The 55,473-nt window shown below is 72.8% G+C and carries 53 protein-coding genes (1 of these 53 only partly in view); 26 read left to right on the top strand and 27 right to left on the bottom strand.

Features of this window, described 5'->3' with window-relative positions:
• On the top strand, nucleotides 1-208 hold the 3' end of the coding sequence (locus tag FH715_RS16435; RefSeq protein ID WP_139645930.1) for a thymidine phosphorylase. It extends 1,082 nt beyond the left edge of the window; 208 of the gene's 1,290 nt are visible here — the last part of the coding sequence; its start codon lies off the left edge, out of view; it ends in the stop codon at nucleotides 206-208.
• A gap of 122 nt (nucleotides 209-330) precedes the next feature.
• Here FH715_RS16435 and FH715_RS16440 read toward each other — a convergent pair whose 3' ends face one another.
• Nucleotides 331-804 carry a carboxymuconolactone decarboxylase family protein gene (locus FH715_RS16440; RefSeq protein ID WP_139645932.1) on the bottom strand — a complete coding sequence of 158 codons (474 nt, stop codon included), beginning with the start codon at nucleotides 802-804 and terminating at the stop codon, nucleotides 331-333.
• A 465-nt stretch (nucleotides 805-1,269) separates the two neighbouring features.
• Between FH715_RS16440 and mgtE the strand changes: the two genes are divergently transcribed.
• The 3 genes from mgtE to FH715_RS16455 are packed head-to-tail and all read left to right on the top strand — an operon-like array spanning nucleotide 1,270 to nucleotide 4,369.
• Complete coding sequence (gene mgtE / locus FH715_RS16445) at nucleotides 1,270-2,595, top strand: magnesium transporter (RefSeq protein ID WP_139645934.1); 1,326 nt, start codon at nucleotides 1,270-1,272, stop codon at nucleotides 2,593-2,595.
• 34 nt (nucleotides 2,596-2,629) lie between these two features.
• Nucleotides 2,630-3,796: an amidohydrolase family protein gene (locus FH715_RS16450; RefSeq protein ID WP_139645936.1), complete on the top strand. Its 1,167-nt coding sequence runs from the start codon at nucleotides 2,630-2,632 to the stop codon at nucleotides 3,794-3,796.
• A 45-nt stretch (nucleotides 3,797-3,841) separates the two neighbouring features.
• On the top strand, nucleotides 3,842-4,369 hold the full coding sequence (locus FH715_RS16455) for a hypothetical protein (protein ID WP_139645938.1): 528 nt from the start codon (nucleotides 3,842-3,844) through the stop codon (nucleotides 4,367-4,369).
• 82 nt (nucleotides 4,370-4,451) lie between these two features.
• Here FH715_RS16455 and FH715_RS16460 read toward each other — a convergent pair whose 3' ends face one another.
• Complete coding sequence (locus tag FH715_RS16460; protein ID WP_139645940.1) at nucleotides 4,452-5,702, bottom strand: MFS transporter; 1,251 nt, start codon at nucleotides 5,700-5,702, stop codon at nucleotides 4,452-4,454.
• A 126-nt stretch (nucleotides 5,703-5,828) separates the two neighbouring features.
• Between FH715_RS16460 and FH715_RS16465 the strand changes: the two genes are divergently transcribed.
• From FH715_RS16465 to FH715_RS16475, 3 genes are all read left to right on the top strand, one after another.
• A complete protein-coding gene (locus FH715_RS16465) occupies nucleotides 5,829-6,788 on the top strand; it encodes a LysR family transcriptional regulator (RefSeq protein ID WP_425472726.1) in 960 nt (319 codons plus the stop codon).
• Between the two features lie 226 nt (nucleotides 6,789-7,014).
• A complete protein-coding gene (locus FH715_RS16470; protein WP_139646054.1) occupies nucleotides 7,015-8,148 on the top strand; it encodes an adenosine deaminase in 1,134 nt (377 codons plus the stop codon).
• Nucleotides 8,149-8,312: 164 nt separating this feature from the next.
• Nucleotides 8,313-8,690, top strand: coding sequence for a hypothetical protein (locus FH715_RS16475; protein WP_139645943.1), 378 nt, complete (start codon nucleotides 8,313-8,315; stop codon nucleotides 8,688-8,690).
• 177 nt (nucleotides 8,691-8,867) lie between these two features.
• On the opposite strand, the gene FH715_RS16480 is transcribed toward FH715_RS16475, so the two are convergent.
• The 4 genes from FH715_RS16480 to FH715_RS16495 all read right to left on the bottom strand — a co-directional run bounded on the left by FH715_RS16480 (nucleotide 8,868) and on the right by FH715_RS16495 (nucleotide 12,692).
• A complete protein-coding gene (locus FH715_RS16480) occupies nucleotides 8,868-9,473 on the bottom strand; it encodes a VanZ family protein (protein ID WP_246108780.1) in 606 nt (201 codons plus the stop codon).
• 225 nt (nucleotides 9,474-9,698) lie between these two features.
• Nucleotides 9,699-10,286 (bottom strand): hypothetical protein, encoded by a 588-nt coding sequence (locus FH715_RS16485; RefSeq protein WP_139645945.1) that lies wholly within the window; start codon nucleotides 10,284-10,286, stop codon nucleotides 9,699-9,701.
• On the bottom strand, nucleotides 10,283-11,980 hold the full coding sequence (locus FH715_RS16490; protein ID WP_139645947.1) for a sensor histidine kinase: 1,698 nt from the start codon (nucleotides 11,978-11,980) through the stop codon (nucleotides 10,283-10,285). The genes FH715_RS16485 and FH715_RS16490 overlap by 4 nt, the downstream gene beginning before the upstream one ends.
• Before the next feature lie 37 nt (nucleotides 11,981-12,017).
• The gene (locus FH715_RS16495) at nucleotides 12,018-12,692 is read right to left on the bottom strand and encodes a response regulator transcription factor (RefSeq protein WP_139645949.1); all 675 of its coding nucleotides are present in this window, start codon (nucleotides 12,690-12,692) and stop codon (nucleotides 12,018-12,020) included.
• A gap of 286 nt (nucleotides 12,693-12,978) precedes the next feature.
• Here FH715_RS16495 and FH715_RS16500 point away from each other — a divergent pair, with 286 nt between their 5' ends.
• Nucleotides 12,979-13,704 carry a SigE family RNA polymerase sigma factor gene (locus tag FH715_RS16500; protein ID WP_139645951.1) on the top strand — a complete coding sequence of 242 codons (726 nt, stop codon included), beginning with the start codon at nucleotides 12,979-12,981 and terminating at the stop codon, nucleotides 13,702-13,704.
• A 262-nt stretch (nucleotides 13,705-13,966) separates the two neighbouring features.
• Here the strand turns inward: FH715_RS16500 and FH715_RS16505 are convergent, their stop codons facing one another.
• The 3 genes from FH715_RS16505 to FH715_RS16515 are packed head-to-tail and all read right to left on the bottom strand — an operon-like array spanning nucleotide 13,967 to nucleotide 15,636.
• Nucleotides 13,967-14,191: a DUF397 domain-containing protein gene (locus FH715_RS16505; RefSeq protein ID WP_139645953.1), complete on the bottom strand. Its 225-nt coding sequence runs from the start codon at nucleotides 14,189-14,191 to the stop codon at nucleotides 13,967-13,969.
• Between the two features lie 10 nt (nucleotides 14,192-14,201).
• Nucleotides 14,202-15,056, bottom strand: coding sequence for a helix-turn-helix domain-containing protein (locus FH715_RS16510; RefSeq protein WP_139645960.1), 855 nt, complete (start codon nucleotides 15,054-15,056; stop codon nucleotides 14,202-14,204).
• A gap of 7 nt (nucleotides 15,057-15,063) precedes the next feature.
• Complete coding sequence (locus tag FH715_RS16515; protein WP_246108781.1) at nucleotides 15,064-15,636, bottom strand: DUF6879 family protein; 573 nt, start codon at nucleotides 15,634-15,636, stop codon at nucleotides 15,064-15,066.
• Between the two features lie 81 nt (nucleotides 15,637-15,717).
• On the opposite strand from FH715_RS16515, the gene FH715_RS16520 reads away from it, so the two are divergent.
• Genes FH715_RS16520 through FH715_RS16530 form a run of 3 tightly spaced genes read left to right on the top strand, consistent with a single transcriptional unit; the run spans nucleotide 15,718 to nucleotide 17,611 of the window.
• Nucleotides 15,718-16,518 (top strand): hypothetical protein, encoded by an 801-nt coding sequence (locus tag FH715_RS16520; protein WP_139645963.1) that lies wholly within the window; start codon nucleotides 15,718-15,720, stop codon nucleotides 16,516-16,518.
• The gene (locus FH715_RS16525) at nucleotides 16,494-17,105 is read left to right on the top strand and encodes an AAA family ATPase (protein WP_139645965.1); all 612 of its coding nucleotides are present in this window, start codon (nucleotides 16,494-16,496) and stop codon (nucleotides 17,103-17,105) included. The genes FH715_RS16520 and FH715_RS16525 overlap by 25 nt, the downstream gene beginning before the upstream one ends.
• Before the next feature lie 56 nt (nucleotides 17,106-17,161).
• Nucleotides 17,162-17,611, top strand: a complete 450-nt coding sequence (locus FH715_RS16530; protein WP_139645967.1) for an NUDIX hydrolase — start codon at nucleotides 17,162-17,164, stop codon at nucleotides 17,609-17,611.
• A 79-nt stretch (nucleotides 17,612-17,690) separates the two neighbouring features.
• Here FH715_RS16530 and FH715_RS16535 read toward each other — a convergent pair whose 3' ends face one another.
• Genes FH715_RS16535 through deoC form a run of 3 tightly spaced genes read right to left on the bottom strand, consistent with a single transcriptional unit; the run spans nucleotide 17,691 to nucleotide 20,980 of the window.
• A complete protein-coding gene (locus FH715_RS16535; protein ID WP_139645969.1) occupies nucleotides 17,691-18,554 on the bottom strand; it encodes an aldehyde dehydrogenase family protein in 864 nt (287 codons plus the stop codon).
• Complete coding sequence (locus FH715_RS16540) at nucleotides 18,547-19,977, bottom strand: aldehyde dehydrogenase family protein (protein ID WP_139645971.1); 1,431 nt, start codon at nucleotides 19,975-19,977, stop codon at nucleotides 18,547-18,549. The genes FH715_RS16535 and FH715_RS16540 overlap by 8 nt, the downstream gene beginning before the upstream one ends.
• A 7-nt stretch (nucleotides 19,978-19,984) precedes the next feature.
• On the bottom strand, nucleotides 19,985-20,980 hold the full coding sequence (gene deoC / locus FH715_RS16545) for a deoxyribose-phosphate aldolase (RefSeq protein WP_246108794.1): 996 nt from the start codon (nucleotides 20,978-20,980) through the stop codon (nucleotides 19,985-19,987).
• Between the two features lie 229 nt (nucleotides 20,981-21,209).
• Here deoC and FH715_RS16550 point away from each other — a divergent pair, with 229 nt between their 5' ends.
• Both FH715_RS16550 and FH715_RS16555 read left to right on the top strand, forming a co-directional pair.
• Complete coding sequence (locus FH715_RS16550) at nucleotides 21,210-21,842, top strand: PH domain-containing protein (RefSeq protein ID WP_139645976.1); 633 nt, start codon at nucleotides 21,210-21,212, stop codon at nucleotides 21,840-21,842.
• 214 nt (nucleotides 21,843-22,056) lie between these two features.
• Nucleotides 22,057-23,349: a glycerophosphodiester phosphodiesterase family protein gene (locus FH715_RS16555; protein WP_139645978.1), complete on the top strand. Its 1,293-nt coding sequence runs from the start codon at nucleotides 22,057-22,059 to the stop codon at nucleotides 23,347-23,349.
• A 77-nt stretch (nucleotides 23,350-23,426) separates the two neighbouring features.
• Here FH715_RS16555 and FH715_RS16560 read toward each other — a convergent pair whose 3' ends face one another.
• From FH715_RS16560 to FH715_RS16570, 3 genes are all read right to left on the bottom strand, one after another.
• A complete protein-coding gene (locus FH715_RS16560) occupies nucleotides 23,427-25,142 on the bottom strand; it encodes a phospho-sugar mutase (RefSeq protein ID WP_139645980.1) in 1,716 nt (571 codons plus the stop codon).
• Nucleotides 25,143-25,322: 180 nt separating this feature from the next.
• Nucleotides 25,323-26,108, bottom strand: coding sequence for a purine-nucleoside phosphorylase (locus FH715_RS16565; RefSeq protein ID WP_139646058.1), 786 nt, complete (start codon nucleotides 26,106-26,108; stop codon nucleotides 25,323-25,325).
• Between the two features lie 223 nt (nucleotides 26,109-26,331).
• The gene (locus FH715_RS16570) at nucleotides 26,332-26,778 is read right to left on the bottom strand and encodes a gamma-glutamylcyclotransferase family protein (protein WP_139645982.1); all 447 of its coding nucleotides are present in this window, start codon (nucleotides 26,776-26,778) and stop codon (nucleotides 26,332-26,334) included.
• A gap of 790 nt (nucleotides 26,779-27,568) precedes the next feature.
• On the opposite strand from FH715_RS16570, the gene FH715_RS16575 reads away from it, so the two are divergent.
• Both FH715_RS16575 and FH715_RS16580 read left to right on the top strand, forming a co-directional pair.
• Entirely contained in the window at nucleotides 27,569-29,008 is a 1,440-nt protein-coding gene (locus FH715_RS16575) for an NAD(P)H-quinone dehydrogenase (protein ID WP_139645984.1), read from the top strand.
• 133 nt (nucleotides 29,009-29,141) lie between these two features.
• Nucleotides 29,142-30,083: a DeoR/GlpR family DNA-binding transcription regulator gene (locus FH715_RS16580; protein WP_246108782.1), complete on the top strand. Its 942-nt coding sequence runs from the start codon at nucleotides 29,142-29,144 to the stop codon at nucleotides 30,081-30,083.
• A 117-nt stretch (nucleotides 30,084-30,200) separates the two neighbouring features.
• On the opposite strand, the gene FH715_RS16585 is transcribed toward FH715_RS16580, so the two are convergent.
• Entirely contained in the window at nucleotides 30,201-31,979 is a 1,779-nt protein-coding gene (locus FH715_RS16585; protein ID WP_139645988.1) for an acetyl/propionyl/methylcrotonyl-CoA carboxylase subunit alpha, read from the bottom strand.
• Nucleotides 31,980-32,700: 721 nt separating this feature from the next.
• Nucleotides 32,701-33,285 carry a Maf family protein gene (locus tag FH715_RS16595; RefSeq protein WP_246108795.1) on the bottom strand — a complete coding sequence of 195 codons (585 nt, stop codon included), beginning with the start codon at nucleotides 33,283-33,285 and terminating at the stop codon, nucleotides 32,701-32,703.
• Nucleotides 33,286-33,688: 403 nt separating this feature from the next.
• Here FH715_RS16595 and FH715_RS28260 point away from each other — a divergent pair, with 403 nt between their 5' ends.
• On the top strand, nucleotides 33,689-33,838 hold the full coding sequence (locus FH715_RS28260) for a hypothetical protein (protein WP_170184742.1): 150 nt from the start codon (nucleotides 33,689-33,691) through the stop codon (nucleotides 33,836-33,838).
• A gap of 65 nt (nucleotides 33,839-33,903) precedes the next feature.
• Here the strand turns inward: FH715_RS28260 and FH715_RS28265 are convergent, their stop codons facing one another.
• The 3 genes from FH715_RS28265 to FH715_RS16605 form a co-directional block, all read right to left on the bottom strand.
• A complete protein-coding gene (locus FH715_RS28265; protein WP_170184743.1) occupies nucleotides 33,904-34,632 on the bottom strand; it encodes a Crp/Fnr family transcriptional regulator in 729 nt (242 codons plus the stop codon).
• Nucleotides 34,632-34,829 (bottom strand): hypothetical protein, encoded by a 198-nt coding sequence (locus FH715_RS28270; RefSeq protein WP_170184744.1) that lies wholly within the window; start codon nucleotides 34,827-34,829, stop codon nucleotides 34,632-34,634. The genes FH715_RS28265 and FH715_RS28270 overlap by 1 nt, the downstream gene beginning before the upstream one ends.
• A 917-nt stretch (nucleotides 34,830-35,746) precedes the next feature.
• The gene (locus tag FH715_RS16605; protein WP_246108783.1) at nucleotides 35,747-36,118 is read right to left on the bottom strand and encodes a winged helix-turn-helix transcriptional regulator; all 372 of its coding nucleotides are present in this window, start codon (nucleotides 36,116-36,118) and stop codon (nucleotides 35,747-35,749) included.
• Between the two features lie 25 nt (nucleotides 36,119-36,143).
• Here FH715_RS16605 and FH715_RS16610 point away from each other — a divergent pair, with 25 nt between their 5' ends.
• Nucleotides 36,144-36,599: a YybH family protein gene (locus FH715_RS16610; protein WP_139645997.1), complete on the top strand. Its 456-nt coding sequence runs from the start codon at nucleotides 36,144-36,146 to the stop codon at nucleotides 36,597-36,599.
• Here the strand turns inward: FH715_RS16610 and FH715_RS16615 are convergent.
• Both FH715_RS16615 and FH715_RS16620 read right to left on the bottom strand, forming a co-directional pair.
• Nucleotides 36,589-37,479, bottom strand: coding sequence for an arginase family protein (locus tag FH715_RS16615; RefSeq protein ID WP_139645999.1), 891 nt, complete (start codon nucleotides 37,477-37,479; stop codon nucleotides 36,589-36,591). The two genes, FH715_RS16610 and FH715_RS16615, sit on opposite strands and share 11 nt — an antisense overlap.
• Nucleotides 37,480-37,500: 21 nt before the next feature.
• Nucleotides 37,501-38,556: a LacI family DNA-binding transcriptional regulator gene (locus FH715_RS16620; protein ID WP_139646001.1), complete on the bottom strand. Its 1,056-nt coding sequence runs from the start codon at nucleotides 38,554-38,556 to the stop codon at nucleotides 37,501-37,503.
• A 261-nt stretch (nucleotides 38,557-38,817) separates the two neighbouring features.
• Between FH715_RS16620 and FH715_RS16625 the strand changes: the two genes are divergently transcribed.
• Together FH715_RS16625 and FH715_RS16630 are read left to right on the top strand one after the other, a co-directional pair.
• Nucleotides 38,818-39,600 carry a ThuA domain-containing protein gene (locus tag FH715_RS16625; protein ID WP_139646004.1) on the top strand — a complete coding sequence of 261 codons (783 nt, stop codon included), beginning with the start codon at nucleotides 38,818-38,820 and terminating at the stop codon, nucleotides 39,598-39,600.
• 17 nt (nucleotides 39,601-39,617) lie between these two features.
• Complete coding sequence (locus tag FH715_RS16630; RefSeq protein ID WP_246108784.1) at nucleotides 39,618-40,772, top strand: Gfo/Idh/MocA family protein; 1,155 nt, start codon at nucleotides 39,618-39,620, stop codon at nucleotides 40,770-40,772.
• A gap of 64 nt (nucleotides 40,773-40,836) precedes the next feature.
• Here FH715_RS16630 and FH715_RS16635 read toward each other — a convergent pair whose 3' ends face one another.
• From FH715_RS16635 to FH715_RS16650, 4 genes are all read right to left on the bottom strand, one after another.
• Complete coding sequence (locus tag FH715_RS16635; RefSeq protein ID WP_246108785.1) at nucleotides 40,837-43,320, bottom strand: PQQ-dependent sugar dehydrogenase; 2,484 nt, start codon at nucleotides 43,318-43,320, stop codon at nucleotides 40,837-40,839.
• Between the two features lie 110 nt (nucleotides 43,321-43,430).
• Nucleotides 43,431-44,114: a ThuA domain-containing protein gene (locus FH715_RS16640; RefSeq protein WP_139646006.1), complete on the bottom strand. Its 684-nt coding sequence runs from the start codon at nucleotides 44,112-44,114 to the stop codon at nucleotides 43,431-43,433.
• 521 nt (nucleotides 44,115-44,635) lie between these two features.
• Nucleotides 44,636-44,836 carry an acyl-CoA carboxylase epsilon subunit gene (locus FH715_RS16645; RefSeq protein WP_139646008.1) on the bottom strand — a complete coding sequence of 67 codons (201 nt, stop codon included), beginning with the start codon at nucleotides 44,834-44,836 and terminating at the stop codon, nucleotides 44,636-44,638.
• Nucleotides 44,837-44,925: 89 nt separating this feature from the next.
• Nucleotides 44,926-46,764, bottom strand: coding sequence for an acyl-CoA carboxylase subunit beta (locus FH715_RS16650; RefSeq protein ID WP_425472728.1), 1,839 nt, complete (start codon nucleotides 46,762-46,764; stop codon nucleotides 44,926-44,928).
• Between FH715_RS16650 and FH715_RS16655 the strand changes: the two genes are divergently transcribed.
• The 5 genes from FH715_RS16655 to hutH all read left to right on the top strand — a co-directional run bounded on the left by FH715_RS16655 (nucleotide 46,763) and on the right by hutH (nucleotide 52,855).
• Entirely contained in the window at nucleotides 46,763-47,656 is an 894-nt protein-coding gene (locus FH715_RS16655; RefSeq protein ID WP_139646012.1) for a biotin--[acetyl-CoA-carboxylase] ligase, read from the top strand. The two genes, FH715_RS16650 and FH715_RS16655, sit on opposite strands and share 2 nt — an antisense overlap.
• A gap of 333 nt (nucleotides 47,657-47,989) precedes the next feature.
• Complete coding sequence (locus tag FH715_RS16660) at nucleotides 47,990-48,994, top strand: adenylate/guanylate cyclase domain-containing protein (RefSeq protein ID WP_139646064.1); 1,005 nt, start codon at nucleotides 47,990-47,992, stop codon at nucleotides 48,992-48,994.
• A 65-nt stretch (nucleotides 48,995-49,059) separates the two neighbouring features.
• Entirely contained in the window at nucleotides 49,060-49,884 is an 825-nt protein-coding gene (locus tag FH715_RS16665; RefSeq protein ID WP_139646014.1) for an enoyl-CoA hydratase/isomerase family protein, read from the top strand.
• A gap of 384 nt (nucleotides 49,885-50,268) precedes the next feature.
• Nucleotides 50,269-51,258: a GGDEF domain-containing protein gene (locus FH715_RS16670; protein WP_139646016.1), complete on the top strand. Its 990-nt coding sequence runs from the start codon at nucleotides 50,269-50,271 to the stop codon at nucleotides 51,256-51,258.
• A gap of 49 nt (nucleotides 51,259-51,307) precedes the next feature.
• The gene (gene hutH, locus FH715_RS16675; protein ID WP_425472729.1) at nucleotides 51,308-52,855 is read left to right on the top strand and encodes a histidine ammonia-lyase; all 1,548 of its coding nucleotides are present in this window, start codon (nucleotides 51,308-51,310) and stop codon (nucleotides 52,853-52,855) included.
• A 191-nt stretch (nucleotides 52,856-53,046) separates the two neighbouring features.
• Here the strand turns inward: hutH and FH715_RS28275 are convergent, their stop codons facing one another.
• Complete coding sequence (locus FH715_RS28275; protein ID WP_170184745.1) at nucleotides 53,047-53,220, bottom strand: hypothetical protein; 174 nt, start codon at nucleotides 53,218-53,220, stop codon at nucleotides 53,047-53,049.
• Between the two features lie 106 nt (nucleotides 53,221-53,326).
• On the opposite strand from FH715_RS28275, the gene FH715_RS28970 reads away from it, so the two are divergent.
• Both FH715_RS28970 and FH715_RS16685 read left to right on the top strand, forming a co-directional pair.
• Nucleotides 53,327-53,845: a hypothetical protein gene (locus FH715_RS28970; protein ID WP_246108787.1), complete on the top strand. Its 519-nt coding sequence runs from the start codon at nucleotides 53,327-53,329 to the stop codon at nucleotides 53,843-53,845.
• Between the two features lie 240 nt (nucleotides 53,846-54,085).
• Nucleotides 54,086-55,330 (top strand): L,D-transpeptidase, encoded by a 1,245-nt coding sequence (locus tag FH715_RS16685; protein WP_246108788.1) that lies wholly within the window; start codon nucleotides 54,086-54,088, stop codon nucleotides 55,328-55,330.
• Nucleotides 55,331-55,473: the final 143 nt, after the last annotated feature.

Below are 55,473 nucleotides of genomic sequence, written 5' to 3' on the forward strand. Positions count from 1 at the left end.
GCAGGCGGCAGCCGGCATCGAACTCCACGCCAAGCCCGGCGAGTCGGTCGCCGAGGGCGCCCCGCTGCTGACCCTGCACACCGACACCCCCGAGCGGTTCGAGGCCGCGCTGGAGGCGCTGACCGGCGACGCGATCAGCGTCGTCCCCGCCGAGGAGGCCGCCGCGCTGGCGCCGCCGCCCCCCACCGTGCTGGACCGCGTCTCCTGACCCGAAGCCCGTGGCGACGCCGCCGGCCGCGCCCCCCGCGCGGCCGGTGACGCCCCGTCTGGCGTCGCGCTTCCGGAACGGCGTCCTGCCTGGCCGGTCAACGCCCGGCCGGACGCGCCCCCTCAGCCGAACTGCCCCGGCTGGTAGTCGCCGGCCGGCTGCCGCACGATCACGTTGAGCCTGTTGAACGCGGACATCACGGCGATCAGCGAGACGAGCGCCGTCAGCTCGTCCTCGGTGAAGTGACGCGCCGCCTCCTCCCAGACGGCGTCGGGGACGCCGCCGGCCGCGTCCGCGATCCTGGTGCCCTCCTCGGCCAGCGCCAGCGCGGCGCGCTCCGCGTCGCTGAAGACCGTGGCCTCGCGCCAGACCGCGATCAGGTGCATCCGCGCGTCGCTCTCGCCGGCCGCCCCCGCCTCCTTGGTGTGCATGTCGACGCAGTAGCCGCAGCCGTTGATCTGACTGACCCGGATCTTCACCAACTCCTGGGTCACCGGGGAGAGTCCCGACTCGCCCACCGCCTGCGCCGCTCCGACCAGCTGCCGGACCACCTTGCCGGCCAGCTTGCTCTCCTGGACGTTGATGCGTGCCTTCATCACGGGGCTCCTTCGCCGCTTCCGCACTGCCGTCGCTGTCGACGCCTTCACTCTTATGACGCTGCGACCCACGAGGATGTGACGTCCCCCGCTGTGACCCACGTCTCGGGCTGTAGCACGCGCCCGACCGCGCGCCCCCTCAACGCCCGCGCGCCCCTCGACCACCCCGGCGCACGCCCGCGCCCGTTGAGCGGCGAGGACCCCGGCGCTTTGCCCAACCGTCGCGTGCGCGCCGTCCGGTATGCCGGATTCCTTGGCATGATCGGCCGCTGTGGCTAGTACGCTTTGCGGTGGCACCGAAGGAACGAGACGGCGGGAGGTGATGCTGCGATGCGCAGTGAACCTCCCAGTCATCCACCGCGCCACGCTCTTCGACCCAGGTAGCGAGTCCGCCTGGGGCGCCGGGCGTGTGCGCGCACACCGGATGTCCGTGGCCGCCCTTCGCCCCCAGGGGGTTCCCCCGTCATGACGCACCTCCCCATGCTCCTCGACGAGCAGGATCTGGCCGGTGCCCTGGAGTGGTTGGAGACCCAGCCGCCCTACGCCATCGCGGACGAGATCGCCCGCATGGACGCCGTGCAGTCGGTCGTCACCTTCCGCCTGCTCGACAAGGACCGCGCCCTTGAGGTCTTCGAGGAGCTGGACCCCGTCGACCAGCAGGAGATCCTCCAGGGCCTGCGCGACCAGGCGTTCCGCGACCTGGTCGAGCACATGGACCCCGACGACCGGGCCCGGATGCTCAACGAGGCGCCCGCCAAGGTCGCCAAGCGCGTCCTCGCCGGACTCAGCGCCCACGAACGGCAGATGACCGCCGCGCTCCTCGGCTACCCGGAGGGCTCGGTCGGGCGTTTCATGACGCCCGAGACGGTCGCGCTGCAACAGGACCTGACGGTCGGCCAGGCCCTGGAGGTCGTGCGCCGCAGGGGCGGGAACGCCGAGACCATCTACACCCTCCCCGTCGTCGACAGGGGCCGCCGGCTGACCGGCATCGTCGAGCTGCGGGAGCTGGTCCTCAGCGAGCCGGGCGCCATGGTGCACGACCTGGTCGTCACCGAGCCGCCCATGGCCAGGGCCACCGAGCTGGCCGAGGACGCCGCCCGGCTGATGCGTGAGACCAACGTCCTCGACCTGCCGGTCGTCGACAGCGAGGACCGGCTCGTCGGCCTCCTCACCAGCGACGACGCCTTCGAGGTCATCGAGGCGGCGGACACCGAGGACGTCGCACGCCAGGCCGGCTCCGAGCCGCTGGAACGCCACTACATGTCGGCCAGCGTCTTCCGGCTCTCCCGCATCCGCATGATGTGGCTGATGCTGCTGCTGGTCGCGGCCACCCTCACCGTCTCCGTGACCCGCCTCTACGAGGGCGAGCTGGAGGAGGTCACCCAACTCGCGCTTTTCGTCCCCCTGTTGATCGGCACGGGCGGCAACGCCGGAGCCCAGGCCGCCACGGCTGCCGTCCGCGCGCTGGCCGTCGGCGAGGTCCGCACCTCCGACCTGCTGCGGGTGATCTGGCGCGAGTGCCGCACCGGGCTGCTGCTCGGCGCGATGCTCGCGGTCGTCGGCTTCCTCGTCGGCACGTTCTTCGTCGCCGCCGACATCGCGGCCGTCGTCGGCCTCACCCTCGTCGTCATCTGCGCCTGGGCCTCCACCGTCGGCGGCATGATGCCGCTGCTGGCCAAGAAGCTCCGCATCGACCCGGCCGTGGTCTCGGCCCCCATGGTCACCACCCTGGTCGACGCCACCGGGCTGGTGATCTACTTCAGCACGGCCAAGGTGATCCTGGGGATCTGAGCGCCGCCCCGCGAACGATGAGGAGAACGCCGCGATGACCCGCGTGCTGCTCACCGGCGGAACGGTCTTCGACCCCGCCTCCGGTCGCGCCGAACGCGCCGACGTGGTGCTGGAGGGCGCACGCGTCCTCGCCGTCGGCACCGGGCTCGACGGCGACAGCGAGGTGGACTGCGCGGGCGGGCTGCTGCTGCCCGGGTTCGTCGACTGCCACGTCCACGTCTGCCTGGGCGCCTCGCTGGGCGACCCGGGGCGGCTGCCGCGTTCCACCCGCCCCCTCTCCGCGGTGCCCGCGCTGCGCACCCTGCTCGACCAGGGCGTCACCACCGTCCGCGACGCCTGGGGCGCGGACGCCGGCCTCCGACTCGCCCTGCGCGAGGGCTGGTTCGAGGGCCCCGAGGTGCTGGTCTCGCTGCGGCAGGTCTGCACCACCGGCGGCATCGGCGACCACTGGTCCCCGCGCTACGGCCCGGTCGACGGCTTCGGCGACCCCTCGCTGCCCGACCCCGTCTTCGACGGCCCCGACCAGGCGCGCGCCGTCGTGCGCCGGATGGTGCGCGCCGGGGCGGACTGGATCAAGGTGACGTCGACGGGTTCGCTGGCGCTCGGCCGGGGCGTTCACGACGTTCAACTGACCGACGCGGAGCTGCGCGCCCTCGTCGACGAGGCGGAACGGCAGGGCGGGCGGCGCGTGATGGTGCACGCGCACGGGGCGCGCGCCGCCGAGCAGGCGGCCCGCGCCGGCGCGCGCAGCGTGGAACACGGCACCTTCCTCGACGAACCCGCCGCCGAGGCGATGGCGGAGGCCGGCACCTGGTTCGTTCCCACCCTCTCCACCTCCCACGGCGAACCCACCGAGCACGCCGCCGCCCACCGCCGCGCCGTCCGGCTCGCCCTGGACGCCGGCGTCCCCGTCGCGATGGGCACGGACGCTCCGGTGCGGCCCTACGCGGAGGCGCTGCGCGAGATCCACCACCTCGCCGAGGCCGGCCTCGGCGCCGCCGGCGCGCTGCGCGCCGCCACCCTGGACGCCGCGCGGCTGCTCGAACTCGCCGACGACCGGGGCGAGATCGCCCCCGGCAAACGCGCCGACCTCGTCCTGCTCGCCGGCACCACCCTCGCGACCTCGGCCCTCGCCTCCCGCGTCCGCGCCGTCTGGCGGGCGGGGCACCGCGTGCGCGGCACGGCCACGCCGCTGGGGTGAGCGGGCGGCGACGGACTGTCAGTGGCCCCGGTTAGCCTCCGGACCATGGCTGACGCGTACGACTTCCTCCTCACCCTTGAGCTGCGGGACGACCTGACGGAGGACGAGATCGCCGAGCTGCGCTGGCATCTCGGGCTGGGGCCGAGGCCCGGGCGGCTCTCCCTGATACCGGACTTCCCCCGCGAGATGCTCGACGAGAACGGCGAGCCGGTGCGGGACGAGCGGGGCGAGATAGCGCTGGAGGACTTCCCGTTGCTGGCGCAGCGGGCCGCGGCCCACCGCATCGGGGGAGCGGCCGTCTCGGCGTTGGCCCGGCGGGAGGGGCCGCGTCCCGGTTGGGCGCTGACGACGCGCCAGTCGCTGCATCCGGACGACTTTGACGGCGTCGACCAGCTGGTCGACTGGCTCGCCTCCCGCGCCGACCCCGAGTACTACGGCTCCCGCCAGCACCGCGTGGACGGGACGCCAGGGCCTGCGGGATGCGGCCAGTTCGTCGGCTACCAGCGCTTCTACGAGGAGGAGGGCGTGGTCGAGCTGGTGATCCGGGACGGGAGGATCGCCAGGGCGGCATGAGGCCGTTCCCCGGCCGTTCTTCGGCCGGCTCCCCGACCCCGGGGGCGGCCCCGACCGCCGTCCCCGGGGAGGTGTGCGGCGGTCAGGCGGCGAGGCTCGCCTCCAGGCGGGCCCGGGTGCGGGCGCGCGCCGTGGCGTAGAGGGTGATCGTCGCCGTGGCGACCAGCGCCAGCAGGGCGAAGGCCACCAGCCCCGACCAGTCGGCCCGGTGGTAGACGGCCGCGCCCAGCGTGCCGCCGAGGCTCGCGCCCAGGTAGTAGGCGACCTGGTAGAGCGCCGACGCGTGGGCCCTGCCGTGGGTGGCGACCCGGCTGACCGAGCCGGAGGCGATCGCGTGCCCGAAGAAGAAGCCGCCGGTGATCAGGACCAGTCCGGCCAGCACGGCGGCCAGCGAGGTGGAGGTGGTCAGCAGCAGCCCGACGACCGTGGTGCCGATCGCCGCGTACAGGGCACCGCGCCGGCCGAGGCGGCCGAGCAGCGGGCCGGAGACCGCGGAGGAGGCGGTGCCGACGAGATAGATCACGAAGACCGAGCCGGCGAGCCCGGCCGAGAGCCCGAACGGCTCCTCGACCAGCCGGAAGCCGATCACCGTGTACACCGCGCTGAACGCCGCCATCAGCAGCATCCCGATCGCGTACAGCCGCAGCAGCAGTGGCCGGCGCAGATGGCCGGCGAGCGAGTCGAACACCAGCCGGGGGCGCAGCGACGACGGGGTGAAGAACCGCGCCTTCGGCAGCAGCAGCCGGTAGACCAGCGCGGCGACCACGGCCAGGACGGCGACGGCGGCCAGCGCGGCGCGCCAGCCGGCGCCCTCGGCGACCCAGCCGGTGAGCACCCGGCCGGACATGCCGCCCACGCTGTTGCCCGCGATGAACAGCCCGATCGCGCCCACGGTCGCCTTCGGGTCCAGCTCCTCGGAGAGATAGGCGACGGCCGACGCCGGGATGCCGGCGATCGCCGCGCCCTGGAGGGCGCGCAGGAAGACCAGGGTGCCGAGGTCGGGCGCCAGCGGCAGCAGCAGCGCCAGCGCGACGGCGGTCGCGACCGAGAGGGTCATCAGCCGGACGCGGCCGTAGCGTTCGGAGAGCGTGGACAGCGGCAGCACGGCCAGGGCCAGGCCGATGGTGGCGGCCGAGACGGTCCAGCTGGCCTGGTCGGGCGAGACGGCGTAGGCGGCGGCGATGTCCGGCAGCAGCGCCTGCGTCGAGAACAGCATCGCGAAGGTCGCCATGCCGATGGCGAAGAGCGCCAGGTTGATCCGGCTGCGTTGAGGGTGAACGAACGGCGGAGCTGAGGCTCCCACGGTGGCGGGAGCCCTGGTATCGAGGGGCATGTCCACGAACGTACGGCGGTCGATTTATTACGTCCAATGCGAGAAGCTGGCCGTAATCATGCATTTCCGTATGACCGCAGGACAGGGGTCGGCATGTCATCGTCTCGCCACACAGAAGATACGAAGGTGACGGTCGCCACGTCCGGGGCCGGCGGCCCGCCAGCCGAGGCGCCCGATCTGGCGGCGGACGCGCCGGCGGCGCTGTTGGCGCCCCGGCTGGCGCAGTTCGCCGGGGTCGCGCGGCACGAGCACTTCACGCGCGCCGCCGAGGAGTTGGGCGTTCCCCAACCCACGCTCAGCCGGGCCGTCGCCCGGCTGGAGGCCGACCTCGGCGTCGCCCTGCTCGCCAGGCACGGACGGACCGTCTCGCTGACGCCGGCGGGCCGCGCGTTCGCCCACTCCGTGGAACGCGCGCTGGCCGAGGTCGCCAGGGCGGCCGAGACCGCACGGGCCGACGCCGACCCCGGCGCCGGCAAGGTCGCCTTCGGCTTTCTGCACACCATGGGACCCGAGACGATGCCCGCGCTGATCCGCGCGTTCCGCGAGACCCACCCGCGGGTGCGGTTCGCCCTCGTGCAGAGCTACGGCGAGGACATGATCGAACGGATGCGCTCCGGCGAACTCGACCTCTGCCTCACCTCCCCGGTGCCCGACGCCCCCGACCTGGTCACCAGGCGGCTCGACGAGCAACGCCTCTATCTCGTCGTCCCCGCCGACCACAGGCTGGCCGGCCGCCGCAGGGTGCGGCTGGCGGAGACGGCCGAGGAGTCGTTCGTCACGCTGGAACCCGGCTACGGGCTGCGCAGGTTGACGGACGACCTGTGCGCGCGGGCAGGGTTCCGGCCGCGCATCGCGTTCGAGGGCGAGGAGCCGGAGACGCTGCGCGGCCTGGTCGCGGCCGGGCTCGGCGTGGCGCTGCTGCCGCCGGCGACGCTGCCCAGACCGGGGGTGCGCGACCTCAGCGTCACGGCGCCGCGCGCCGTCCGCGAGATCGGCGTCGCGTGGATGGCGCGACGCCCCGAGACGGCGCCGGTCGCGGCGTTCCGCCGCTTTCTGCTCAGCCGCAGGGGGGCGTTGACGGGGTAGCGGCTGGCGACCACCGGCCGCGGTCGGCTGCGCGCCCCCAAGCCGCCCACCGGCGTAGAGGGGCGCGGGGAACTGCGCGAGCAACCATGGTCAAGCCGCACCCGACAACGGACGGCATCACCCGGTACCGCAGTCGTCCCGCCCAGCCGCGACGGCCAGTGTCTACGCGCGTAGGAAGTAGAGTTGAGACGTGACCCCTGACGACACCGCCGCGCACCGCGTTCCGTTGCCCGTTTCGCCGTCGGCTCCCGGTGAGGAGCAGATCCGGCGCGCCCCCAAGGTCCTCCTCCACGATCACCTGGATGGCGGGCTGCGGCCCGCCACCGTCGCCGAACTCGCCCGGGAGCAGGGGTACGCGGCGCTGCCGACGGAGGACCCGGCTGAGCTGGGGGCGTGGTTCACCGCCGCCGCCGACTCCGGTTCGCTGGAGCGGTATCTGGAGACGTTCGCCCACACCACCGCCGTGATGCAGAGCGCCGACGCGCTGACCAGGGTCGCCGCCGAGTGCGTCGAGGACCTGGCGGAGGACGGCGTGGTCTACGCCGAGGTGCGCTACGCGCCGGAGCAGCACCTCACGGCGGGGTTGACGTTGACCGAGGTGGTGCGCGCGGTCAACGACGGCTTCCGCGAGGGCGAGCGTCGCGCGGGCGCCGCCGGGCGGCGCATCCGGGTCGGCGCGCTGCTGACCGCGATGCGGCACGCGGCGCGCTCGTTGGAGATCGCGGAACTGGCCAACGAGCACCGCGAGTCCGGCGTCGTCGGCTTCGACATCGCGGGCGCGGAGGCCGGCTTCCCGCCCACCCGCCATCTGGACGCGTTCGAGTATCTGAAGCGGGAGAACAACCACTTCACCATCCACGCCGGCGAGGCGTTCGGGCTGCCCTCGATCTGGCAGGCGCTCCAGTGGTGCGGGGCCGACCGGCTGGGGCACGGGGTGCGGATCATCGACGACATCGAGGTGGGGGAGGACGGCGAGGTGCGGCTGGGGCGGCTGGCCTCCTATGTGCGGGACAAGCGTGTGCCGCTGGAGCTGTGCCCGACCTCCAACCTCCAGACCGGCGCGGCCAGTTCGTATGCCGAGCATCCGATCGGACTGCTCCGCGAGCTGCGGTTCCGCGCGACGGTCAACACGGACAACCGCCTGATGAGCGACACCAGCATGAGTCGCGAATTCACCCATCTGGTGCGGGCATTCGGCTACACGCTGGACGACCTCCAGTGGTTCACGGTCAATGCGATGAAATCCGCATTCATTCCTTTCGATGAACGTCTGGCCATGATCAATGACGTGATCAAGCCGGGGTACGCCGCGCTCCGCTCCGCATGGTTGTTCCATAACGGCGGCGAACCGCGGCCCTGAGCAGGAGGTTTGGCCGAGTGGTGGGGCGGGCGCGGTGGGCGCGCGCGCTCGGCCGGTGGGGCGAGTTTCGAGTCGCGGCACACTTTTCGATTCATTGCCACGGTGGGTTTTCCGTGGCTACCTTCGGGCTCGCCGCTCACCAAACACACCCCAAGGAAGTTCTGATGAAGCACGCAACCGCCAAGACGCTCGGTGTGGCCGCCATGGGTGCCGCGTTCGCCGCGACCGCCGCCGGTTCCGCCTCCGCCATGAGCCTCAACGACGGCCTGGCGACCGCCACGGGCGAGGTGGCGAACTCGATCCCGGTCCAGGAGACCGTGGACCAGGTGGCGGGCGAGGAGGTCGGTGGCGTCAGCCAGCAGCTGATGGAGGCCACCCCGACCAACGACGCGCTGGGCGCGGCGACGCAGACCCTCACCCACACCACGGGTCTCGCCGGCACCACCGACCTGATCGGCGGCCTGGCTCCGGGCGCGCTGGGCGCCGTGGACAGCGTCTCCGGCCTCGCGGGCGCGACCGGCGCGCTGGGCGGCGTCGTCTGACCGTCGCCACCCGGCACGACCGAACGGGCCGTGCCTCCCCGCCACCCCGGGGAGGCGCGGCCTTCCGCGTGCCGCGGCTTCCCGCTTCCCGCTTCCCGCTTCCCGCAGGGCGGGGCGGGGCCGGCGGTGCGGGCGGGGCGAACCCTTCCGGTGGCGGTCGCCCCGCACGTCGTGGCCCTACAGGTGGTGAACGGTCGCTCGCGCCTCCGTGGTGGGGGGCGGGAGCGGCGTGGGGGGCGGGAGTGTGCCGGGGGAGAGCGGCGTTCCGGTGACCGGGCACGACGTCGGGGCCTGGCGCGACGGGCGTGGGCTCGGGCGCCGCTCCGGGGTGGGCGCGGCCGGCGGAGCCGTGGGCTCGGGCGTCGCGTCGGCCGGCGGAGCCGCCCGGCGGGCGAGCCTGCGCAGCGGGCCGTAGCAGAGCTGGTGGGTCAGGGCCACACCCAGCGTGTTGAGCAGCACGGAGTCGATGTCGCACACCCGGCTCGGGGTGAGCGTCTGGCCGCCCTCCAGCGCCATGGAGACCATGGCGCCGACGAACGCGGTGCGGGTCAACGACAGCATCCGCCCCCCGCCGAGCCGCGCGCCGACCAGCGGCAGCAGCACCCCGAGCGGCGCCAGCCGCAGCAGCCCGGCCGCCAGGGTGCGGCCGGCCTCCTCCGGGCCGCGCGCGAGATCGGCGCGGATGGTGGAGAGCGGCTCCAGGTTCGCCGGCGAGACCCACAGCATCGTCAACGGGCGCAGCGCCAGCCACGCGACCAGCAGCAGATAGCAACACAGCAGCACGGAGGCGAGCAGCCGGGCCCGTGCGGGGACGCGGACGAGTCGCCCCCGACGCGCGGTGGGGTTCGGGGGGAGAGGGTGACCGGCGGGGGGCGTCGGCTCGGCAGAGCCCGCAGGATGTGGCCGCACGCTGATCAGGACGCCGTTGCCGGTGGGGCCGGTTCCCCTTCGCCACTGTGAGCTGGGCCCCACCCGCCGGTCTCGTGAACGGATGCCACCCGGGCCCGTTCAGCCGAGGTCGCGGGCGCCCTCGGGGCTGCGCATGGCGGCGCTGCACGAGTAGGTGCGCGGCTTGTCGGGGTCGGCGCCGGCCGGGCCGCCGAGCACGACGGTCTCGCCCGCGCCGCCCAGCGAGGCGCTGTGCGCGAAGGTGCAGATGATCTGCGTCAGGGCCAGCTCGGGGATCTCGCTGGGGCGCCGGTTGAGGCGGACGGTCCTGCCCGTCTCGTCCTCCTCCACCCGCTCGACCCGGAGATGGCCGGGGACCGCGCTGGTGAACCCGGCGGCCTTCTCGGCCTCCTCCGGATCGTTCTGGAGCTGGCCGAGCAGCGCGACGGCCACCTCGGCGTAGTCGGACGGCTCGGTGGCGGTCGCCGCAGACATGACGCGGGCGACGGACTCGACGCGCTGCCCGCAGACCAGATAGATCTCGGTGTGGTGCTCGCCCCTGGCGGGGGCGTCGCAGGAGGCGCGGGTGGGCGCGGGTCCCGCGTCGACGGGCACGTCGGTCTCCCGGATGCCGCAGCCGGTCGCGGCGGCCACCGTCAGCAGCCCGGCGAGCAGCGCGCCCCCGCCGGCCCTCGCTCCGCCCCTCACCGCCGGTCCTCCTCGGCCGAACCGTCGTACGTCTCCTTGCCGCTTCCCTTGTCGCTTCGCTCGCCGCGGCGCGGTGCCGGTGTGGCCGGCCTGCCCGGCGGAACGGAGGCGCCGCCTCCCGGGGGCGTCTCCTGTCCGCTGTCCGGGTCGTCCGCGCGGTCCTCGGGGAGGCCGGGGTCGTGGGGGAGGCGCAGGGTGAAGACCGCGCCGCCCACCGGGTCGTTGTGGACGGTGATGTCACCGCCGTGCAGATGGGCGTTCTCCATCGCGATGGAGAGCCCGAGGCCGCTGCCGTCCGAGCGCGGCCGGGAGGCGGACGCCTTGTAGAAGCGGTCGAAGACGTGCGGCAGCACGTCCTCCGGTATCCCCGGCCCCTGGTCGGCGACCTCGACGCTGACCAGCCGGCCGCCCTCGTCGTCCTCGTGCTCGCGGACCGTGACCCGCACAGGGGAGCCGCCGTGCTTGAGCGCGTTGCCGATGAGGTTGGCCAGCACGACGTCCAGCCGGCGCGGGTCGAGCCGCGCGGTGATGGAACGGTCCGCGTCCAGGTGCACCGCGTCCAGCCAGGCGCGGGCGTCGATGCAGGCGGTGACCTGGTCGGCTATGTTCACGTCGTCCAGCACCATCTTGGCGGTGCCGGCGTCGAACCTGGTGACCTCCATAAGGTTCTCCACCAGGTCGTTCAGCCGCCGGGTCTCGCTGACCACCAGCTGCACGGCGGGCGCGACGCGCGGGTCGAGCGTCTCGACCTCGTCCTCCAGCAGCTCCGTCATCGCGGTGATCGCGGTCATCGGGGTGCGCAGCTCGTGCGACATGTCGGCGACGAAGCGGCGGCTGGAGGTCTCCCGGTCGCTCAGGTCCTGGACCTGCGCCTCCAGGGAGGCGGCGGCGTTGTTGAACGTCCTGGTCAGCTCGGCGAGTTCGTCGGCGCCGCGCACCGCGAGCCGGGTGTCGAGCTTGCCCTCGCCCAGCCGCCTGGCCGCGTTGCTCAGCCGCTGCACCGGGCGCAGCACCATGGTGGCGGCGCCCTGCGCCAGCAGCACCGAGCCGATCACGGCCAGCGCGGTGGCGACGCCGAGCGAGACCGCCAGGGAGTTGAGGTCGTCGCGTTCCGGCGCCAGCGAGGCCAGCAGATAGCCGGCCGGGCCGCCGCCTATGACCTGCGCGCCGCCGACGAGATAGGGGTCGCCGTCGAGGCTGATCCGCTGCCAGTACAGGTGGTACTGGTCGTCCTCCGGCTGCCCCTCCCTGCGGTCCCGGACGGCGTCCCGCAGCGAGTCGGGCACCATCTCGCGGGTGAACACCGCCGGGTCGGACTCCGCGCGGCAGTCGCCCTCGGGCAGCCGGGCGTCCTCCAGCACCACCTCGTAGTGGAAGGTGCGGTTGGCGACCCGGTCGGCCATCAGCCGCAGCGCGTCGCAGGTCGGCTGGTCGGGCAGGGCGCCGGCGCGGTCGCCGAGCGACTGGCTGAAGTCGCTGAGCGCCGACTCCTGGGCGCGGGTGAGGACCGCGTCCCTGTTCAGCCAGTAGGCGATGCCCGAGACGGAGACGGCCGCGACCAGGGCGACCAGGGCGAAGACCGTGACCAGCCGCAGCCGCAGGCTGGTGAGACTCAGCAGGGTGTGCGCCCAGCGGCGCAGCCGTCCCCTGGGGCGGGGGGCGTCGTCCGCCTCCCCACGCCGCGCTCCCTTCATCAGCCGCGCTCCCGGAGCGGCCCGCGCCGCGAGGTCATCAGGGCGCGTCCAGCCGGTAGCCCACGCCGCGCACCGTGCGGATCAGCTTCGGCGACGACGGCACGTCCTCGACCTTGGCGCGCAGTCGCTGTACACAGGCGTCCACCAACCGGGAGTCGCCCAGGTAGTCGTGCTCCCAGACCAGCCGCAGCAGTTGCTGCCGCGAGAGCGCCTGCCCGGGGCGGCGGCTCAGTTCCAGCAGCAGCCGCAGCTCGGTCGGGGTCAGCTGGAGGTCGACGCCGTCCCTGGTGACCGTCATCGCGGAACGGTCGATCACCAGCGAGCCGAACGTGACCGCGTCGTTGGACTCCCGTTCGCCCCTGCGCATCACCGCGCGGATACGGGCGTCGAGGACCCGGCCCTGCACCGGCTTGACGACGTAGTCGTCGGCGCCGGACTCCAGGCCGACCACGACGTCGATGTCGTCGCTGCGCGCGGTGAGCAGGATGATGGGGAGCTGATCGGTGCGCCGGATGCGACGGCACACCTCGAAGCCGTCGATGCCGGGCAGCATGACGTCGAGCACGATCAGATCGGGACGCTGCTCACGCAGCGACTGGAGGCCGTCCTCGCCCGTGGGCGCGGTCACCACCCGGTGTCCCTGGCGGGTCAGGCTCATCTCCAGGGCCGTGCGTACCGCCTCGTCGTCCTCGATCAGCAACAGGAAAGCCACACGGCTCATTGTGGCCCATGAAGCGTTCGGAGTTCGACCGTCCCGACCTGAGTCCTGCCCCACAGCCGCCGGCGCCCGTGCGGGGCCGTCGAGCAGGCCGTTCGACAGGTCGCCGAGCGAGTCGTTGAACGGTCAACACCCTTGTGCCACAGGCGACTCACGGGTAACCCGACCTGGTCCTCGGCGCTGTGACACCGCTGTGACAGTTGGGGGACCCGGTCATGAAACTGGACCGGCAATGTATTCGGCAACGGACAGGGAACGACCTTCTTGATGGGGGAAGCGGATGAGCGTCATGCATCACACCACCAACCCGGCGGTGACTGACACGCACGCCACCGCCCCGATGGTTCCCGTCCGGCACGGGGAGAAGTCCGGTGTCGCGCTTCGGCATGGGGGTCGTCGCGGCACCGGGCACCAGCGTCCATCGCATCTGACCGCGGTGGGCGTCACGGGGGGCCGCACAGGGAGCGCGCGGCGCGAGGGGGCCGCGGAGGCGGAGTTCACCGCCTACGTGCGCGAGCGTCGCGCCTCCCTGTACGCCACGGCCTACCACCTCACGGGGGACAGGTTCGAGGCGGAGGACCTGCTCCAGAGCGCGTTGCTCTCCACCTACCGTGCCTGGGACCGGATCAGCGACAAGGCCGCGGTCGGGGGCTACCTGCGGCGCACCATGACCAACCTGCACATCAGCGCCTGGCGGCGGCGGAAGCTCAACGAGTACCCGACCGAGGAACTGCCCGAGGCGCCGGGCGACCAGGAGCCCATGCGCGGCACGGAGTTGCGCACGGTGCTCTGGCAGGCGCTCGCCAAGCTGCCCGAGCAGCAGCGCACCATGCTGGTGCTCCGCTACTACGAGGGCCAGACCGACCCGGAGATCGCCGACACGCTCAACATCAGTGTCGGAACGGTCAAGAGCAGCATCTGGCGCACCCTGCGCCGGCTGCGCGAGGACCGGGTGCTGGCCCAGGGCCACGGCGAGGAGGAGTCCTTCGGGGCGCTGGTCGCGTAAGCGGCCGGCCGCCGGAGGCGGGGGGAAACACGGGGGAACAACGGGGGACACGGGGAACGGGGGAGATAACGGGGGATACGGGGGTAACGGGGGAACACGGGGGATAAAGGGGCGCGGGGGAGCGCCCGGAGGGGAACACGGGGGTATCGGGGGATACGGGGGAACGCGGGGGCGTGGAGTTCGGTCGGCCGGGGGGTCTGGCCGGTCTCCGCGCCCCCGCTCTTTCGTGTTCGGGGGACGGTTCAGGCCCGCTCTTCCGCCATCAGGCTCTCCGGCCGACTTCAACTCCCGCGCCCGGAGTCCGCTTCGCGTACGAGACGAACACGCCCCAGGCATCCCGCCGGGCGGCTATCGTTCCCCTTCCGCGTGCCTTGGTGTCTCGCACTCTCACCCGCCCTGGGTCGTTGTCGGCTACCTCGACACAGCTGTCGGACTTGGTGTAGGTGCTGGTGCGCCAGTTGGGGACCACAGTGCTCGCGCAGTTCATGAGGACTTTCCTAGTCGGTCGGCAGTTGGTCGTAGTGGTGGATCGCCCGGAGGACGAGTTCGCGGACGGCGGTGCCGTAGACGGCCGACTGCTTCAGCAGGGCGAACGCCTTGGTGTACATCTCGATCTCGCGGGGCTGGGTGACGGACAGCTCGGCCGAGTAGGTCTCGACGAGGACCAGTCGGTCATCGAACATCGAAAACGAGTTGCCCGGCCAGATGGCGACCGGTGCCGTCCTGGGGATGATGCCGAGGCTGAGGCGGGGCAGCCGCATCACGGCCAGGAGCCGGTCGAGTTGGCCCTTCATGGTCTCGGGGCCGCCGAAGTTGGTGTACAGCGCCTGTTCGCCGAGGAGGACGTTGAAGATCTTCTCGCCTCGGTACAGGTAGCGCTGGCGTTCCAGCCGTTTGGCGACGGCTGCCTCGGCGTCGTCCGGGACCTCGTAGAAGCCGACGACCTGGTCGAAGACCGCTGCGGCGTACTCGGAGGTCTGGATCGTTCCCCAGATGACCGTGGGGTGCCAGATGCGGAACACCCTGGTCTTGCCGTAGACGGGAATCGCTTGTTGCTGTCGTTGCTCGGCGCCGGTGCGCAGCAACCTGCGCAGGTCGAGCCAGAGTTCGTCCACATGGCGAACGATCGCGATCAGGTCGCCGAGTTGGTCGTTCTGTCCGGTGGCCTGGCACCAGATCCGGATGTCGTCCTCGCTGGGCCGCTGCCTGCCGTTCTCGATCCGGGAGACCTTCGACTCCTGCCAGGAGGTGGCGCGCGCGAACGCCCGGCCGCTGGTGAATCCGGCGTCCTTACGGAAGCCGCGCAGCCGGGCGCCGAGCGCCTGAAGTGCCTCTTCTACCTGGGTGGTCACGGGCGGTTCAGGACAGCTGGTAGTCGCGGTGCGGAACGGCGGCGGCCCAGAGCCGGTCCCGCAGGCGGACGCAGGCGGCCACGGTCTCTGGGGCCTGGACCAGCTCCGAGCCGAGGACCCGGCCGTCTCCGTCGAAGTGGCCGACGGCGAGGAGGCGGTCATCGAACAGCCACCAGTCGTTGCCTCCTACAGGAAGAGCGAGGCCGGTCGGCAGTCGGTGTCGGGGCAGCCAGCGGATGTCCTCGCCGGCCTCCTCGTTGAGGCGGGTGGTGGCGTGTTCCCAGCGGATGTAGGGACTGGGCGGCTCGGTGACCACGCGCACTCGCCGGACCGTGCGCCCCTCGCTCGTGAGGCGTCGTATCAGCCGTGTCCAGGGGGCCATGTAGGAGTGGTCGACGTTCTCACCGCGCAGCCAGCTGGTGAACGGGCTGTCCTCGTCGGGAACGGAGTAGTCGTCCCGCAGTTCCAGGTGGAACGCGTCCCGCTCGACGCTCTCAAAGAGCTGGTTGCGCTCGGCGCTGGAGATCAGCTCCTCCCCGCCGTGTTCTCGACCAACCCACCGAGCACAGCCGATCCCCACCAGTAACGTCCCTAGGGCAAGCGGTGGGACCAGCCCCGGCAACGGTCGCCGGCCCCACCACCGCCCCGTTGGAGAGACGCCGTGATCACCACCAGCAACCTGACCAGCCCCACCCGCGCCCCCAAAAAGCCCTCCGGAACCGTGCGGTTGGCGTCCATCGATGTCGAGTGGACCAAGAACTACCGGATCAAGAACGGCAACCGGCCCTTCTGCTACTCCGTCGTCTGGCTCGACCTCCCCGCAAGCACGCCGGCCCCGTCCGACCTCGCGCACGTCCCGTTCCACTTCACCAGCGTCTACGTCGAGGACGCCGATGAACAGCCGGCCCTGGTGCGCTCGGCCGCCAATGCCCTGCGCACCGCCACCAACAGCGCGGACCTGATCACCGGGCACCAGCTCTGCTCGGATCTCGCCGTCCTCGCCGCCACCGCCGACCGGCCCCAACCCACCATCGACCAGGCCCGCGCCTCCTGGAAGCAGCGCAACGCCCCAGCCGAGGGGGACCCCCGCTACCTGGACACCCGCTTCGACGCCGGTCACCTGCTGACCGGCACCTCGCGCCGCCTGGTCGACGTGTGCGCCGAGCTCCGCCTTGACGTCACCCAACCCGAACTCCGCGGCACCTCGATGACCGCCCTCCACCGTCGCTGGCTCACCGAAGCGGACACGACCGCCCGGGAGAAGATCAGCGTCCTCAACCTCCGCCATTCCCTGTCCACCGCCTATGTCGCCGCCCACGCGGCCGGCCTGGGCCACTGGGCACCCGAGGGACTCAACGTCAACCGCGTCCTGGCCGCCACCACCGGCGCCTGGGACTGGCTCGCCTCCCCCACCTTCCACACCCTGCTGGGAGAACCATGCCTATCCGCGACTGCACCGTGATCGCCATTGAGGGAACCCAGGCCGCCGGCAAGACCACCCTCGTCCACGCCCTGACTGCCCACTACCGCGAACGGGCCGTCAACGTCACCTGCACCGGCGAACCCGCCCGCACCAGCCCGTTCATGGAGGCCGTCGTCCTCCACGGCCAGGGCACCTTCGACCTCGCCGCCGAACTCGACCTCTTCGCCCTCCACCTCACCACCCCGTTACGCGCCGCCCGCAACCACCGCCTGCTGATCACCGACAAGACCCCGGCCAACGTCCTCGCCCTGGCCCGCCTCATCCTCGACCCCAACGAACCCGGCGTGGCCGCCACCCTGACCGCCATGGAAGCCCTCTGCGCGGCCTGGATGCCCACCGCCTACGACCTCGTCGTCCACTGCCGCGACCGGTTCGACCAACGCGCCGGCGGGGACCGCTTCCGGGACAAGGTCCTCACCCTCCAGGAGCAGGCAGACCACGCCGTCCTCGACGCCTGCACCGCGACCGGCGTGCCCCTCGTCGAACTCCCCACCGGCCTCGACACATCCCAACGTGTCGAGTGGACAGTCCAGCAGCTCACGCTCCGCGCACTCCCACCCCGCTGACACTGCCCGACTCGCTAATGTCCCCCCACCCAGGCACCACATCGGGGAAGGGACCCATGGCCGCCCACACCGTCATCGACGTCATGATCATCCTGGAGCGCGAGGACCGCCACATCCTGCTCGCCGAGCGCGCCAACACCGGCTACGCAGACGGGCTCCTCAACCTTCCAAGCGGCAAGGTCGAGCCGGGCGAGAACGTCATCGACGCCGCCGCCCGCGAAGCCCATGAAGAGATCGGCGTCACGATCGAACCGGCCGCCCTGCGCACCGTCCACGCCATGCACTACCGCAACCCCGAAGGCCAACCCCGCCTCGGCTGGTTCCTCGCCACCCCCCACTGGCGCGGCCACCCCAGCAACGCCGAACCCCACAAGTGCGCGGGGATCAGCTGGCATCCTGCCGACAACCTCCCACCCACCACCGTCCCCTACAACGCCCTCGGCATCGCCCACTACCTCAAGGGCGAGACCTTCTCCGTCCACGGATGGAACAACGAGAGACCATGAACGCCCTTCAGCGGCTGTGCATCGTGGACCGCCGCGACGCCCCGGGGCCCGTGGTGAGCCCCGGGGCGAACGGACCGGTTCAGACGCCCGTCGGGTGCCAGACCGTCTTGGTCTCCAGGAAGCCCAGCAGCCGCTCCGTGCCCGGGGCGGCGGCGAAGTCCTCGGCCGGGTCGGGGCGGCGGACGCGCTTGAGGTTCTCGGCGGCCAGTATCTCCAGCTCGGTCGCCAACTCCCCTTCCGCGCCGGTCAGATCGATCGCGTTGACGTCCTGGTGCGCGGCCAGCGGGCGGGCCAGTTCGGCGGTCGCGCCGCTGAGCACGTTGACCACGCCGCCCGGCACGTCGGAGGTGGCCAGCGCCTCGGCCAGCGAGAGCGCGGGCAGCGGGGCGCGTTCGGAGGCGACGACGACCGCGACGTTGCCCGTGGTCAGCACCGGTGCCAGCACCGAGACCAGGCCCAGCAGCGAGGAGTCGCGGGGCGCCAGCACCGCGACCACGCCGGTCGGTTCGGGCGTCGACAGGTTGAAGTAGGGGCCGGCCACGGGGTTGGCGCCGCCGGCGATCTGCGCGACCTTGTCGGACCAGCCCGCGTACCAGACCAGCCGGTCGATGGCGGCGTCCACCACGGCGGCGGCCTTCGACTTCGACAGCCCGTCGCCCGCCGCGACCTCCGCGCGGAACTGGTCCCTGCGGCCCTGCACCATCTCCGCGACCCGGTAGAGCACCTGCCCCCGGTTGTAGGCGGTCGCGCCCGACCAGCGCGGGAACGCCTTGCGCGCGGCGACGACCGCGTCCCGCGCGTCCTTGCGGCTGGCCAGCGGCGCGTTGGCCAACCACTGGCCCTTGGCGTCCGTCACCTCGTACACCCGCCCGCTCTCGCTGCGGGGGAACGCGCCCCCCACGAACAGCTTGTAGGTCTTGAGGACCGGCAGTGGCTCAGACATCGAGGTAGACCCCCAGACCGTGACGGCCACCCTCGCGGCCGTAGCCCGACTCCTGGTACCCGCCGAACGGCGAGGTCGCGTCGAACTTGTTGAACGTGTTGGACCAGATCACGCCCGCCCGCAGCCGGTTCGCCATCCACAGGCTCCGCGAGCCCTTCTCCGTCCAGATGCCGGCGGAGAGGCCGTAGGGCGTGTTGTTCGCCTTCTCCACCGCCTCCTGCGGGGTGCGGAACGTCAGCACCGACAGCACCGGGCCGAAGATCTCCTCTTGCGCGATCCGGTGCGCCTGGGTCACCCCGGTGAAGAGCGTCGGCCGGAACCAGTAGCCGGTGGAGGGGAGTTCGCACTCCGGCGCCCAGCGCTCCGCGCCCTCCGCCTCGCCGGCCTCCGTCAACTCCCTGATCCTGGCGAGCTGTTCGGCCGAGTTGATGGCGCCGACATCGGTGTTCTTGTCCAACGGGTCGCCCACCCGCAGCGTGCTCATCCGGGCCTTCAGCGCCGCCAGCACCTCGTCCGCCACCGACTCCTGCACCAGCAGCCGCGAACCGGCGCAGCACACGTGCCCCTGGTTGAAGAAGATGCCCTGCACGATGCCCTCAACGGCCTGGTCGAGCGCCGCGTCCTCGAAGACGATGTGCGCGGCCTTGCCGCCCAGCTCCAGCGTCAGCCGCTTGTGGGTGCCGGCCACCGTGCGGGCGATCGCCTTGCCGACCTCCGTCGAACCGGTGAACGCGACCTTGTCGATCCCCGGGTGCGCCACCAGCGCGGCGCCCGTCGCGCCGTCGCCCGTCAGGATGTTGAGCACCCCGGGCGGCAGCCCCGCCTGCTGGCAGATCCGGGCGAACGCCAGCGCGGTCAGCGGCGTCGTCTCCGCCGGCTTCAGCACCATCGTGTTGCCCGTGGCCAGCGCCGGCGCGACCTTCCAGGCCAGCATCAGCAGCGGGAAGTTCCACGGGATGACCCCGCCGGCCACGCCCAGCGGCCGGGGCGCGGGACCGAACCCGGCGTGTTCCAACTTGTCGGCCCAGCCCGCGTAGTAGAAGAAGTGCGCGGCGACCAGCGGCAGGTCCGCGTCCCGCGACTCGCGGATCGGCTTGCCGTTGTCCAACGACTCCAGCACCGCCAGCTCACGCGCGCGCTCCTGCACCAACCGCGCGATGCGGAAGAGGTACTTGGCGCGCTCCGAGCCCGGCAGCGCCGACCAGCTCTCGAACGCCTTGCGCGCGGAGCGCACGGCGGCGTCCACGTCGTCGTCGCCCGCGTTGGCGACCTCGGAGAGCACCTCCTCGGTGGCGGGCGAGACCGTCTTGAAGACCGCCTCGTCGGCCGCGGGCCGGAACCGCCCGTCGACGAAGAGGCCGTGCGAGGCCGGAATGTCCACGATCGCCCGGGACTCGGGCGCCGGCGCGTAGTCGAACGTCATCGTCGTCTCAGTCCACCGTCACGTAGTCGGGACCCGAGTACCGTCCGGTACCGAGTTTCTGACGCTGCATCAGCAGATCGTTCAGCAGGCTGGAGGCGCCGAACCGGAACCAGGTCGGGCTCAGCCAGTCAGGACCCGCCGTCTCGTTCACCAGCACCAGGAACTTCACCGCGTCCTTGGCGGTGCGGATGCCGCCCGCCGGCTTCACGCCGATCTGCCGGCCGGTGGCGGCGCGGAAGTCGCGCACGGCCTGGAGCATCAGCAGGGTGTTGGCGGGGGTCGCGTTCACCCCGACCTTGCCGGTCGACGTCTTGATGAAGTCGGCGCCGGCGAGCATCGCCAGCCAGGAGGCGCGGCGGATGTTGTCGTACGTGGCCAGTTCGCCGTTCTCCAGGATGACCTTCAGATGCGCGTCGCCGCACGCCTCGCGGACCGCGACGATCTCCTCGAAGACCGACAGGTAGCGGCCGGCCAGGAACGCGCCCCGGTCGATCACCATGTCCACCTCGTCGGCCCCCGCGGCCACCGCCTCGGCGGTGTCGGCCAGCTTCACGGAGCGCGCCGCGCGCCCGGCGGGGAACGCCGTCGCCACCGAGGCCACCGCGACGCCGCTGCCGGCCAGCGCCTCGCGCGCGGTGGCGACCAGGTCCGAGTAGACGCAGATCGCCGCGACCGGCGGCGTGGAACGGTCGGTCGGGTCCGGGTTGCGGCCCTTGGCGCACAGCGCCCGGACCTTGCCCGGGGTGTCGGCGCCTTCGAGCGTGGTCAGGTCGATCATGGATATGGCCAGGTCCAACGCGTACGCCTTGGCCGTCGTCTTGATCGAACGCGTCCCGAGCGAGGCCGCCCTGGCCTCAAGCCCGACCGCGTCCACCCCGGGAAGCCCGTGCAGGAACCGGCGCAGCGAGGCGTCGGACGCGGTGACGTCCGCGAGCGCGGACGGGGAGTCCTCGGGGGGTGTGGGGGGCGTGGGGGCCTTCGGGGCGTCCGCCTTCAATGACATGGTCACCAGACGAGCATATCTACGCGCGTAGTGGCATGTCATCCCCCGGACCTCCCCCGGACCTCCGTCAGGGGCCCCGCCGGGGGCAAGGGGGAGGCGAGCGCGCACGTGCGCGGAGCGGGTGGGGTGTCGTCCGGGGCCCGTGGGGGATGTGGGGGGCCGGTGGGCGAAGAGAACTATGGCATAACGGTCGGTTGAAGCACGCGCTCTCTCCGGCAGAATCGGGGGCATGACGAGTGAGCCCGAGAAGTACGCCGACCGCATCTACCGCTCGGGCTCAGCCCTGGTCGCCGGGGTGGTGCTGCTCGGCCTGGTGGGCTGGCTCGCCGGCGACGCCCTGCTGCGCGGCGACGGCCGCACGCCGGTGACCGCCGCCTCCACCCTTCTCTTCGTGGCGCCGCTGATCGTCGCGTTCACCCTGCGCCCCGCGGTTTTCGCCTCCGACGAACGGCTCCGCGTCCGCAACCCGTTCCGCACGGTCACCGCCCCCTGGTCCGCCGTGGACACCATCCAGGCCGGGTACTCCACGGAACTGGTGGCCGAGGGCACCAAGTACCAGATGTGGGCGATCCCCGTCTCGCTGCGCGCCAGGTCGAAGGCCACCCGCCGCCGCGAGGCCGCCGAGTCGGGGCGGGCGCCGCGCTCGTTCCTCGGGTTCGGCGGGAGCGCCGCGCCTGACGTGGCGGACGCGGACCGGCCGGCGCCCGGCGACATGGCCGTGGCCGAGCTGCGCGAACTGGCCGAGCGGCACGGCGCGGACGAGGCGGCGAAGGGCGAGGTCGCGGTGCGCTGGAGCTACGAGACGCTGGCGCCGCTGGCCGTCGGCGGCGTGGCGCTGCTGGTGCTCTGGCTGACCTCCTGAACGCGGCGGCCACTCCGGGGCGGCGGTAACGGCCGTAACGGTGGGAGCGGCGGGGACGGTGGGAACGGTGGGGACGGCGGTAGCGGCGGGGGCAAGGTGACGGCTGGGCTTTGACGGGGGTTCTCCCGCAGTACGCGGATCGTCCGTAGTTTGCGTCGCGACCCGGGCCGGTCCCAGGCCCATCGACACCGAGCCGTTCGAGGTGTGTTGCCCGATGCGCGTACGTTCCCTCGCCGTCCCGTTGACCGCGGCCACGGCCGTCGTACTGACCAGCCTCGTCACCGTCCACTCCGTTGAATCCGTTGAACCCGCCGACTCCGCGGAGCACGCCGAGGCCGCCGCCCCGGCCGGGCCCCACCACCGGGGCGTGCCCGTCGTCTCCCACCGCGGCGCGCCCCGGCACGCGCCGGAGCAGACCGCCGCCGCCTACCGCGAGGCGCTCCGCCAGGGCGCCGAAGTGCTGGAGGGTGACGTCCAGTTGACGGCCGACGGCGAACTGGTGCTGGTCCACGACGACACCCTGGAACGCACCACCGACGTCGAGGAGGTCTTCCCCGAGCGGGCCGGCGCGGACGTGGGCGCGTTCACGCTGGAGGAGATCAGGCGGCTGGACGCCGGCTCCTGGCACCGCGAGGAGTTCGGCGACGAGCGGGTGCCGACCGTCGAGGAGGTGCTGCGCCTCAACCGGGACCGCGCGGGCTTCTCCTTCGAGCTGAAGGCGCCGGAGAAGAGCCCGGGCGTGGCCACCCGGCTCGCCGAACTCCTCGACGAGTACGGCTACGACGACGCCTCCACCACCCGCGCCGGTGCCTTCCGCGTGCTGGTCCACTCCCGCGACCAGGACGCGCTCCGGGAGTTCGAGTCGGCGCTGCCCGACGTGCCGCTGGCGTATCTGACGGGCGGGCCGATGTTGGAGGACGCCGAACTCGCCGAGCTGGCCGAGTGGACCGTCGGCGTCTTCGCCGACCCGCGCGTGACGGCCGCCTCGGACGTCGAACGGGCGCACGACGTCGGCCTGTTGGTCTACAGCGACCCGGTGGACAGCCCCGAGCAGCTGGGGATGACCCTCGACCAGGGCTACGACTACCTGGTCACCAACCTCACCGAGACCGCCCGCCGTGTCCGCGACGGCCGCGACCCGGAGCCGAGGGCCGCCGGTGTCGTCGTCGACCACGTCTACCCCAACCCCTCGGGCGACGACATGCGTCCCGAGGAGTCCGAGTACGTCGCCCTGCGGAACACGACCGACCGCCCGATCGACGTCTCGGGCCACTACCTCAGGGACGGCGCCGGCAACGTCCGGGTGACCATCCCCGACGGCTACACCCTCCAGCCGGGCAGCCTCCTCCGCGTCCACATGGGCCCGGGCACGGACACGCCGACCGCCCACCACGCCGACCTGGAGTCGGCCATCCTCAACAACACGGGCGGCGACACGATCCAGTACTACAACGAGCGACACGTGATCGAGACGGTCTACTCCTACATCGCGCCGGCCGTCTCCTGAGCCCGGCCGTCTTCCGCATCCCCGCCGAACGCGCCGAACGCGCCGAACTCGCCGAACGGGCCGAACTCCCGGCGGGCCTACTCCGTCGGGAGGCCGGCCTGGGCGGCGAGGTCGGTGCGGAGGGCGGCGAGGGTTTCGGCCGCCGCGCGGCGGGCCGCCGGGAGGGCGGCGGCGTCGGCGGCGGGGACCACGACCTCCAGATAGCACTTGATCTTCGGCTCGGTGCCCGAGGGCCGGACCACCACCCGCGCCGACGCCACCGGCCCCGCGCCCGCCAGGCGGTAGCGAAGGCCGTCGGTGGGCGGGAGCGCGGCGCTGCCCTCGTTCAGGTCCTCGGCCTCGACGACCGGCAGCCCGGCCAGCGCCTCCGGCGGCGCGGCGCGCAGCCGGCGCATCGCGTCGGCGATCAGCGACAGGTCGGCCACCCGCACCGACAGCTGGTCGGTGGCGTGCAGCCCGTGCCGCACCGCCAACTCGTCCAGCAGGTCGGCCAACGTCCGCCCCTCCGCGCGCAGCCCCGCCGCCAGCTCGGCGACCAGCAGCGCCGCCGTGATCCCGTCCTTGTCACGCACCCCGGCCGGGTCGACGCAGTAGCCCAGCGCCTCCTCGTAGGCGTAGCCGAGGTCCGGCACGCGGGCCAGCCACTTGAAGCCCGTCAGTGTCTCCGTGTACGGCCGCCCCGCGTCGGCCGCGATCCGGCCGACCAGCGAGGAGGAGACGATCGAGGTGGCGAACACGCCCTTCCGCCCGCCGCGCACCAGGTGCGCCGCGAGCAGCGCGCCGACCTCGTCGCCGCGCAGCATCCGCCAGCCGCCCTCGGCCGCCGGGTCGGGAACGCCGACCGCGCAGCGGTCCGCGTCCGGGTCGTTGGCCAGCAGCAGCTCGGCGCCAGGAGTCGCGGCGGCGACCTCGATCGCCAGGTCCATCGCCCCCGGCTCCTCCGGGTTGGGGAAGGAGACCGTCGGGAAGTCCGGGTCGGGCGCCGACTGCGCCGGCACCTCGACGGGTGCGGGGAAGCCGTTCCTGGTGAACGCCGCGGTCAGCACCTGCTGGCCCACACCGTGCAACGGGGTCGAGACGCTGAGCACGGTGCGCGGCGAGCCCGGCGTCAACGCGGCGCCGCTGCGGGCCAGATAGGACTCGACGATCTCCTCGCCCAGCAGCTCCCAGCCGCTCTCCGGCCTCGGCACCTCCGCCAGCGGCCCGACGGCGGCGATCGCGGCGGCGATCTCCGCGTCGGCCGGCGGCACGATCTGGCTGCCGTCGCCGAGGTAGACCTTGTAGCCGTTGTCCCGGGGCGGGTTGTGGCTGGCGGTCACCGCGACGCCGGCGACCGCGCCCAACTCCCGGATGGCGAACGCCAGCACGGGCGTCGGCAGCGGCCGGGGCAGCAGCGCGGCGCGCAGCCCGGCGCCGACCATGACGGCGACGGTGTCGCGCGCGAAGCGTTCGCTGTTGTGCCGGGCGTCGTAGCCGACGACGACCAGCCCCGGGGAACGCTCCCGCAGATAGGCGGCGAGGCCGGCGGCGGCGCGCAGCACGACGCAGCGGTTCATCCGCGTCGGGCCAGCGCCCATCTCGCCGCGCAGTCCCGCGGTGCCGAACTGGAGTGTGCCGGCGAACCGTTCACCGAGCGCGGCCAGGTCGCCGCCGTCCAGCAGCGCGGCCAGCTCGGCGCGGGTGACCGGGTCCGGGTCCTCGTCCCGCCAGGCCCTGGCCCGCGCGAGCAGTTCGCGGGTCTCCGGGGTCTGGGGGGTCTCCGGGGTCCGTGCCTTGTCGGTGTCGGCCGTCATCGCTTCGCTCCTGTGCCGCCGTGGGGTTCCACGGCGCGGACGCCGTGGTCCGCGCCGCCGTCACTGCCGTCACTGTTCCCACTGCCGTCGCAGTGGTCAACGTCGCCGTCGGTGGTGGGTGGGGCCGCCCCCGCCGGTGACCGGGTGTGGTCGGACCTGGTGGGGTCCGACCGGGTGGGGTCAGAGCTTGACCAGTACCTGGTTGAGCAGGGCCCCCATCCGGTCGGCCGAGTCGCGGCCGGCCCGGAGGACCTCCTCGTGGTTGAGGGGGGCGCCGGTGATGCCGGCGGCCAGGTTGGTCACCAGCGAGACCGCCAGCACCTCGGCCCCCGCCTCGCGGGCCGCGATGGCCTCCAGCACTGTGGACATGCCGACCAGGTCCCCGCCGAGCGTCCGCACCATCCGGATCTCGGCCGGGGTCTCGTAGTGCGGCCCCGGGAACTGCACATAGACGCCCTCCTCCAGACTCGGGTCGATCTCCTGGCAGAGCGCCCGCAGCCGTGGCGAGTAAAGATCGGTCAGGTCGACGAAGTGGGAGCCCACGATCGGTGACGTCGCGGTCAGATTGATGTGGTCGCCGATCAGAACCGGCTGTCCTACGTGCATCCCCTCGCGGAGTCCACCGCAGCTGTTGGTCAGCACGACGGTGCGGCAGCCGGCGGCCACGGCGGTGCGCACGCCGTGCGCGACGGCTCCCACGCCCAGGCCCTCGTAGAGGTGGGTCCGCCCGAGGAAGACCAGGGCGCGTTTGTCGCCGACCTGGTAGGAGCGGACTCGGCCGGCGTGGCCCTCGGCGGTTGGTGGGGGGAATCCGGGCAGCTCGGTCACGTCCAGCTCGACGGTCGGCGTACCCAACCGCTCCGCCGCGGGGGCCCACCCGGAGCCCATGACCAGTGCCACGTCATGACTGTGCACGCCGGTCAACTCGCGTAGCCGAACGGCCGCTGCCTCGCCCGAGCGGGCCATGTCAGATGCGTTCACGGGCTGAGCCTAACCGTTCTCTCCCTACGCGCGTAGACGGGCGGCACGGCAGGGTCGCGTACCAGCCAATCCGGTGGAACGTTCGACCTGCGCGGTGACGGTGCGGTGATGGCCCGGCGGCGGAGGGTGCCTGGCGGGGGTGAGATGGGGTGCGACGGGGGCGCGTGGGTGTGCGGGGGCGCGTGGTGGGAGCGTGTGGTGGCGGCGCTCAGCAGGGGCGCTTGCGGAGTTCCATCACGTAGTCGTGGGGCGCGCCGGCGGACTCCGCCGCGTCGGCGATCTCGCCGAGATAGCGCGCCGACGGGAGGCCGCCCTCGTAGCCGTTGAGCACGTAGGCCCAGGCGTTGACGGTGCCGTCGAGGGTGTCCACGCGCACCCGGGTCCTGCGGTAGATCTGGAGACCGACGCCCTCCCAGCGGTCCAGGCTGTCCTCGTCCATCGGCGCGATGTCGTAGAGGGCGACGAAGACGTCGGGGGCCGGCGGCACGCCCGCCTCGGCGAGGGTGGCCAGGGCGCCGTCCCAGCCCATCTCCTCACCGCCGAAGGTCAGCCGCCAGCCGGTGAGCCAGCCGGTGCCGCGCAGCGGCGAGTGCGGAGCGCGCCGGGCCATCAACCGGGGGTCGAGGTTCACGGCGTAAGCGGCGTAGAGGGACACGGCTCAAGGTAACCCATCCCCCCGTGATCAAGGGAAGCCCTGGGACTTGCCGTCCGGGGCGGGAGCGGGTGGTTTGGGTGGGTGGTCGTCCTCGGCGCGGTGTGTGGTTGCTCGCGGTGCATGTGTGGCGGGGGGGCGACTACTCGCGTGGGTGGCTTGGGTGGGTGGTCGTCCTCAGCCGGGTGTTCGGTTGCTCGCGCAGTTCCCCGCGCCCCTGGTTGTGGTGGGCGTGGTCGGTTGGGTGCGGGTTCACGCTCGGAAGGTGGCGGCGGGCTTGGGGGCGCGGGGAACTGCGCGGTGCATGTGTGGCGGGGGGTGGTCGACTACTGACCTGGCCGGTCGGGGTGGGTGGTCGTCCTCGGCCGGGTGTGTGGTTGCTCGCGCAGTTCCCCGCGCCCCTGGTGTGGGCTGGCGTGGTCGGTTGGGTGCGGGTTCACGCTCGGAAGGTGGCGGCGGGCTTGGGGGCGCGGGGAACTGCGCGGTGCATGTGTGGCGGGGGGTGGTCGACTACTCACGTGCGTGGCTAGGTGGGGTGTCGTCCTCGGCCGGGTGTTCGGTTGCTCGCGCAGTTCCCCGCGCCCCTTCACTGCCGGTGGGCGGCTTGCGCGCATGCCGGGGGGCGGGGGGCGGTCGACTACTGACCTGGCTGGCCGGGTGGGTTGTCGGCGTGAGCCCGGTGGTGGGTTCCTCGGGCCCGTTCGCTGCCGGTGGGACAGGCGACTGTGGTCCGCGCCGGCCCGGTGCGTGGGGTGCCGCACCGGCGAGGTGCCCCGTGCGGGACACTGGAACGGTGACTCGAATCGTGATCATTGGTGGCGGGCCAGGCGGATACGAGGCGGCGCTGGTGGCCGCGCAGCTGGGCGCGGAGGTGACCGTCGTCGACCGGGACGGCCTGGGCGGTGCCTCGGTGCTCACGGACTGCGTTCCGTCGAAGACGCTGATCGCGACGGCCGAGGTGATGACCAGCTTCGACTCCTCGCACGAGGAGCTGGGCATCGAGATCGACCACGACGGGGACGGCATCGGCGACGAGGTCCGGGGCATCGGCGTGGACCTCGGGGTGGTCAACCGCAGGGTCAAGCGGCTGGCGCTGGCGCAGTCCCACGACATCACCTCGTCGGTCAAGCGCGCCGGGGTCTCCGTGCTGCGCGGCCGGGGCAGGCTGCTGCCGGGGCAGGCGCCGGACGGCACCCGCCGGGTCGCGGTGGAGGAGAGCGGTGGCGGCCGGCGGGAGCTGGTGGCCGACGGGGTGCTGGTGGCGACCGGCGGGCATCCGCGGGAGATCCCGGACGCCAGGCCGGACGGGGAGCGCATCCTCAACTGGACGCAGGTCTACGACCTGGCCGAGCTGCCCGAGGAGCTGGTGGTGGTCGGCTCGGGTGTGACCGGTGCCGAGTTCGCCGGCGCCTACCAGGCGTTGGGTTCGCGCGTGACGCTGGTCTCCTCGCGGGAGCGGGTGCTGCCGGGGGAGGACCCGGACGCGGCGGCGGTGCTGGAGGACGTCTTCCGGCGGCGCGGGATGAACGTGCTGTCGCGTTCGCGCGCGGCGTCGGTCAAGCGGGTCGGCGACCGGGTGGAGATCACCCTGTCCGACGGGCGGACGGTGTCGGGGACGCACTGCCTGATGGCGGTGGGCGCGGTGCCGAACACCTCTGACATGGGGCTGGAGGAGGCGGGCGTCAAGGTCGCCGACTCGGGCCATGTCTGCGTGGACCGGGTCTCCCGCACCTCGGCCCCGGGCGTCTACGCGGCGGGCGACTGCACGGGTGTCTTCGCGTTGGCCTCGGTGGCGGCGATGCAGGGGCGGATCGCGATGTACCACTTCCTGGGCGACGCGGTGGCGCCGCTGGACCTGAAGACCGTCTCGGGCAACATCTTCACCGACCCGGAGATCGCCACCGTCGGCTACTCGCAGCAGGACGTGGACGAGGGGCGCATCGACGCCCGGGTGGTGAAGCTGCCGCTGCTGCGCAACCCGAGGGCAAAGATGCAGGGCGTGCGGGACGGCTTCGTGAAGCTCTTCGCGCGGCCGGGAACGGGAATCGTCGTGGGCGGAGTGGTGGTTTCTCCGCGCGCGAGCGAGCTCATTCACCCGATAGCGATCGCGGTGGACAACAGTTTGACGGTGGAGCAGATCGCAAAAACGTTCACCGTTTACCCGTCGCTTTCCGGCACGATCGCGGAAGCCGCGCGGCAGTTCCATACACGAAAAATCGCGGAAGCACAGTAGGCACAGGCGGGGCGCTGGAAGCACGGAGGTGCGCCCCCGGCGCATAGCACGCCGGGGGCGTGCGTATAGACAACTTCGATAAATCCTCGCAACCTGCTGAAAGCAGATGGTCGTTGGGGTTACTGTCGGTTCCGTGTTCGCTGCAGAACGTCGCCAGATGATCCTCGAAATGGTGCGCGCCAACGGAGCGGTGTCGCTCCGGGAGCTGGCCCGCGTCGTCCAGACCTCAGAAGTGACCGTCCGGCGCGATGTCCGCGCCCTGGAGGCAGAAGGGCTGCTTGACCGCAGACACGGGGGCGCCGTCCTCCCGGGGGGCTTCACCCGGGAGTCAGGGTTCCCCCAACGGGCCATGGCCGCGACGGCGGAGAAGACCGCCATCGCGGAGCACGCGGCCTCGCTGGTGCGGGAGGGCGAGGCCATCGTGGTCGGCGCCGGCACCACCACGCAGGAGCTGGCCCGCCGGCTGGCCCGGGTCCCCGGGCTGACCGTCGTGACCAACTCGCTGCTGGTGGCCCAGGCGTTGGCGCACGCCAACCGGGTGGAGGTGGTGATGACGGGCGGCACGCTGCGCGGTTCCAACTACGCGTTGGTCGGCAGCGGCGCCGAGCAGTCGCTGTTGGGGCTGCGGGTCAGCCGGGCCTTTCTCTCGGGTTCCGGGCTGACCGCCGACCGGGGGCTCTCCACCTCCAACATGCTGGCCGCCAGCGTGGATCGGGCGCTGCTGCGGGCGGCGGCCGAGGTCGTGGTGCTGGCCGACCACTCGAAGCTGGGCGCCGACACGGCGTTCCAGACGGTACCGACCGACCTGATCAGCCAGTTGATCACCGACCAGCCGCCCCCCGAGGCGGAGAAAGCCGGCGCGGAGCTGGAGGCGCTCGCCGAACAGGGGGTGCGCGTCTCCGTGGTGGGCGCCCCCACGGCGCCCGGCGTCAAGTCCGCGCCCGAGCGCGGCGATCCGGTCCGCCGTGACCTGCCGTTGCCGTCGCCGCGCGCGACGGGGCATCCGGGGCTGGGTGGCGGCGGGACCCCGCCGATGGGGCAACGCGTCTCGGACCTGGCGCCCCGGCGCCGATAGCCGGCGACGACCCTCGACCCGGTCCCGTCACGACGGGACCGGGTCGAGGGCGTGCCGGCCTTCCACCGAGGGCCCGTTCAGGCCCTGCCGGGCTCGTTCAGGCCCTCGTGGGCGCGTTCAGTCCTTGATCTCGCAGATCACGGCGCCCGCCGACAGCGAGGCCCCGACCTCGGCCTTGAGCGCGCCGACGGTGCCCGCGCGGTGCGCGTTGATCGGCTGCTCCATCTTCATCGCCTCCAGGACGATGACCAGCTCGCCCTCCTCGACCTGCTGGCCCTCCTCGACCGCGACCTTGACGACCGTGCCCTGCATCGGCGAGGGCAGCGCGTCGCCGGTCGGCGCCGCGCCCCCGCCGCGCTTGCCGGCCTTGCGCCGCGCCGGGCGCGCGCCCCCGGCCACGGCCGCGCGGGCCAGCGGCATCGCCAGCGTCGCCGGCAGCGAGACCTCAAGCCGCTTGCCGCCGACCTCGACGACCACGGTCTCGCGGACGTTGCTCTCCTCGCCCTCGTCACCGACGGCGTTGAACGGCGGCAGCTCGTTCACGAACTCGGTCTCGATCCACCGGGTGTGAACGGAGAACGGCTCGCCCTCGCGCCCGTTGACCTCCGGCGCGAACGCCGGGTCCTCGATCACCGTGCGGTGGAACGGCACCACCGTCGCCATGCCCTCGACACGGAACTCCGCCAGCGCGCGCGCCGCGCGCTCCAGCGCCTGCCGCCGGCTCGCGCCGGTGACGATCAGCTTGGCCAGCATCGAGTCCCACGCCGGGCCGATGACCGAGCCGGCCTCCACGCCGGTGTCCACCCGCACGCCGGGGCCCAGCGGCGGCACGAAGGCGCTCACCGTGCCGGGCGCCGGCAGGAAGCCGCGCCCCGGGTCCTCGCCGTTGATCCGGAACTCGATCGAGTGCCCGCGCAGCGGCGGGTCGTCGTACCCCAGCTCCTCGCCGCGCGCGATGCGCAGCTGCTCGCGCACCAGGTCGAGGCCGGTGATCTCCTCGGTGACCGGATGCTCCACCTGGAGACGCGTGTTGACCTCAAGGAACGAGATCGTGCCGTCCTGGCCGACCAGGAACTCGCAGGTGCCGGCGCCGACATAGCCGGCCTCCCGCAGGATCGCCTTGGAGGCGGCGTACAGCTCGGCGTTCTGCGCGTCCGTCAGATACGGGGCCGGCGCCTCCTCGACGAGCTTCTGGTGGCGCCGCTGGAGGGAGCAGTCGCGCGTGGAGACGACGACCACGTTGCCGTGGGTGTCGGCCAGGCACTGGGTCTCGACGTGGCGCGGGCGGTCGAGATAGCGCTCGACGAAGCACTCGCCCCGCCCGAACGCGGCCAGCGCCTCGCGCACCGCCGACTCGTAAAGCTCGGGGACCTCCTCCAGCGTGCGGGCGACCTTCAGGCCGCGACCGCCGCCGCCGAAGGCCGCCTTGATGGCGACCGGCAGGCCGTTCTCGCGGGCGAACTCCACGACCTCGGCCGCGCCGGAGACCGGGTCCTTGGTGCCGGCGACCAGGGGCGCGCCGGCGCGCTGCGCGATGTGGCGGGCGGCCACCTTGTCGCCCAGCGAACGGATGGCGTCCGGCGAGGGGCCGATCCAGGTCAGCCCGGCGTCGAGGACGGCCTGGGCGAAGTCCGCGTTCTCGGACAGGAATCCGTAGCCCGGGTGCACGGCGTCCGCACCCGAGAGGGCCGCGGCCCTCAGTACCTTGTCGAAGTCCAGATAGCTGGTCGCCGGCGTGTCACCGCCGAGTGCGAACGCCTCGTCGGTCGCCCGGACATGCAGCGCGTCCCGATCCGGCTCGGCGTAGACGGCCACGCTGGCGATGCCTGCGTCGCGGCAGGCACGGGCGACCCGCACGGCGATTTCGCCACGATTGGCGATGAGCACCTTACGCACGATGGCTCCCTCCTTGGAACAAAGCGATTTTAGGTACTGGCGACACCGCGCAACGAGTCGCCCACAGGGGTGACCCTGCCCACACGGACGGTGAGGGGCAGCGAACAAGAGCGCGTACAAGCTTGCTATACCAAGGTACGCGCCCCATCGGCCAAGATCAGGGGCGCATTTCGCAGGGAGTTGCAGGGCGCCCGAGGTCAGGGCGTCGCGACCACGGGCGTTGTGGGAACTCCATAACGGTTGGCCGCAATCTTTGCCGCCGCACGGGACCTTGTCGGGTGCTCTACCCGGCAGTAGCGTGCGCGGCGTGCACCGAGGAAGACGAAGCGTGACGGCGGCGACCGCCGTGGTGGTCGTGGTGATGGCGGTGGGCCTCGGCCTGCTGCACTGGATACTCGGGCTGGCGGCCGACCGCCAGTCGATGTCGATCGGCGGGCTCTCCTCCGACGCGCTCAGCCTGGGCGCGTGGGTCGGCGGCGCGCTGCTGGCCGCGTTCCTGCTGTGCTGCGGCGCGGTGTTGGGGCGCGCGGCGCTCCGGGACCGGTCGCCCGGGCGGGTCGCGCGGGCGGCGCTGGTGGGCGCCGCCGCGCTCCAACTGCTGCTGGGGGCGCTGGCGGTCGGCCTGGTCGGCTGGCCCGCGTTCGCCGCGCTGATGGTGGTCTTCGGGCTGCTGGTGGCGAGCCTGCTGCTCTACCCGGCCGACGGCCAGGCGGGCGCCCGCTCAGTCCGCCCACAGGTCGGTGACGGCGATCCCGGCGTCCGCCAACAGCCGCCGCAGCAGCGGCAGGGAGAGGCCGATGACGGTGCCGGGGTCCCCGGTGATCCCGTCGACGAACGGGGCCGACCTGCCGTCCAGGGTGAACGCGCCGGCGACGTGCAGGGGTTCGCCGCTGGCCACGTAGGCGGCGATCTCCGCGTCTGACGGCTCGCCGAAGTGCACCGTGGTGGACGCCACGGCGGAGGCACGGTGGCCGGTCGCCGTGTCCACCAGGCAGTGCCCGGTGCGCAGCACGCCGTCCCGGCCGCGCATCGCCTTCCACCTGGCGGTCGCGTCCTCGGCGTCCGCCGGCTTGCCCAGGGCGGCGCCGCCGAAGTCCAACACCGAGTCGCAGCCCACGACCAGCGCACCGGCCGCCTCCGGCCGGGCGGCGACCGCGTCGGCCTTCGCCTCGGCCAGCACCCGCGCCAACTCCTCGGGCGAGTCGGCGCGCAGCGCCTCCTCGTCGACGCCGCTGACGATCACCTCGGGGGCGATGCCCGCCTGCCGCAGCAGGCCCAGCCGCGCGGGCGACTGCGACGCCAACACGAGCCGCCGGCGCGTTGGCGGCGGGCCTTCGGGGGGCGGCGGGTTGTCCTGTCGTTCGCTGTCGTTCTCCACGGGGGGAGGGTAACGGGGGCGACCTCCGTGCCGATGCGTCGCGGTGGTCTGTCGTCCGCGGGCCGCCGGGCGGCGGACGGTTCGTGGGCGCGGGGAACTGCGCGGTGCGTTCGCGGCGGGTGCGGGCGACCACGGTGCCTGCCGGTTGGATGGGATGTCGTCCCCGGCCCTGTGTGTGGTGGGGGGCCGGTGCCAGGGGTGTGGTGCCTCAACCGGTGAGACCAGGGCGGCCGGTAGCCATCCTCCCTGTCGGCCACTCATTCGTGAGCCTGGACATGGCGGCAGGTGGGCAGAGTCGGCAGAGGGGCAGCCAGGAGACGGGAGGCGGGGTATGGAGTTCGATTTCGCCTGTTGGCGGTGCGGTGAGGGCAACGCTGTCTGGGGGGAGCCGGTCACCAGTTGGTGGACCCAGCGGTACCGGCTCCCCGACGAGTGGGACCGTTGGCGCTGTGGGGAGATCAACGCCACCCCCGACGACTGAACGAAGGTCCGCACCGGGTGGTGCGGACCCCGCGTCCGGGCAGACCGCGTCATGCGTCGGCGTTTCTAAAGCACGGCGGGGTCGCTTGTTCCCAGGGTCGCGATCTGCCGAAGGCTGGCTTCCCGGAAGAAGTAGCCGCGGTAGCTCGTCCGCAAGACACCCTCTTTCCTCAGCTGTCGGAGAGCGTTCTCGACTGAGGCTCGACTCAGCATGAGCGCTTCGGCGAGTTCGGCCTGGGAGGGCCCTCTGACTACCGCGTTCCCGTCGTGCTCGTCTCTCTGGTTGAGGTGCAAGAGCAGACGACAGACTCGCTCCAGAGGCGGCTCACGAAAGTTCGAGTACACATGGTCAGCGGCCCACTGCCGACGCACGATGCGCTCAGCGACAAACCGCATGACGGAGTTCTCCGCCGTGGTCAGGGCCCGCATACGGGACAGAGGGCATGACAGCGATAGAACCCCGGTCACACACTCAACCGAGACGAACCTCGCCTCGTCAGTAACGACGAACTGGTCTCCGGTCAGGGTGCCGGGGCCCCAGAATCTGACCCGTGGGTCCCCAGTGGGGAAGTCCGTCTCGCGAATGACTCCCTGCAGGATCAGGTGCACCTCGCCACCGGTGCTGACACTGCGGAGCTGCGCTCCTTTCGACAGGGAACGGGGCGTGAGGTTGGCCTGGAGGAGCTCGGCGGCCCTCTCGGTGAGCCCGTGCAAGTCCAGGTACAACGCCGCGAGGGATTGAGCCCTTCGTGTCAGGCGGCGCTGATGGTCGCTGACGTACTCGTAGGTGTCCATCAGGGCACCTCCTGCGGTTCCTGAGACGCCGGCTCCGCCGGGGCGTCGGCGGTGAAGGAGACCTGCAAGGTGTCGAACATCGCCGCGAGGGCCGCCACAAGCGTGGCGAGCGAGATGATCACAGCGGCGATCCGGGTCGGGTGGGAGGCAAGCCTTCTGATCGCGTAGACGACCACGGCCGCGGTGATGGCGAACATCACCAGGGTCGTGATCAAAAACGCGGCAGCAGTACCGCTTGACATTGACCTTTGCTCCAAGGGGGGAGTTATGCGGTGGAGTTGGCAGGTGCAGCGCAGCCGTACACCCCCTTGCGTCTACGGGACCCGTGGTGAGCGGGTGACGCAGTCGGGTGAACTTCTGTAATCCAGAATCGTATCCGATGCAGCGGTAGATAACACAAGTCCCGCCGCGCAGCCGGGTTTTGGGGGGCGTTCCCCGCATGCAACTGCGTTCGAGTCGCCTGTCAGCGGCAGCTGGTAGGATTCGCTCCCTTTGGCGAGCGCCGACATGATTGCCCCCCAGAATCCCTACCTGCAGGGAAAGGCTGACATTGCGAGCCTGGAATCCCTATGTGTAGGGAATTTGACGCGGCGAGTTCCTCTTAACTTGAGATCGCTGACGTTGGCCTGGCAGGTGCAGCGCGGCTGGGCGGGGGGCTCAGGGGTGGTGCCCTGAGACCCCGCTCTCTCCTCCTCGCGTGTAGGCGCCCTTCGCGCTCGCCTCCGTCAGGGAGTTGGGGGTCGACGGCCCCTCCGCCTTGTGGCCCCAGGCCCCCCGGCACGGCTGTCGCCGCGATGGTTATCCTGCTGGTCCTGGTCGGTGCCGCGCTGATCTCCGGGGCGATGTACCGCCGGTTCGCCCGCCCTCGCGGGCTGGCCAACCGGGACGACGTCAGGCCGAATGCCCCGCCCAGCCAATTCCTTTGCTCGGCGGTCAACTCTCCGGTGGACAGGGCACGCGGTGCGGGCCCGTCTCCCGTAAGGGTCCTGGCAGTCGAGCGGTCATGCGTCCCCCTCCGTCGGCGTGACCATTTTCGCGATGTGGAACGGACTCCTCAGGACGGAGTGTGAGCGACGCGGCCAAGCGCCCTGGCCGACGACGCCGTCCCGGCTCGTCACGAGGTGGACGAGCCCCAGTCCCAGAGGGACTGGAGGACGGGGCCCAGGGCCTGGCCGCGGGGGGTGAGGTGGTAGTGGACGGCCGGGGGCCAGCCCGCGCTGCGGTGGCGCTCGGCGACGCCGGCCTCGACGAGCTGGTGGAGCCGGTCCGTGAGCACCTTGTCGGAGAGCGAGGGCAGCGCGGCCGACAGTTCGCCGTAGGCCAACGGGCGGTCCGCCGCGAGGAGTTCGCGCACCACCAGCGTCGTCCACCGGCCGCGGAGCGCGGCCAGCGTGATCTCCACCGGGCAGTCGGCGCTGGGGCGCGTGACGCCGGCGCGCGCGTCGTCGGGCAGGCCGGGGCGGTGGCGCACCGTTGGGTGAGTCACGAGGGGGCCTCCTAACCTCGCCGCCATGAACGCACATGGCAACAGACATGACAGTGGAGATGACAGCGGGCATGAGAGCGACGGACAGCGTCACGCTAGCGGGAGCACCCCGCCGGAGGCGAGGTCGGCGGAGGAGCTGCCCGCGGCCTTCGCCGCGCGGTTCAACGGGCCGGACCGGGCCGCCGCCGTGGCCGGGAAGTACGCGGCCCAGGCCGCGTTCGTCACTCCCGAGGGCCGCGTGGCGAGGGGCGCGGAGGAGATCGCCGAGGCCAACGCCGCGTTCCTCGGGCTGCGTCGGCCGATCGAGGTGCGACCGCGCAGCGTCACCGTGGTCGGTGACACCGCGCTGCTCATCGTCGACTGGGAGCTGGCCGGTGGCGATGTCGGCGGCACCGCGACGGACGTGGCCAGGCGCGGCGCCGACGGGGTGTGGCGTTACGTGATCGACAACCCCATGGGCGGCGGCGGCTTCAGTCGGTGAGGGCGCCGACCAGCAGGTCGGCGAGGAGCGCGGCGCCGCCGCCGTCGGGGTCCAGGTCCGGGTCGTAGATCGTCACGTTGAGCCCCACACAGCGCGGCGAGCCGAGCAACGCGCCCAGCAGCGCGGCCAGTTCGTCGGGGAGAAGCCCGCCGGGGTCGGGCGCGTCCACCGCCGGCATCACCGTCGGGTCCAGCACGTCGGCGTCGAGATGGAGCCAGAAGCCGTCGGTGGGGGCGTCCGCGAGCCCGGACAGGGCGCGGGCGGGCAGCTGAGCGCCCCAGGTCCTGATCTCGTCGGCGGTCGCGGCGACGATGCCCGCCTCGGCCAACTCGGCGCGTTCGGTGTCGTACTCGCGGATGCCGAAGACCCGCACGTCCTCCTCGCGGAGGTAGGGCCGCAGCCCCTCCAGGTCGGTCAGGTCGCGCTGGCCGCGCCCGGTGGCCAGCGCCAGCTCCTCGCCGCCCGCGGCGCCCACGTGCTCCGCGTTCCCCGGGTGCCGGAAGTCGGCCGAGCCGTCGACGGCGGCCAGCCCGAACCGGCCGATCCGGCGCAGCGCCAGGGAGCAGCCGAGCTGGATGGAGCAGTCCCCGCCGAGCACCACGGGGAACTCGCCGGCCCGCACGTGCCGTTCGACCCGGTCGGCGAGGCGGCGGCTGTAGCCGGCGATGGCCTCGGCGTGGAAGACGCCGTCGCCGGGGCGCCAGTCGCCCCGGTGGTAGCGCGGCGGGACGACGACGCCGCCCTCGGCGGCGGACAGCCGCGCCAGCAGCCGCTGTTCGCGCAGCGCGCCGGCGAGCTTGTAGCAGCCGGGCACCGCGCCCTCGGCGGGCGGGCGCAGGCCCAGGTTGGAGGGGGCGTCGAGAAGCACGAGGCGGCGCATGGCCGCCATGCTACGGGTGGCTCACTCGCGTGCGCCGGCCCGTTCGGCGCGGGGAGCGGCGACGCTGTCCCTGACGACCAGGGTCGTCGCCAGCTCGACGCGCGGGCTCTCCAGCTCCTCGCCGTTCATCAGCCGCACCAGGGTGCGCAGCGCGCTGCCGCCCATCTCCTTGAGCGGCTGGCGGACGGTGGTCAGCGCGGGCGCCACCCAACGGGCCTCGGGCAGGTCGTCGAAGCCGACGACGCTCACGTCCTCGGGGACCCGCGACCCGGCGCCGGCCAGCGCCTCGTAGCCGCCGATCGCCATGTGGTCGGAGCAGATGAACAGCGCGGTCGGCGGCTGGGGCAGCGCCAGCAGCGCCCGCACCTGTTCCGCGCCGCTCGCCCGGTCGTAGGTGCCGTGGCGGACCAGCGCCGGCTCCGTCTCGACGCCGGCCGCCGCCATCGCCGAGCGGTAACCCGCCGTCCTGGCGCGGGAGTAGAGGTGCTGCGGCGGGCCGGTGACCAGCGCGATCCGGCGGTGGCCGCGTTGCAGCAGGTGCGTGGTGGCCTCGTAGGCGCCGGCCCAGTTGGTGGTGCCGACGGAGAGCACGTCCGGCGCCGGGTCGCTCAGCGGGTCGATCACGACGCACGGCACCCGCGCCTGGGTCAGCCGCCCCAACTGGTCGCGCGTCGGCTCGATCAGCCCGAGCACCACGCCCGCGCTGCCGCGTTCCAGCACCCGGTCGACCCAGTCCTGCGCGCGGTGGTTGGTCGCCGAGGACGAGGAACGGGCGACGGAGATCGCGACGTGCACCCCCGCCTGGTAGGCGGCGGCCTCCATCCCGCTGGCGACGCTCGCCGGCCACGACCCGTCGAGGCCGCTCAGCACCAGGTCGACGGTGCGCACGCCGGTGTCGGGGGCGGGGGTGCCGCGCCGCACGTAGTGGTGGTGGCGCAACGCCGAGTCGACCTTGGCCCTGGTGTCGCGCGAGACGTCGTCCCGACCGTTGAGAACCTTGGAGACGGTCGAGACGGAGACCCCGGCCGTCTCGGCGATGTGGGCCAGGGTGGGGCGGGACGTCCTGCTCTCGGTCACGGGTCCATTCTCTGCTTTCCCGACACTTTTCGAGTCACTGTAGTCCGCTCGTGCGCGAGGCCCTCACCGTGGGTCCGTCGCTCTCCACGGATATGACCGTCGCATGGAGTGAACGCGCCCCTCCGTTTCCCCTCGCGTCGCCGGACGCGGGTTGACGCACCTCTCGGCGGCTTCTAGCTTCCGTACCGGTTCCCCTTTACCGGGTCCGCACCGGTTCTTTGCGAAAACAGCCCCGGCAGCCAGCCGCCCCAGGAGGGCACCATGTCGTCCCAGTCCGCGCCCCCACCGCCCGCGCCGCTGCGGGTCACCGTCTGGTGCGAGGGCCGCGCCGAGCGGCTGGACCCCGAGGTCGCCAAACGCTACCCGCGCGGCATGAACGGCGCCGTCGCCGAGGCTGTCGAGCGGCACCTGGGCGAGCGCGCCCGGGTGCGCACCGCGGAGCTGGACGAGCCGGAGCACGGGCTGACGGAGGAGGTGCTGGCCGCGACGGACGTGCTGACCTGGTGGGGGAACCTGGCGCACGCGGAGGTCTCCGACGCGGTCGTGGGCCGCGTGCACCGCCGGGTGCTCGCCGGGATGGGCTTGGTGGTGCTGCACTCGGGCCATCTCTCCAAGGTCTTCCGCCGGTTGATGGGCACCTCCTGCACGCTGCGCTGGCGGAACGCGGCGGAACGCGAGCTGGTCTGGACGGTCGACCCGACGCACCCGGTGGCCGCCGGGGTGCCGCACCCGCTGGTGATCGAGGAACAGGAGACCTACGGCGAGTTCTTCGACATACCGGCCCCCGAGGAACTGGTCTTCGTCAGCTCCTTCTCCGGCGGCGAGGTCTTCCGCAGCGGCTGCGCGTTCCGGCGCGGCAACGGGCGGATCTTCTACTTCAGCCCCGGCGACCAGGAGTATCCCGTCTACCACCACCCCCATGTGCGGCGGGTGATCGCCAACGCGGTCGCCTGGGCGGCCCCCGCCCCGGACCCGGACCGCGAACGGCCCCGGCTCACCCATGTCGAGGCCGGCTGGTTCGAGCGCGCGGACGGCACGGCGTGAACGCCGGGGGGCGCGGCGTGAACGTGGGGCGGCACGGCGCGCACGCCGGGCGGGCGGACGCCGGTTTCGCGACCGTGCCGGCGGACGGCGGGCCGCTGCGGGTGCTGGTCGTCGGGGCCGGCGGCATGGGCCGCGCCTGGCTGCGCGCCGTGCGGGACTCGGATGCCGTCACGCTGGCCGGCGTGGTCGACCTGGACGCCGACCGGGCGACCGAGGCGCTGGCCGCGACCGGCCACGACGAACGGGTGCCGGTGGGAACGGCGTTGGAACGGGTCGCCGCCGGCTGCGCGCCGGACGCGGTGATCGACGTGACCGTTCCCGAGGCCCATCTCCCGGTCACGCTGCGGGCGTTGGCGCTCGGCCTGCCCGTGCTGGGGGAGAAGCCGCTGGCGCCGACGCTGCCCGAGGGGCTGCGGCTCGCGGCGGCGGCCGAGGCGGCCGGCCAGCTGTTCATGGTCAGCCAGTCCCGCCGCTACCACCCCGAACTCCACGCGCTGCGCGCCTCGTTGCCCCGGCTGGGGCGGATCGGCGTGGCCAGCACCGAGTTCTTCCTGGCGCCCAGGTTCGGCGGCTTCCGCGACGCGATGGCCCAGCCGCTGCTGGTGGACATGGCGATCCACGCGTTCGACACGGCGCGCTGGCTGCTGGACGCGGAGCCGGTCTCGGTGCGCTGCGAGTCGTTCAACCCCGCCTGGAGCTGGTACGCGGGCGACGCAGCCGCCACCGCGACCTTCGAGATGACGGGCGGGGCGCGCTATGTCTACACCGGCAGCTGGTGCTCGCCCGGCGTGGAGACCTCCTGGAACGGCCGCTGGCGGCTGAGCGGGGAGCACGGCGGCGCGCTCTGGGACGGCTCGGGGCCCGCCAGGTTCGAGACGGGGCCGGAAGCCGAAGCGCCCGAGGCGCCGGCGGCGCCCGGCCACGGCAAGGGCATCGCCGGCGCGCTCGCCGAGTTCGTCGCCGCGCTGCGCACCGGCCGCGCCCCGCTGGGCGAGGTCCACCAGAACCTGCGCACCCTGGCGATGGTCGTCGCCGCCGTCGAGTCGGCCGAACGCGACCGCCGGATCGCCGTCGACGCGCTGCTGGCCGACGCCCTGGAGTCGGCCCTGGCCACGGCGTCGGACCTCGAACGCCCCCGCCTGGCCGCCTGGAACGGGCGGGTCCCCGGATGACCGAGGCCGCCCGCCCCGCGGTGCGGGACGGGCGGCGTTCGACGGGCGCGCGGCGGCGCGGCCGTTACGGCTGGGTCACCCCCTGACCGATGAACTCGACCCAGTTCACGTTGAGTTCGCCACTGGTCTTCACGAAGTACAGCGGCCCGGAGTCGGTCACCGCCTCGGCGTCGACCGCGCCGGTGAAGTCCCCGTAGACCTGCGAGTCGCCGGTGGGCTCCAGCTCGATGGTCGCCACCGTCGGCCCGCTGTCCGGGTCGCCGGCGCGGACCTCGACCGTCGCGCCCTCCGTCATCGTGGCGGCGCGCAGCCCGATCTCGTCGATGCCCGTCAGGTGCGTCGGCTCCCAGGCCCACCAGTCGCCGTCCTCGATGGCGGTGATGTTCTGGCCGCCGCCCTCCGAGTCGCCGGTCTCCTCGACGGCGACGCCGGGCTCGCCCTCGTCGCCGGCCGACTCCAGCCGACCGGTGGTGTCGAAGTGCTCGGCCTCGCGGTGCTTCGGCTGGAAGACCAACACCTCCTGGGTGGTCAGCGCCGGCGCGTCACCGTTGCCCTGGTCGGTGTAGGTGACGGTCACGGTGCCGAAGATGTTGGCGCCGATGTGGCCCTCGTCCCCGTTGAGCGGGAACGTGCCGGAGCAGCCGTAGTGCAGGTCGTGGCCGTGGGCGTGCTCGTCGTGGCCGAGCGCCGGCTGGAGGACGACGCTCTCGCAGTCGATCTCCCCGTCCTCCGCGTCGGTCACGGTCACGTCGTAGGCGAGGGTGTCACCGAAGTCGAAGAACCCGCCGTTCTCCGGGGAGTTGACGGTGATCTCCGGCGGGGTGTTGCCGGAGACGATCTGCACCGCCGAGTTGGCGCTCGCGCCGTCCGCGTCGGTCACCGTGAGCCGGGCCGTGTAGCCGCCGGGCTCGGTGTAGGTGAACGAACCGGCGGGCTCCGTGGAGTCCACGGTGCCGTCGCCGTCGAAGTCCCAGGCGTAGGTCAGCTCGGTGCCCTCCGGGTCGCTGGAGCCCGCCGAGTCGAAGTTCACCTCAAGCGGCGCCGGGCCCGAGGTGCGGTCGGCCGAAAGCTTGGCGATCGGGTAGCGGTTGCCGTCGGTGTAGTCGACCCGGTAGACGCCCGAGTCGGTGTTGTCGCCGCCGAAGCCGCTGCCCCACTCGATCACGTACAGCGCGCCGTCGGGGCCGAACCGCAGGGCGTGCGGCCGGTTGAAGTCCAGGTCCTCAAGGAACCTGGTGACGCTCGCGACCTCGGAGCGGTCCTCGCTGATCCCCAGCGAGAACATCCGGCTGTCGTTCCAGTCGGCGAAGACGACCGAACCGTCGTACTCCTCGGGCCACTTGCGGTCCGACTCCAGGTCCGGGTCGAAGTCGTAGGCGCCGGAGGTCATGGGCGCGCCGCTGCCGCCGATCTCGGGCGTGTTGGTGGACGCCTTGCCCATCCACAGCTCCGCGCCGATCGCCGGCGGCAGCTCGGTGATCCCGGTGTTGTGCGGCGAGTCGTTGACCGGCGCCGCGCAGTCGAACGCCTCGCCCGAGGTGCCGGAGGCGAAGTCGTAGTCCACGTAGGGGGTGTTCTCGCCGACGCAGTAGGGCCAGCCGTAGAAGCCGGGCTCGTCGACGATGTTCCACTCCACCCGGCCGTCAGGGCCGCGCTGCTCGTTCGACGCGCCCGCGTCGGGGCCGTAGTCGGCGACATAGAGCCCGTCGGTGTTCGGGTCGACGCCGATCCGGAACGGGTTGCGGAAGCCCATCGCGTAGATCTCCGCGCGGGCGTTCTCGGTGCCCTCGGCGAAGAGGTTCCCCTCGGGAACGGTGTAACTCCCGTCGTCCTGCGGGGTGATGCGCAGGATCTTGCCGTTCAACGAGTCGCTGTTGGCCGAGGTGCGCTGCGCGTCCCAGGCGGCGCGGTCCTCCCGCTCGTCGATCGGGGTGTAGCCGTCGGAGGCGAACGGGTTGGTGTTGTCGCCGGTCGCGATGTACAGGTTCCCCTGCGTGTCGAACTCCAGCGAGCCGCCCGCGTGGCAGCACTCCTGCCGCTGGGTCTCGACGGTGAGCAGGACCTGCTCGCTCTCCATGTCGAGGGTGTCGCCCTCGTCGACGGTGAACCGCGAGACACGGTCGACCTGTTCGGACCCGGCGGGCGAGTAGTACAGGTAGAGCCAGCCGTTGTCGGTGAAGTCCGGGTCGAGCGCGATGCCGAGCAGGCCGAACTCCTGCCCCACGTAGACCGGGACGGTGCCGGCGGTGGAGACGAGGCCGTCCGGGCTGACGACCTTCACCTCGCCGTTGCGGTCGACGTAGAAGACCCGACCGTCGTCGGCGATGCCCAACTCCATCGGGTTGCTGGTGTTGTCGTCGAGGGTGACCTTCTCGAAGCCCTCCTCCAGCGGTGCCGGGCTCGTCTCGTGGTCGTGTCCGGGGTGGGCGGCGGCGCTGCCGGTGGTCAGCCCGGCGCTGAGACCGGCGCCGAGCGCCAGCGTGACCACGACGGCGCCGACCCGCGTCGTCGTCGACCTGAGGAATTGCTGCACTGTGGCTCTCAACACGGCTCCTCACAGAGGGGAAGGGATCACAGAGGGGAAGAACAGGGGGGTTTGTTGGGGGTGGGGGTGTGGTGGGGGTTTGGGTGACGTGGTGGGGGTGTGGCGGGGGGCGGCTACGCGTCGTTTCGGCGCTCGGCGGACCGCGCGGCCCACAGCAGCCCGCGCTCGACGAGGCCGCGCAGTTGGGGGTGGCGCAGCTCCTCCGGGCCGTGGCCGGCGGTGGAGACGAAGACCCGGCCGCGTCCCCAGCGCCTGGTCCACACGGCGGGTACGGCCGCGGGGCGGAGCCGCGTCTCGTCGGCGTCGAAGGTCACGGTGGCCAGCACGTCGTTGAGCGGGTCACCGTGCACCCAGTAGGGGGCGGACGGCATGTCGAAGGCGCCCGTGCCGGCCAGCACGGGGTGGTCGGCGTGTTCGGGCGTGGGGGTGAGGCGTTGGGTGGTCGGCGCGGGAACGCCCCGCACGCGTTGGCCGCCGACCAGCAGCGCGTAGCCGGGGTCGTCGCGGAAGGCGTCGACGATGCCGCCGTGCCAGCCGGCGAACCCGGTTCCGGCGCGGACGGCCGCGGTGAGCCCGGCGCTCTCGGCGGCGGTGATGTCGCCGCCGGTCCAGCACTGGACGATCAGGTCGGTGGCGGTGAGCAGTTTCTCGTCCTCGTAGACCTCAAGGGACTCCTCGACGAGCGTCTGGAAGCCGTGGGCGGCGAGGAACGGCAGAAAGAGGTTGGTCGACTCCCTGGGACGGTGGCCCCGCCACCCGCCCCTGACCACGAGCGCCTGCCGCCTTACGGGAGCCATAGGGTCCCCGCTCCTTCCGTCGTTCCACCCGCCGGCTCGAAAAGTTTCGAAAGAAACCGCTTGCAGTGAGGACGATAGGAAGCGGGTGGGAGGGCGTCAAGGCTCCCTACGGGGATTCTTTTGGCGGCGCGGGCGGTGGTGGTGGGGCGGTTCCGGTTTCGTCGCCGCCTGCGGCCCGGTGTCCGGTTGCTCGCGCAGTTCCCCGCGCCCCTGTCACGGTGGGCGGCTTGGGGGGCGCGGGGAACTGCGCGGTGCATGTGTGGCGGGGGTTGGTCGACTACTCACGTGCGTGGCTTGGGTGGGTGGTCGTCCTCGGCCCGGTATCTGGTTGCTCGCGCAGTTCCCCGCGCCCCTGTCATGCCGGTGGGCGGCTTGGGGGCGCGGGGAACGGCGCGAATGCTGTGTGGCGGGCCGCAGGCGACTACTGGCCTTGCCGGTCCGGGTGAGTTGTCGTCCTCGGCCGGGTGTGTGGTTGCTCGCGCAGTTCCCCGCGCCCCTTCACGGGCCGGTCCGGTGGTTCGTCAGAGCGACGGCCAGAAGCTGGTGCGCCACGCGTGGGGGCCGGGCGGGGGGAGGGGGCGCGGTGGCGTCGGCCTGCCCCACGCGTCGGCCCGCGCCGGCTCCGGCGCCTCCGCCGCGCGGCCTCGCACGGCGGCCAGCGTCGCCGTGATGGCGGCGGCCAGCTCCTCGGGCGTCGGGTTGCCCCGCACAACGGTGATCACGAACGAAACCCTCCTTGCGGCACACGAACACACAACAGACGAAACACACGAACAGACGGCTTACGGTCCCCGAAAGCCAAGCGGCAGCGTCACAGTGGGATGTTGCCGTGCTTCTTCGGCGGCAGCTGCGCCCGCTTGCCGCGCAGCGCGCGGAGCCCGCGCACGATCTGCCGGCGGGTATCGGACGGCGCGATCACCGCGTCCACATAGCCGCGTTCCGCCGCGACATACGGGTTGAGCAGCGCCGACTCGTACTCGGCGGTCAGCCGCGCCCGTTCGGCCTCGCGTTCCGGGCCCTCCTCGACGCCGGCCAGTGTCCTTCGGTACACGATGTTGACCGCGCCCTGCGCGCCCATGACCGCGATCTGCGCGGTGGGCCAGGCGAGGTTGAGGTCCGCGCCCAGGTGCTTGGAGCCCATCACGTCGTAGGCGCCGCCGAACGCCTTGCGGGTGATCACCGTGATCAGCGGCACCGTCGCCTCCGCGTAGGCGAAGATCAGCTTGGCGCCGCGCCGGATGATCCCCTGGAACTCCTGCTCGGTGCCCGGCAGGAAGCCCGGCACGTCGACGAAGGTCAGCACCGGCACGTTGAACGCGTCGCAGGTGCGAACGAAGCGTGCGGCCTTCTCCGAGGCGTGGATGTCCAGGCAACCGGCGAACCGCATCGGCTGGTTGGCGACGACCCCCACCGAGCGGCCCTCGACCCGGCCGAAGCCGGTGACGATGTTGGGCGCGAAGAGCGGCTGGGTCTCCAGGAACTCGCCGTCGTCCAGCACCCGTTCGACGACCTCGTGCATGTCGTACGGCTGGTGGTCGAAGTCGGGTACCAGCGTGTCGAGTTCGAGGTCCTCCTCGGTGACCTCCGGGTCCGGGTCGGAGGGGAGGACCGGGGGCTCGCCGAGGTTGTTGGACGGCAGGTGGGACAGCAGCGTCCTGACGAACTCGATGGCGTCCTTCTCGTCGCCCGCCATCTGGTGGGCGACCCCGGAACGGGTGTTGTGGGTGCGGGCGCCGCCCAGGTCCTCGAAGCCGACCTCCTCGCCGGTGACCGTCTTGATCACGTCGGGACCGGTGATGAACATGTGGGAGGTCTGGTCGACCATCACCGTAAAGTCGGTGATCGCCGGCGAGTAGACAGCGCCGCCCGCGCAGGGGCCCATGATCAGCGAGATCTGCGGCACCACCCCGGAGGCGTGCACGTTCCTGCGGAAGATCTCAGCGAAGAGGCCGAGCGCCGCCACGCCCTCCTGGATGCGGGCGCCGCCGCCGTCGTTGATGCCGATGACCGGGCAGCCGGTCTTCAGCGCGAAGTCCATCACCTTGACGATCTTCTCGCCGTAGACCTCGCCGAGGGAGCCGCCGAAGACCGTGAAGTCCTGGGAGTAGACGCAGACCGGCCGGCCGTCGACCGTTCCGTAGCCGGTGACCACGCCGTCGCCGAGCGGGCGGTTGGCGTCGATGCCGAAGGCGGTGGCGCGGTGTCTGGCGAACTCGTCCAGCTCGGTGAACGAGCCCTCGTCCAACAGCAGTTCGACCCGTTCCCTGGCGGTCAGCTTGCCCTTGGCGTGCTGGCGGGCCACCGCGCGCTCGGAGCCGGCGTGCGTAGCCTCCGTGATCCGTCGTCGGAGTTCGGCGATCTTGCCAGCGGTACCGGTGACCTGGGGTTCGGCCTCCACGCGGCTCCTCCTCGTGCCTTTGCGGTCGTGCCTGGACGCCGAACGCGTGGTGCGCGCCGCGTCCGTGGCGGAACGGCAGCGGTCGGCTACCGAAGGGTAGGTTAACCGCCCGCCGCGTCGACCGGCGGTGAGGCGTCCGTCACCCGTGGCGGCGTCGCCACCCGGGGCGAACGGCGTCACCCGGGGCGGGGCGGCGCCGGGTGCGCGTTCCCCCGCTGGTCGTCCGGCCGTGCCGCATAGGGTTGGACGCATGAGCACTTCGCAGGGGCACCCGTCCGACGCCGACCGCCCCCCGTTGGACGCCGCGGTCCTGCGCTCCGCGCTGGTCCGTCCCGGCGGCGCGTGGAGCCGGCTGCGGGTCGTCGAGGTGACGGGCTCGACCAACGCGGACCTCGCCGCCGCTGCCCGGGCGGGCGACGCCGCCGCGGGCGAGGTGCTGGTCGCTGAGGAACAGACCAGCGGCCGGGGCAGGTTGGGGCGCGGTTGGAGCGCGCCGCCGCGTTCGGGCCTCTTCTTCTCGGTGCTGCTCGACCCCGAGCCCGCCGTGCCGGCCGACCGGCTGCCGTGGCTTCCGCTGCTCGCCGGGGTCGCCGTCTCCGGCGCGTTGAGCGCGACGGCGGGTGTGGCGACGGCGCTGAAGTGGCCCAACGACCTGCTGGTCGCGGTCGGTGACGAGGAACGCAAGCTCGGCGGCATCCTCGCCGAGCGGGTCCCCGGCGGCGGCGTGGTGCTGGGCGTGGGGCTCAACGTCTCGCTGCGCGCCGACGAGTTGCCGGTGCCGACCGCGGGCTCGCTGGCGCTGGCCGGCGCGCGGGTGGGGGAGCGCTCCGGGGGGCGCCCGGGGGAGCGCGAGCCGTTGCTGTGCGCCGTGCTGGAGGCGCTGGGCGCCTGGTACACGGGCTGGGTGGCGGCCGGCGGGGACCCCGCGACGGGCGGCGACCCGGCCGTGGGCGCGGTGCGCGACACGTATGTGGCGCGCTGCGCGACGCTGGGTCGCGCGGTGCGCGCCGAGCTGCCGGGCGGTGGCGAGCTGCGGGGCACCGCGGTCGCCCTCGACGACGAGGGTCGGCTGGTCATCGGGGACGCGGACGGCACCAGGCACCCGGTGGGCGCCGGGGACATCGTCCATCTCCGGGCGACGTGACATAAGGCACACCTGCCGTAGGGTTGGGGATCGGGAATTGGCGGTACTGCCCCCGGCCTCACCGGCGGCGGGTGCCCGTCAGCACCTCAGGACCGCGCCAGCGGGGCGCGGCGAAGCGGAACGGTAGGACAGTGCGCGACTCAGGGAATCCCCCTCTCCCCGCGAGGCCGGGCGGTGACCGTGGCCGGGCCTGACCCTGTCCCAACGCCGGGGGGCCGGCCCGAGGACCCGGAGGAGGGGCCGCCGGAGGACCCGGCGGCGGGCCAGTCGGCGGACCCGGCCGAGGACCCCGCGCGGGAGCGGCCCGAGGAGCCGGCCGAGGGCGACGACCCTCTGGCGCTGCGCATCGAGCAGCTGATCCTCGGCGCCGAGCGGCAGTACACCCCGTTCCAGGCGGCACGGGCGGCCGGCGTTCCGATGGATCTGGCGTCCCGCTTCTGGCGGGCGATGGGCTTCCCCGACATCGGGCAGGCCAAGGCGCTGACCGAGGCCGACGTGCTGGCGCTGCGGCGCCTTGCCGGCATGGTGGAGGCGGGGCTGCTGAGCGAGCCGATGGCGGTCCAGGTGGCGCGCTCCACCGGGCAGACCACGGCGCGGCTCGCGGACTGGCAGATCGACTCGTTCCTGGAGGGCCTGACCGAGCCGCCCGAGCCCGGGATGACCAGGACCGAGGTGGCCTATCCGCTGGTCGAGCTGCTGCTGCCGGAGTTGCAGGAGTTTCTGGTCTATGTGTGGCGGCGCCAGCTGGCCGCCTCGACCGGCCGCGTCGTGCAGGCGCAGGACGACGCCGAGATGGTGGACCGCAGGCTGGCCGTCGGCTTCGCCGACCTGGTCGGCTTCACGCGGCTGACCAGGCGGCTGGAGGAGGAGCAACTCGGCGAACTGGTCGAGGCGTTCGAGACCACCGCCGCCGACCAGGTCGCCGCGCACGGCGGCCGGCTGATCAAGACGCTCGGCGACGAGGTGCTCTTCGCGGCCGACGACGCGGGCACGGCGGCGGAGATCGGGCTGCGGCTGGTGGAGACGCTGGGCGAGGACCCGATGATGCCGGAGCTGCGGGTGGGCATCGCGTTCGGCACGGTGACGACGCGGATGGGCGACGTCTTCGGGAACACGGTGAACCTGGCGAGCCGGCTGACGTCGATAGCGCCCAAGGACATGGTGCTCGTGGACGGGGCGCTGCGCGAGGAGCTGACCGGCGCCCGGCTGGCGCCCCGCTCGGAGAAGTCGGCGGACGCCGCCGAGGCGTACCGCTTCGCGCTCCAGCCGCTCTACCAGCGGCCGGTGCGGGGGCTCGGCATCGTGGAGCCGTGGCTGCTGACGCGCAGGGGCGCGTAGCGCCGCGGCGGGGCGGCGGCGGTGGACGCTGGGCAGGGCGCGGTGTGGCGTCGATAATGCCGGCCATGGCTGAGGCAGAGCGGGTAGAGCGGGTAGAGCGTTTCGGGGACTGGATCGAGCTGCGGCGCGACGAGGAGACGCGCGTCGCCACCCTGCTATTGGACCGGCCGGAGGCGTTGAACGCGCTCTCCGCCGAGCTGGCGGCCCGGCTGGCGGACGCGTGCGCCGAGCTGGCCGCCGACCGGGCCACACGCGCGGTGGTGCTGGGTTCCACGCACGAGCGGGCGTTCTGCGTGGGCGCCGACCTCAAGGAACGGAACGGCCTCGACGACGCGGGGCTGCGGCGCCAGCGCCGGGTGCTGCGCGCGGCGTTCGGCGGGGTGCTGGCGCTGCCCATGCCGGTGATCGCGGCGGTGCGCGGCTTCGCGCTGGGCGGCGGCTACGAACTGGCGCTCAGCTGCGACCTGGTGGTCGCCGACGAGAGCGCGGTGGTCGGGCTGCCGGAGGTCTCCGTGGGGGTGCTGCCCGGCGGCGGCGGCACCCAGCTGCTGCCGCGCCGGGTCGGCGCCGCCCGCGCGGCCGAGCTGGTCTTCACCGCGCGGAAGGTGCCGGCGGCGGAGGCCCTGACGCTGGGCATGGTCGACCAGGTCGTGCCGAACGGGTCCGCACGCGAGGAGGCGCTGGCGCTGGCCGGCCGCATCGCCCGGAACTCGCCCGTCGGCGTCCGGGCGGCCAAGCGGGCGCTGCGGCTGGGGCACGGGCAGGACCTGGCGACCGGGCTCGAAGTGGAGGACGCGGCCTGGAACGAGGTCGCGTTCTCGGCGGACCGGGTCGAGGGCATCGCGGCGTTCAACGAGCGGCGGGCACCGGACTGGCCGGGCCTGGGTTGACCTTGCCGGTCTGGGTGGGTTGTCGGCGTGAGCCCGGTGGTGGGTTGCTCGCGCCGTTCCCCGCGCCCCTGCACTGCCGTGGGCGGTTTGTTTGGGGGCGCGGGGAACTGCGCGGTGCATTTGTGGCGGGGTGCACTCGACTACTGACCTTGCCGGTCTGGGTGGGTTGTCGGCGTGAGCCCGGTGATGGGTTGCTCGCGCAGTTCCCCGCGCCCCTGTCACGCCGGTGGGCGGCTTGGGGGCGCGGGGAACTGCGCGAATGCTGGGTGGCGGGGTGCGGACGACCGCGGTGCCGCACCGGCAAGGTGGGTTGTCGTCTGCACGGCCCCCGGCAGGGAGTAGCTGAACGTCACAAAGCGGGGCAACGCGCCCTAGCCTGGCCCCATGGCGGAAGAGAGGCTGTGGGCGGTGGTCGACGTGGCGCGCGGGATGGCCGCCGAGCGCGGCCTCGCGCAGGCGGCGCGCGCCGGCGTGGACCGGGCGCGGCGCGCCCTCGGCGGCTCCCACGCGGCGATATCCGTGTGGGAACGCGCCCCCGGCAGCACCGTTCCGCCCCGGCTGCGGGTGCTGGCCGACGTGGGGGAGTCGGCCGACGGCGAGGACCCGCCCGCGCTGGTGGCGCCGATCCTGGTGCACGGCGGCGAGTGGGGGGAGCTGCGGGTGGTCAGGGGGCGCGAACAGCCGGCGTTCACTCCGGAGGAGCAGGCGTTCGCGCCGGCGCTCGCCGCCGTGCTGGCCGCGGGTTTCGCGCAGTACGAACGGCTGCGGGAGATACGGCGGTTGGCGTTCACCGACGCGTTGACCGGGCTGGCCAACCGGCGGGCCGTCGACCACGCCCTCGCCGAGGCGCTGCGCGGCCACCGCGAGCGCGGCGCGGTGCTGACGCTGGTGGTCTGCGACGTCAACGGCCTGAAGCGGGTCAACGACACCCACGGCCACGCGGTCGGCGACCGCCTGCTGATTCGTTTCGCCGGGGTGCTGTCCCGGGCCGCGGAGCCGCTGCCCGGGGCGTTGGCGGCGCGGCTGGGCGGGGACGAGTTCTGTCTGCTGGCCGTCGAGGCGGACCCGGCCGAGGTGGAACGTGCCGCGGCCGAGGTCTGTCGGGGCGCCGCCGCGCTGGAGCTGAGCGAGGGCGTGGCCTGCGGGGTGGCCTCCACGGGCGCGGTGCCGGGCCGGCTGCGTTCCGGGCGGCGGCTCTTCCGGCTGGCGGACGCCGCGCAGTACCGCGCCAAGGCCGCCCGTTCGCAGGCGCCCGTGGTGGCCGGGCGGGGCGACTGGGAGCGGGTCGCCGCGCTGCCGCCCGCGCCGCCCGGCGGTGAACGGCGGGCGTTCCGCGGCCGGGAACGGCCGCCGCCGGTGGCGGGTTCGGGCTGACCCGACCCCGTTCTGTGGGATTCCGATTCATTCTCTTAGGCTCGTGAATATGAATATGCCAAGCGTGGTGTTGCACTCCACCCCACCCACCGCCGCCGAGGTCGTCGCCGTCGCCCGCGGAAACGCCCAGGTCACGCTCGCGGACGACGCTGTGGCCGCGATGGACGCCGCCCGGCGCGTGATCGAGGGGCTGGCGGCCGGGCCCGAGCCGGTCTACGGGGTCTCGACGGGCTTCGGCGCGTTGGCCGTTCGCTCCATCGCGCCCGAGCTGCGCGCCCGCCTCCAGCGCAACATCGTCCGTTCCCATGCCGCGGGGCTCGGCCCCCCGGTGGAGCGCGAGGTGGTCAGGGCGCTGATGTTCCTGCGGCTGAAGACCCTTGCCTCGGGCCACACCGGGGTTCGCTCCGAGGTGGCGCACACCATGGCCGCGCTGCTCAACGCCGGGATCACCCCCGTCGTCCACGAGCACGGCTCGCTCGGCTGCTCCGGGGACCTGGCGCCGCTCTCGCACTGCGCGCTGACGCTGCTCGGCGAGGGCGAGGCGGAGGGCCCGGACGGCCGCGTCGAGCCGTCGGCCGCGCTGCTGGAACGGTACGGCGTCGCCCCCGTCGAGCTGCGCGAGAAGGAGGGGCTGGCGCTGCTCAACGGCACCGACGGGATGCTGGGCATGTTGCTGATGGCCTGCGAGGACCTGGGCCGCCTGCTGACCAGCGCCGACGTGACAGCGGCCCTGACCCTGGAGGCGCTGCTCGGCACGGAACGGGTGCTCGCCCCCGCGCTGCACGCCGTCCGCCCGCACCCCGGGCTCGCCGCTTCGGCGGCCAACATGCGCCGGGTGCTGGAAGGCTCCGGGCTGACCGGCCACCACCAGGACAGCGCGCCGCGCGTGCAGGACGCGTACTCCGTCCGCTGCGCGCCCCAGGTCGCCGGCGCGGGCCGGGACACGCTGGCGCACGCCCGCGCGGTGGCGGAGCGCGAGCTGGCAGCCGCCGTGGACAACCCGGTGGTGGTCGACGGGATGGTCTCCTCCAACGGCAACTTCCACGGGGCGCCCGTCGGCTATGTGCTGGACTTCCTCGCCATCGCCGCCGCCGACCTGGCCTCGATGTCCGAGCGGCGCACCGACCGGCTGCTGGACCGGCACCGTTCGCACGGGCTGCCGCCGTTCCTCGCCGACGACCCGGGGGTCGACTCGGGGCTGATGATCGCCCAGTACACCCAGGCCGCGCTGGTCAGCGACCTGAAGCGGCTGGCGCAGCCGGCCTCCGTCGACTCGATCCCCTCCTCCGCGATGCAGGAGGACCACGTCTCGATGGGCTGGTCGGCGGCGCGCAAGCTGCGCACCTCGCTGACCCTGCTGACGCGGGTCCTCGGCATCGAGCTGCACGCCGCCTCCCGGGCGCTCGCGCTGCGCGCCGCCGAGGGCGGCAGCCCCGCGCCGGCCTCCCGCGCGGTGCTGGCGGCGGCCGGCGAGGGCGGGCTCGGCGGGCCGGGCGCCGACCGGTTCCTGGCGCCCGAGCTGGCGGCGGCCGAGGCGCTGGTCGCGGACGGTTCGCTGGTGCGGGCGGCGGAGTCCGTCACCGGGCCGCTCGACTGAGCGCGGCGGCGGGCGGATCCGTGCCCGGTCCGCACACGCGAGGGCCCGGCCTCCCGAGGGGGGCCGGGCCGAACCGGTCGGTTCCTGGGGGGAAACCGGGGGTACCGGGTGACGCGGGAAAAGCGGTGGTGAGCCCTCCGCGGGCCTCTGGGGGAGCCCCTCGAAGGTCCTGAATCCTCCGAACGAGACGGCTAGCTGGCCTCCCGCTCCATCGGCTGGTCCACGGGGATGACCGAGGTGCCGGACGAGGAGTCGTCCGCCTCCGAGTAGGCCGAAGGCAGAAGCCAGACGACACAGAGAATCAGGGCGGCCACCATGCCGCTGATCAGGGTTCGGCGGTCGAGACCGCGCGTTTGACCGTCCACGGGGTGCTCCGAGCGTTGCTGCGTACTGACGGCGTGGTGTGCGATGTTACGGCCCGGTGCGGGTCGCGGGGAAGACCGGGGGGCCCGGGGTCTTACGCTCCCCGTCATGAGCGAAGAGCTGTCGCCAGGGGCGCGTCATGTCCGGGTGCGGGTGGAGATGGTGCTGGAGATCGCGGAGCCGGACGAACTGATCAGCGCCGCCTGGTCCCGTATCGAGGGCGACCCGTTGCTGCCGGCCGACGAACGGGAGTCCGCCGCGCGCGCCGTCTCGGAGGACGAGGCGGAGGCCGTGGCCTATCTGATCGACCCGGTCGACCTGGTCGACGAGGTGCCGGGCGTGGTGCTGGCCCAGGCGTCGTGGAGCAGCGAACGCGCCGCCTTCGACCCCGAGGCGGCCTGGGACGGCACGGACGACGAGCTGGACGGGGACGAGCTGGACGGGTACGGGGCGGACGGGGACGGGCTGGACGAGGGGGCCGACGCCGACGACGGGGTCGGCGACTGGGACGCGGGCGGCGTGGACGCCCTGGAGGACGCGCTGGACCACGAGGAGACGGGGGAACCGGCGGAGACGGGGGAGAACGGCGACGGGTCGGGAACCGGAACCGTGGGGCGCGAACGCTGACCCGCGCGCCGCCTCGGGCGCCGCCATAACCCCCCGGCGGCGCCGTTCAGTTGACGCCCCGGAGCGCACGCCCGCGCTCACCGGCGCACCGATGCATTCGGACACTCCCCGCACAGTTCACCCCCGAGGTTTCGCCTATGGTGGAACACGCTGCCGGTTCCCCACGTTCTCCCCAGTGTCCTCACGGGAGACGCGGCAGCGGACGACGAGCGATGCGGATGAGTTCTGATGGTTGATGTCATGCGGCGAAGGGGCCTGACCGCGGCGGCTGCGCTGCTCTGCGGGGTCCTGGCGCTCACGTCCTGTGGCGGCGGCGGCGGAGACGACGACGCCGACGGGGGCGAGCAGACCGAGCAGTCGGACGCCGACCAGGCGGCCGAGGACGCGGACACCTCGTCGGCGGTGATATCCATCACGCCGGACGACGCCGCCGAGGGCGTCGGGATCAACGACGACGTCGCGGTGCGGGTAGAGGAGGGCACCCTCGACGAGGTCGTGCTCACCGCCCCCGAGCTGGGCGCCGAGGTGGCGGGGACGCTCTCCGAGGACCAGACCAGCTGGCAGCCCGAGGAGCAGCTGGAGCGCGCCACCAGGTACGAGCTGACGGTGCGGGCCAGCGACTCCGAGGGACGCGCGGCGCACCAGACGGCGGCCTTCACCACGGTCTCCCCCGAGAACAGCTTCATCGGGTACTTCACGCCCGAGGACGGCTCCGAGGTCGGCGTCGGGATGCCCGTCTCGCTCAACTTCGACCAGGAGATAGCCAACCAGGCCGAGGTCCAGCAGGCCGTCACCGTGACGGCCAGCAGCGGCCAGGAGATCGTCGGCCACTGGTTCGACGCGACCCGGTTGGACTTCAGGCCGGAGTCGTACTGGGAGGCCGGCACCCAGGTCGACGTCTCGCTCGACTTCGACGGCGTCGAGGGCTCGCCCGGCATAACCGGCGTCCAGGACCGCGACTTCAGCTTCACCGTGGGCCGCTCCCAGGTCAGCACGGTGGACGCCGAGTCCAAGGAGATGAAGGTCGTGCGCGACGGCGAGCCGCTGCGCACGGTGAAGATATCCGCGGGCAGTGACGAGACCCCGACCTACAACGGCCAGATGGTGATCTCCGAGAAGTACGAGGAGACCCGGATGGACGGCGCGACCGTCGGCTTCACCGACGACGACGGCGAGGGCGAGTACGACATCCCCGACGTGCCGCACGCCATGCGGCTCTCCACCTCCGGCACGTTCATCCACGGCAACTACTGGGCGCCGGACAGCACCTTCGGCTCCACCAACACCAGCCACGGCTGCGTCGGCCTCAACGACGTGCAGGGCGCGGACGACCCGGACCAGGACGGCGCCTGGTTCTTCGACGAGTCCCTGCTCGGCGACGTGGTCATCGTGGTCAACTCCCCGGACGAGACGATCACGCCGGAGAACGGCCTCAACGGCTGGAACATGAGCTGGGACGACTGGGTCGCCGGCAGCGCGGTCTGACTCCGTCGGTTTCGAGGGCCGACTACCCACCTTGCCGGTGCGGGACGGTGGTCGTCCCCTGCTCCGTTACTGATGTGTCGTGTCCTCAGGTGGTAGCCGGCGGGGAAGGGGGCGCGGGGAACTGCGCGGGCAAGCGGGTGTTC

The sequence above is a fragment of the Streptomyces sedi genome (assembly GCF_006335015.1).
GTDB classification, from domain to species: domain Bacteria; phylum Actinomycetota; class Actinomycetes; order Streptomycetales; family Streptomycetaceae; genus Streptomyces; species Streptomyces sedi.

Bases quoted from the DNA above. Each gene is read 5' to 3' on its own strand.
- FH715_RS16440 (WP_139645932.1), bottom strand. From the start codon at position 804: ATGAAGGCACGCATCAACGTCCAGGAGAGCAAGCTGGCCGGCAAGGTG.
- mgtE (WP_139645934.1), top strand. From the start codon at position 1,270: ATGACGCACCTCCCCATGCTCCTCGACGAGCAGGATCTGGCCGGTGCC.
- FH715_RS16450 (WP_139645936.1), top strand. From the start codon at position 2,630: ATGACCCGCGTGCTGCTCACCGGCGGAACGGTCTTCGACCCCGCCTCC.
- FH715_RS16455 (WP_139645938.1), top strand. From the start codon at position 3,842: ATGGCTGACGCGTACGACTTCCTCCTCACCCTTGAGCTGCGGGACGAC.
- FH715_RS16460 (WP_139645940.1), bottom strand. From the start codon at position 5,702: ATGCCCCTCGATACCAGGGCTCCCGCCACCGTGGGAGCCTCAGCTCCG.
- FH715_RS16475 (WP_139645943.1), top strand. From the start codon at position 8,313: ATGAAGCACGCAACCGCCAAGACGCTCGGTGTGGCCGCCATGGGTGCC.
- FH715_RS16490 (WP_139645947.1), bottom strand. From the start codon at position 11,980: ATGAAGGGAGCGCGGCGTGGGGAGGCGGACGACGCCCCCCGCCCCAGG.
- FH715_RS16500 (WP_139645951.1), top strand. From the start codon at position 12,979: ATGAGCGTCATGCATCACACCACCAACCCGGCGGTGACTGACACGCAC.
- FH715_RS16505 (WP_139645953.1), bottom strand. From the start codon at position 14,191: ATGAACTGCGCGAGCACTGTGGTCCCCAACTGGCGCACCAGCACCTAC.
- FH715_RS16525 (WP_139645965.1), top strand. From the start codon at position 16,494: ATGCCTATCCGCGACTGCACCGTGATCGCCATTGAGGGAACCCAGGCC.
- FH715_RS16530 (WP_139645967.1), top strand. From the start codon at position 17,162: ATGGCCGCCCACACCGTCATCGACGTCATGATCATCCTGGAGCGCGAG.
- FH715_RS16535 (WP_139645969.1), bottom strand. From the start codon at position 18,554: ATGTCTGAGCCACTGCCGGTCCTCAAGACCTACAAGCTGTTCGTGGGG.
- FH715_RS16540 (WP_139645971.1), bottom strand. From the start codon at position 19,977: ATGACGTTCGACTACGCGCCGGCGCCCGAGTCCCGGGCGATCGTGGAC.
- deoC (WP_246108794.1), bottom strand. From the start codon at position 20,980: ATGTCATTGAAGGCGGACGCCCCGAAGGCCCCCACGCCCCCCACACCC.
- FH715_RS16550 (WP_139645976.1), top strand. From the start codon at position 21,210: ATGACGAGTGAGCCCGAGAAGTACGCCGACCGCATCTACCGCTCGGGC.
- FH715_RS16555 (WP_139645978.1), top strand. From the start codon at position 22,057: ATGCGCGTACGTTCCCTCGCCGTCCCGTTGACCGCGGCCACGGCCGTC.
- FH715_RS16560 (WP_139645980.1), bottom strand. From the start codon at position 25,142: ATGACGGCCGACACCGACAAGGCACGGACCCCGGAGACCCCCCAGACC.
- FH715_RS16565 (WP_139646058.1), bottom strand. From the start codon at position 26,108: ATGGCCCGCTCGGGCGAGGCAGCGGCCGTTCGGCTACGCGAGTTGACC.
- FH715_RS28260 (WP_170184742.1), top strand. From the start codon at position 33,689: ATGGAGTTCGATTTCGCCTGTTGGCGGTGCGGTGAGGGCAACGCTGTC.
- FH715_RS28265 (WP_170184743.1), bottom strand. From the start codon at position 34,632: ATGGACACCTACGAGTACGTCAGCGACCATCAGCGCCGCCTGACACGA.
- FH715_RS28270 (WP_170184744.1), bottom strand. From the start codon at position 34,829: ATGTTCGCCATCACCGCGGCCGTGGTCGTCTACGCGATCAGAAGGCTT.
- FH715_RS16610 (WP_139645997.1), top strand. From the start codon at position 36,144: ATGAACGCACATGGCAACAGACATGACAGTGGAGATGACAGCGGGCAT.
- FH715_RS16615 (WP_139645999.1), bottom strand. From the start codon at position 37,479: ATGCGCCGCCTCGTGCTTCTCGACGCCCCCTCCAACCTGGGCCTGCGC.
- FH715_RS16625 (WP_139646004.1), top strand. From the start codon at position 38,818: ATGTCGTCCCAGTCCGCGCCCCCACCGCCCGCGCCGCTGCGGGTCACC.
- FH715_RS16640 (WP_139646006.1), bottom strand. From the start codon at position 44,114: ATGGCTCCCGTAAGGCGGCAGGCGCTCGTGGTCAGGGGCGGGTGGCGG.
- FH715_RS16655 (WP_139646012.1), top strand. From the start codon at position 46,763: ATGAGCACTTCGCAGGGGCACCCGTCCGACGCCGACCGCCCCCCGTTG.
- FH715_RS16650 (WP_425472728.1), bottom strand. From the start codon at position 46,764: ATGCGTCCAACCCTATGCGGCACGGCCGGACGACCAGCGGGGGAACGC.
- FH715_RS16665 (WP_139646014.1), top strand. From the start codon at position 49,060: ATGGCTGAGGCAGAGCGGGTAGAGCGGGTAGAGCGTTTCGGGGACTGG.
- FH715_RS16670 (WP_139646016.1), top strand. From the start codon at position 50,269: ATGGCGGAAGAGAGGCTGTGGGCGGTGGTCGACGTGGCGCGCGGGATG.
- hutH (WP_425472729.1), top strand. From the start codon at position 51,308: ATGAATATGCCAAGCGTGGTGTTGCACTCCACCCCACCCACCGCCGCC.
- FH715_RS28970 (WP_246108787.1), top strand. From the start codon at position 53,327: ATGAGCGAAGAGCTGTCGCCAGGGGCGCGTCATGTCCGGGTGCGGGTG.
- FH715_RS16685 (WP_246108788.1), top strand. From the start codon at position 54,086: ATGCGGCGAAGGGGCCTGACCGCGGCGGCTGCGCTGCTCTGCGGGGTC.